The sequence below is a fragment of the Erythrobacter sp. RANMB8 genome (assembly GCF_056848235.1).
Genome location: NZ_JBREHG010000012.1, coordinates 55596 through 104046 on the forward strand (window position 1 = coordinate 55596; position 48451 = coordinate 104046).

46 protein-coding genes and 2 tRNA genes (1 of these 48 running past the window's edge) are annotated in these 48451 nt (G+C 64.0%); 35 read left to right on the top strand and 13 right to left on the bottom strand.

What is annotated here, in order from left to right:
• From bamA to rpmE, 4 genes are all read left to right on the top strand, one after another.
• Nucleotides 1–1286, top strand: partial view of an outer membrane protein assembly factor BamA gene (gene bamA / locus ACU0AG_RS12985; protein WP_482782700.1) — the 3' end only. The gene continues 1471 nt to the left of window position 1, outside the view; the window shows 1286 of its 2757 coding nt (coding positions 1472–2757); its start codon lies off the left edge, out of view; its stop codon occupies nt 1284–1286.
• Entirely contained in the window at nt 1286–1966 is a 681-nt protein-coding gene (locus tag ACU0AG_RS12990) for an OmpH/Skp family outer membrane protein (protein WP_482782701.1), read from the top strand. The genes bamA and ACU0AG_RS12990 overlap by 1 nt, the downstream gene beginning before the upstream one ends.
• A gap of 19 nt (nt 1967–1985) precedes the next feature.
• A complete protein-coding gene (gene fabZ / locus ACU0AG_RS12995; RefSeq protein ID WP_482782702.1) occupies nt 1986–2459 on the top strand; it encodes a 3-hydroxyacyl-ACP dehydratase FabZ in 474 nt (157 codons plus the stop codon).
• Between the two features lie 333 nt (nt 2460–2792).
• Entirely contained in the window at nt 2793–3017 is a 225-nt protein-coding gene (gene rpmE, locus ACU0AG_RS13000; RefSeq protein WP_068351650.1) for a 50S ribosomal protein L31, read from the top strand.
• Nucleotides 3018–3142: 125 nt separating this feature from the next.
• On the opposite strand, the gene ACU0AG_RS13005 is transcribed toward rpmE, so the two are convergent.
• Complete coding sequence (locus ACU0AG_RS13005; protein WP_482782703.1) at nt 3143–3460, bottom strand: TraR/DksA family transcriptional regulator; 318 nt, start codon at nt 3458–3460, stop codon at nt 3143–3145.
• On the bottom strand, nt 3460–4095 hold the full coding sequence (locus ACU0AG_RS13010; RefSeq protein WP_482782704.1) for a prolyl hydroxylase family protein: 636 nt from the start codon (nt 4093–4095) through the stop codon (nt 3460–3462). The genes ACU0AG_RS13005 and ACU0AG_RS13010 overlap by 1 nt, the downstream gene beginning before the upstream one ends.
• 234 nt (nt 4096–4329) lie before the next feature.
• Between ACU0AG_RS13010 and ACU0AG_RS13015 the strand changes: the two genes are divergently transcribed.
• The 10 genes from ACU0AG_RS13015 (at nt 4330) to ACU0AG_RS13060 (ending at nt 12673) form a co-directional block, all read left to right on the top strand.
• Nucleotides 4330–4406: transfer RNA gene (locus ACU0AG_RS13015), tRNA-His, on the top strand.
• 51 nt (nt 4407–4457) lie between these two features.
• A complete protein-coding gene (locus tag ACU0AG_RS13020; protein WP_482782705.1) occupies nt 4458–5525 on the top strand; it encodes a Leu/Phe/Val dehydrogenase in 1068 nt (355 codons plus the stop codon).
• A gap of 108 nt (nt 5526–5633) precedes the next feature.
• Nucleotides 5634–6389, top strand: coding sequence for a heme ABC transporter permease CcmC (ccmC, locus tag ACU0AG_RS13025; RefSeq protein ID WP_482782706.1), 756 nt, complete (start codon nt 5634–5636; stop codon nt 6387–6389).
• Nucleotides 6389–6529, top strand: a complete 141-nt coding sequence (ccmD, locus tag ACU0AG_RS13030; protein WP_482782707.1) for a heme exporter protein CcmD — start codon at nt 6389–6391, stop codon at nt 6527–6529. The genes ccmC and ccmD overlap by 1 nt, the downstream gene beginning before the upstream one ends.
• Before the next feature lie 13 nt (nt 6530–6542).
• Entirely contained in the window at nt 6543–7007 is a 465-nt protein-coding gene (ccmE, locus tag ACU0AG_RS13035) for a cytochrome c maturation protein CcmE (RefSeq protein WP_482782708.1), read from the top strand.
• Nucleotides 7004–8989: a heme lyase CcmF/NrfE family subunit gene (locus ACU0AG_RS13040; protein ID WP_482782709.1), complete on the top strand. Its 1986-nt coding sequence runs from the start codon at nt 7004–7006 to the stop codon at nt 8987–8989. Before ccmE ends, ACU0AG_RS13040 begins: the two co-directional genes overlap by 4 nt.
• Before the next feature lie 5 nt (nt 8990–8994).
• Nucleotides 8995–9525 (top strand): DsbE family thiol:disulfide interchange protein, encoded by a 531-nt coding sequence (locus ACU0AG_RS13045; RefSeq protein ID WP_482782710.1) that lies wholly within the window; start codon nt 8995–8997, stop codon nt 9523–9525.
• A complete protein-coding gene (locus ACU0AG_RS13050; protein WP_482782711.1) occupies nt 9522–9956 on the top strand; it encodes a cytochrome c-type biogenesis protein in 435 nt (144 codons plus the stop codon). Before ACU0AG_RS13045 ends, ACU0AG_RS13050 begins: the two co-directional genes overlap by 4 nt.
• Nucleotides 9953–10600 carry a tetratricopeptide repeat protein gene (locus ACU0AG_RS13055; RefSeq protein ID WP_482782712.1) on the top strand — a complete coding sequence of 216 codons (648 nt, stop codon included), beginning with the start codon at nt 9953–9955 and terminating at the stop codon, nt 10598–10600. The genes ACU0AG_RS13050 and ACU0AG_RS13055 overlap by 4 nt, the downstream gene beginning before the upstream one ends.
• Before the next feature lie 126 nt (nt 10601–10726).
• The gene (locus ACU0AG_RS13060; protein WP_482782713.1) at nt 10727–12673 is read left to right on the top strand and encodes a potassium transporter Kup; all 1947 of its coding nucleotides are present in this window, start codon (nt 10727–10729) and stop codon (nt 12671–12673) included.
• A 61-nt stretch (nt 12674–12734) separates the two neighbouring features.
• Here the strand turns inward: ACU0AG_RS13060 and ACU0AG_RS13065 are convergent, their stop codons facing one another.
• From ACU0AG_RS13065 to ACU0AG_RS13085, 5 genes are all read right to left on the bottom strand, one after another.
• Nucleotides 12735–13385: an inner membrane-spanning protein YciB gene (locus ACU0AG_RS13065; protein ID WP_482782714.1), complete on the bottom strand. Its 651-nt coding sequence runs from the start codon at nt 13383–13385 to the stop codon at nt 12735–12737.
• Entirely contained in the window at nt 13385–14311 is a 927-nt protein-coding gene (gene ftsY / locus ACU0AG_RS13070) for a signal recognition particle-docking protein FtsY (protein WP_482782715.1), read from the bottom strand. Before ftsY ends, ACU0AG_RS13065 begins: the two co-directional genes overlap by 1 nt.
• Nucleotides 14308–15483, bottom strand: a complete 1176-nt coding sequence (locus ACU0AG_RS13075; RefSeq protein WP_482782716.1) for a MiaB/RimO family radical SAM methylthiotransferase — start codon at nt 15481–15483, stop codon at nt 14308–14310. The genes ftsY and ACU0AG_RS13075 overlap by 4 nt, the downstream gene beginning before the upstream one ends.
• Nucleotides 15480–16268: a diaminopimelate epimerase gene (gene dapF / locus ACU0AG_RS13080; protein ID WP_482782744.1), complete on the bottom strand. Its 789-nt coding sequence runs from the start codon at nt 16266–16268 to the stop codon at nt 15480–15482. Before dapF ends, ACU0AG_RS13075 begins: the two co-directional genes overlap by 4 nt.
• 104 nt (nt 16269–16372) lie before the next feature.
• Nucleotides 16373–18025 (bottom strand): putative bifunctional diguanylate cyclase/phosphodiesterase, encoded by a 1653-nt coding sequence (locus tag ACU0AG_RS13085; RefSeq protein WP_482782717.1) that lies wholly within the window; start codon nt 18023–18025, stop codon nt 16373–16375.
• A 179-nt stretch (nt 18026–18204) separates the two neighbouring features.
• On the opposite strand from ACU0AG_RS13085, the gene ACU0AG_RS13090 reads away from it, so the two are divergent.
• On the top strand, nt 18205–18612 hold the full coding sequence (locus ACU0AG_RS13090) for an EVE domain-containing protein (RefSeq protein ID WP_482782718.1): 408 nt from the start codon (nt 18205–18207) through the stop codon (nt 18610–18612).
• Between the two features lie 110 nt (nt 18613–18722).
• On the opposite strand, the gene ACU0AG_RS13095 is transcribed toward ACU0AG_RS13090, so the two are convergent.
• Nucleotides 18723–20414 (bottom strand): thiamine pyrophosphate-binding protein, encoded by a 1692-nt coding sequence (locus ACU0AG_RS13095; RefSeq protein ID WP_482782719.1) that lies wholly within the window; start codon nt 20412–20414, stop codon nt 18723–18725.
• A gap of 177 nt (nt 20415–20591) precedes the next feature.
• Here ACU0AG_RS13095 and ACU0AG_RS13100 point away from each other — a divergent pair, with 177 nt between their 5' ends.
• Nucleotides 20592–20783, top strand: coding sequence for a hypothetical protein (locus ACU0AG_RS13100; protein ID WP_482782720.1), 192 nt, complete (start codon nt 20592–20594; stop codon nt 20781–20783).
• On the opposite strand, the gene ACU0AG_RS13105 is transcribed toward ACU0AG_RS13100, so the two are convergent.
• Nucleotides 20780–22096, bottom strand: coding sequence for an MFS transporter (locus ACU0AG_RS13105; protein WP_482782721.1), 1317 nt, complete (start codon nt 22094–22096; stop codon nt 20780–20782). The two genes, ACU0AG_RS13100 and ACU0AG_RS13105, sit on opposite strands and share 4 nt — an antisense overlap.
• Before the next feature lie 144 nt (nt 22097–22240).
• Here ACU0AG_RS13105 and pgsA point away from each other — a divergent pair, with 144 nt between their 5' ends.
• Nucleotides 22241–22849 (top strand): CDP-diacylglycerol--glycerol-3-phosphate 3-phosphatidyltransferase, encoded by a 609-nt coding sequence (gene pgsA / locus ACU0AG_RS13110; RefSeq protein ID WP_482782722.1) that lies wholly within the window; start codon nt 22241–22243, stop codon nt 22847–22849.
• A gap of 25 nt (nt 22850–22874) precedes the next feature.
• Here pgsA and ACU0AG_RS13115 read toward each other — a convergent pair whose 3' ends face one another.
• Both ACU0AG_RS13115 and rnd read right to left on the bottom strand, forming a co-directional pair.
• Complete coding sequence (locus ACU0AG_RS13115; RefSeq protein ID WP_482782723.1) at nt 22875–23771, bottom strand: hydrogen peroxide-inducible genes activator; 897 nt, start codon at nt 23769–23771, stop codon at nt 22875–22877.
• 9 nt (nt 23772–23780) lie between these two features.
• On the bottom strand, nt 23781–25013 hold the full coding sequence (gene rnd, locus ACU0AG_RS13120) for a ribonuclease D (protein ID WP_482782724.1): 1233 nt from the start codon (nt 25011–25013) through the stop codon (nt 23781–23783).
• 185 nt (nt 25014–25198) lie between these two features.
• Here rnd and aspS point away from each other — a divergent pair, with 185 nt between their 5' ends.
• The 7 genes from aspS to ACU0AG_RS13155 all read left to right on the top strand — a co-directional run bounded on the left by aspS (nt 25199) and on the right by ACU0AG_RS13155 (nt 31995).
• On the top strand, nt 25199–26995 hold the full coding sequence (gene aspS, locus ACU0AG_RS13125; protein WP_482782725.1) for an aspartate--tRNA ligase: 1797 nt from the start codon (nt 25199–25201) through the stop codon (nt 26993–26995).
• Nucleotides 26996–27124: 129 nt separating this feature from the next.
• Nucleotides 27125–27361 carry an acyl carrier protein gene (locus tag ACU0AG_RS13130; RefSeq protein ID WP_017666217.1) on the top strand — a complete coding sequence of 79 codons (237 nt, stop codon included), beginning with the start codon at nt 27125–27127 and terminating at the stop codon, nt 27359–27361.
• Nucleotides 27362–27522: 161 nt separating this feature from the next.
• Nucleotides 27523–28782: a beta-ketoacyl-ACP synthase II gene (gene fabF, locus ACU0AG_RS13135; RefSeq protein WP_482782726.1), complete on the top strand. Its 1260-nt coding sequence runs from the start codon at nt 27523–27525 to the stop codon at nt 28780–28782.
• 7 nt (nt 28783–28789) lie between these two features.
• Nucleotides 28790–29752: an endolytic transglycosylase MltG gene (gene mltG, locus ACU0AG_RS13140; RefSeq protein WP_482782727.1), complete on the top strand. Its 963-nt coding sequence runs from the start codon at nt 28790–28792 to the stop codon at nt 29750–29752.
• Between the two features lie 90 nt (nt 29753–29842).
• Nucleotides 29843–30373, top strand: a complete 531-nt coding sequence (locus tag ACU0AG_RS13145) for a 2'-5' RNA ligase family protein (RefSeq protein ID WP_482782728.1) — start codon at nt 29843–29845, stop codon at nt 30371–30373.
• Between the two features lie 114 nt (nt 30374–30487).
• Nucleotides 30488–30564: transfer RNA gene (locus tag ACU0AG_RS13150), tRNA-Met, on the top strand.
• Nucleotides 30565–30741: 177 nt separating this feature from the next.
• On the top strand, nt 30742–31995 hold the full coding sequence (locus ACU0AG_RS13155; RefSeq protein WP_482782729.1) for a tyrosine-type recombinase/integrase: 1254 nt from the start codon (nt 30742–30744) through the stop codon (nt 31993–31995).
• Between the two features lie 85 nt (nt 31996–32080).
• On the opposite strand, the gene ACU0AG_RS13160 is transcribed toward ACU0AG_RS13155, so the two are convergent.
• Both ACU0AG_RS13160 and ACU0AG_RS13165 read right to left on the bottom strand, forming a co-directional pair.
• Complete coding sequence (locus ACU0AG_RS13160) at nt 32081–32278, bottom strand: DUF5818 domain-containing protein (protein WP_482782730.1); 198 nt, start codon at nt 32276–32278, stop codon at nt 32081–32083.
• A 16-nt stretch (nt 32279–32294) separates the two neighbouring features.
• Nucleotides 32295–32957, bottom strand: a complete 663-nt coding sequence (locus tag ACU0AG_RS13165; RefSeq protein ID WP_482782731.1) for a lytic transglycosylase domain-containing protein — start codon at nt 32955–32957, stop codon at nt 32295–32297.
• A 123-nt stretch (nt 32958–33080) separates the two neighbouring features.
• On the opposite strand from ACU0AG_RS13165, the gene ACU0AG_RS13170 reads away from it, so the two are divergent.
• The 11 genes from ACU0AG_RS13170 to ACU0AG_RS13220 all read left to right on the top strand — a co-directional run bounded on the left by ACU0AG_RS13170 (nt 33081) and on the right by ACU0AG_RS13220 (nt 48356).
• Nucleotides 33081–33977 carry a DUF7146 domain-containing protein gene (locus tag ACU0AG_RS13170; protein ID WP_482782732.1) on the top strand — a complete coding sequence of 299 codons (897 nt, stop codon included), beginning with the start codon at nt 33081–33083 and terminating at the stop codon, nt 33975–33977.
• 75 nt (nt 33978–34052) lie between these two features.
• Nucleotides 34053–38294, top strand: coding sequence for a strawberry notch-like NTP hydrolase domain-containing protein (locus tag ACU0AG_RS13175; RefSeq protein ID WP_482782733.1), 4242 nt, complete (start codon nt 34053–34055; stop codon nt 38292–38294).
• A 53-nt stretch (nt 38295–38347) separates the two neighbouring features.
• The gene (locus tag ACU0AG_RS13180) at nt 38348–38761 is read left to right on the top strand and encodes an MbcA/ParS/Xre antitoxin family protein (RefSeq protein ID WP_482782734.1); all 414 of its coding nucleotides are present in this window, start codon (nt 38348–38350) and stop codon (nt 38759–38761) included.
• A complete protein-coding gene (locus ACU0AG_RS13185) occupies nt 38758–39489 on the top strand; it encodes an RES family NAD+ phosphorylase (protein ID WP_482782735.1) in 732 nt (243 codons plus the stop codon). The genes ACU0AG_RS13180 and ACU0AG_RS13185 overlap by 4 nt, the downstream gene beginning before the upstream one ends.
• 230 nt (nt 39490–39719) lie before the next feature.
• Nucleotides 39720–41870, top strand: a complete 2151-nt coding sequence (locus ACU0AG_RS13190) for a hypothetical protein (RefSeq protein ID WP_482782736.1) — start codon at nt 39720–39722, stop codon at nt 41868–41870.
• A 256-nt stretch (nt 41871–42126) separates the two neighbouring features.
• Nucleotides 42127–44115 (top strand): ParB/RepB/Spo0J family partition protein, encoded by a 1989-nt coding sequence (locus ACU0AG_RS13195; protein WP_482782737.1) that lies wholly within the window; start codon nt 42127–42129, stop codon nt 44113–44115.
• 167 nt (nt 44116–44282) lie between these two features.
• Nucleotides 44283–45224 carry an ArdC family protein gene (locus tag ACU0AG_RS13200; protein ID WP_482782738.1) on the top strand — a complete coding sequence of 314 codons (942 nt, stop codon included), beginning with the start codon at nt 44283–44285 and terminating at the stop codon, nt 45222–45224.
• Nucleotides 45225–45235: 11 nt separating this feature from the next.
• The gene (locus ACU0AG_RS13205) at nt 45236–45658 is read left to right on the top strand and encodes a hypothetical protein (protein ID WP_482782739.1); all 423 of its coding nucleotides are present in this window, start codon (nt 45236–45238) and stop codon (nt 45656–45658) included.
• Nucleotides 45659–45960: 302 nt separating this feature from the next.
• Nucleotides 45961–46905, top strand: a complete 945-nt coding sequence (locus ACU0AG_RS13210; RefSeq protein WP_482782745.1) for a DUF2493 domain-containing protein — start codon at nt 45961–45963, stop codon at nt 46903–46905.
• Between the two features lie 114 nt (nt 46906–47019).
• Nucleotides 47020–47478, top strand: a complete 459-nt coding sequence (locus tag ACU0AG_RS13215; RefSeq protein ID WP_482782740.1) for a helix-turn-helix domain-containing protein — start codon at nt 47020–47022, stop codon at nt 47476–47478.
• 488 nt (nt 47479–47966) lie between these two features.
• Nucleotides 47967–48356: a single-stranded DNA-binding protein gene (locus ACU0AG_RS13220; protein ID WP_067405485.1), complete on the top strand. Its 390-nt coding sequence runs from the start codon at nt 47967–47969 to the stop codon at nt 48354–48356.
• Nucleotides 48357–48451: the final 95 nt, after the last annotated feature.

The following is a 48451-nucleotide window of genomic DNA, read 5'->3' on the forward strand; positions in this document are numbered from 1 at the left end:
GTCAGCGGAACTTCCGCGGGCGCGGGCAGACCATCGGCCTCAGCGTCAATTATTCGCAGTTCTCGCGCTCGGCGCAGGTGAGCTTCTCCGATCCCTACATCTTCGATCGCAATATCTCCGGCGGGATCGACATCTACCGCCGCGATTTCAACAGCTTCAACTTCACCAACAACGATCGCAACACGACCTTCAAGCAGGCCACCACCGGCTTTTCGCTGCGCGCCGGTGTGCCGCTGACGGAATATATGTCGCTGGTCGGCAGCTACATCCTCAATTACGACGATGTGACGCTGGACGAGAACCTGTTCTTCTCCGACACAGATGGCGATGGCACCCGCGAATGCGATCCGCTGCTGGCGGGCCGGTTCCTGTGCGACACCATCGGCCAGCGCCTCAGCTCGATCGTCGGGTTGAGCCTCAACTACAACTCGCTGAACTCGCGCATCCGGCCGACCCGCGGCAAGACCGTGTCGCTGAGCGGCGAATTTGCCGGGCTTGGCGGGGATGTGCGTTACGCACGCTTCCGCGGCCGTGCGCAGCAATTCTGGAACATCGGCAATTCCGGTTTCATCTTCTCGCTGCTGGCCGAAGGCGGCACGATCATCCCGCTCAGGGAACGTGCCGGGCCGGGCGTGGATGACATCTTCCTCAACGACCGCTTCTTCCTCGGCGAACCGCAGATCCGCGGCTTTGCGATCCGCGGCGTCGGCCCGCGTATCCTGACCCAGCAGTACACGGTCGATGCCAACAACAACCCGGTGCTGATCACGGCCCGCAACCAGACCCGCGACGACGCAATCGGCGGGCGCAACTACTACATGGGCCGTGCCGAGATCGAAATCCCGCTCGGTTCGGGCGCACGCGAGCTGGGCCTGCGTCCTTCGATCTGGGCCGATGTGGGCGCGCTGTGGGGCGTGGAAACCCCGATCCTGCAGGACAACCCCACCGGCGTGCAGCAGCGCGATGCGCAGGGCAACCTGCTGTTCCTGACCCGCCGGCTCGACGAAAACGGCCAGCCGGTGCTGATCAACGGCCAGTTCATTTTCGACCCCACCACCGCCGCGGTTGCGCCCGATGGCACCGCCAACGAACGCTTTGTGCGTCAGGGCAGCGCGATCAAGGAAACCTTCCTCGGCAATTCCCCCAGCCCGCGCATCACCGCCGGGATCGGGGTCAACTGGAATTCACCTTTCGGACCTTTCCGCATCGACTTCGCCCAGACCATCCGCAAGGTCCCCGGCGATGACGAGCGGCGCTTTACCTTCAACGTAGGAACCCAATTCTGATGAAGACTTTCACCAAATTTCTCGCTCCGGCCGGCCTTGCGCTGACGATGCTGGCGGCGCTTCCGGCGCAGGCCCAGGTCGAAGGCAAGCTGGCGACGGTCGATGTGTCGCGCACGATCATCGGCACCAACGCGTTCCAGAACGCCTACGAGCAGATCAACACCACCTATTCGCAGCAGAACGAACTGCGCCGCACCAAGGCGCAGGAGCGCCAGACCCTGCTCGCCACCTTCGACAAGAACGGCGACAAGCAGGTTGACGATGCCGAACTCCAGGCCAAGCAGAAGACCCCGGATTTCACCAAGCTGCAGACACTGGAGCAGGAAATCCAGGCGCTGAACAACCAGATCGACGGCGCCCGCATCTACGCAATCGAGCAGATCATCGTGCAATATGCCTCGGCGCTGCAGGATGTGACCACCCGCGACCAGATCAAGATGGTGATCGATCCCGGTTCGCTGCTGTTTGCAGGCCCCGAAGCTGACATCACCCAGAAGGTGACCACCGTGCTCAATGCCAAGGTGCCGCAGGTGCTGGTGGTGCCGCCGCAGGGCTGGCAGCCGAGCCGCGAAGGCGCTGCGCTCTATCAGGAAATCCAGCAGCGTCTGATCGCCGCGCAGATCGCGCAGCAGCAGCAGCAGGCGCAGCAGGCCAACCCCGCCGCGCCGGTGGGCCGCTGATCCGGACAGGACCGACACGATGAGCGACACGGGTAGCGCACCGGCAGAGGTGCTGGATTACGATATCGTCAAGATCCTCAAGGCCTTGCCGCACCGCTACCCGCTGTTGCTGGTTGACCGGGTGCGGTCGATCACGCTGGGTGAGCGGATCCACGCGGTCAAGGCCGTGAGCATGAACGAGCAGTTCTTCCAGGGCCACTTCCCGGGCGCACCGATCATGCCCGGCGTGCTCCAGATCGAGGCGCTGGCGCAGGCCGCCGGCATCCTCGGGATCGAGACGATGGAGCTGGCCGGCACCGGCAAGCTGGTGATCTTCATGGGGATCGAGAACGCCAAGTTCCGCGCCCCCGTGACGCCGGGCTGCCTGCTCGATCTGCATGTCGAGTTCACCCAGAAGCGCGCCCGCGTCTACAAGTTCAAGGGCGTGGCGAGCGTCGAGGGCAAGACCACCTGCGAGGTCGAGTTCACCGCGATGATGGTCGACGCCCTTTGAGTTGCGCGGGCCCCTCCGGGCCCGCGTCCTCGGTGCTGTTCCCTTCGCTTCGCTACGGGGCACCTGCGGGCGGGCGGTCGCCCTAGCGGTCGCTTCGCAACCGGGGCGCACGCCGGGTTGTCGGGTAACGCTGGAACGACGCCGCAGGCGTCTCAAGGCCGACCGGCCGCCCGCAGGCCCGCAGGGCCGAGGATTTCGCAGCCCGGAGAGGCTGCGGAAAACAAAGACTCACCAGCCGGGGTTGCCTTTCAATAGAAACCCCACTAAGCGCGCCGCTTCCCATTCATAGCTGTGCCGGTCGGAACCGGCGCCATGCTGCAAAGGATACCCGTCATGAAGACCGAAGGTCACCCCGATTACCACATGATCACGGTCAAGATGACCGATGGCACCGAATTCCAGACCCGCTCGACCTGGGGCAAGGAAGGCGATGTGCTCGCGCTCGATATCGATCCGCTGAGCCACCCTGCCTGGACCGGCGGCAAGCAGCAGGTTTCCGAAGGTGGCCGCGTGGCCCAGTTCAACAAGCGTTTCGGCGGCCTTACTCTCAAGAAGTAAGCGGCTCCCAAAGCTGTGCAGCCTTCGGGCTGCTACGAGGAAGGCGGCCCGACGGGGTCGCCTTTTTCGTTTGCGGGTGGAAAGGCGGGGCGGTCTGCCAGCCTTTCAAGGCCTCAACGCGAAGGCTACGCCGCGCACTTGATGCAGCGGGTCGCTACCGGCTGCGCTTCAAGCCGCGCCCGCGCAATTTCATCGCCGCAGTTCGAGCAGGTGCCGTAGGTGCCGTTATCGATCCGGGCGAGGGCGAGCTGCACCTGCCGCGCTTCGGCGCGCAGCACATCGTCGACCCCTTCGAGCATCTCGTCATCGGCCAGATCGACCGCCTGCTCGGAAAAATCCGCATCCAGCGGCTGGCGCAGGTCTTCCCCGATCTCCGCCGAACGCTCGGCCAGTTCTGCAAGCCGCGCCCGCAGTCTGGCCGCGATATCCGAATAATTGGCCATCATCCCCTCCATTCGTTTTCGCGATACCACTTGGTGATCACGTATTTGACACCCTTCCTCACCTTCATCCCGTGATGCAGCGTCGCATGGTTGACGCCGCCATCGGGCAGCCGGTTGTTCCAGCACAGCAATTTGCCCAGCTCAGGTTGAAAGGTCTTGTCGAGCACCTTGAAACGGGTAGCCCCGCCTGCGGCAACGTCATTGAGATAGATCATGAAGGTCCAGGTCCGCTGGCCCGAAAGCGCGCAGAATTGCTGGTAATCGCGGCCACCGGGGGTGAAGAAATCGGTGTGGGCCTTGAACTCCTGCCCGACATCGTAACGTTGCCCTTGCAGCGGTTCGCCATAGGCTGGGTCGATCCCCGAAAGCGCGGTCAGCATCGCCTCGATCTGCTGCACGGCGGGAAGGTCGGCGGGGAGATCGCAGGTCTCGCTGGTGCGGAACACCGGATCGCCATTGTCATCGGCAATGGTGGAGGGGCGCCGGTCGCGCTCGATCAGGGCGATCAGATCGGCGCACAGACTGGGCGGCGCGAATCGCCTGTGCTGGAAAATTTCGGCCTTGGGCGTGGGCAGGCGCTGGATTGCGGCCTGCGCTGCCAGTCGCTGTGCTACGGATTCGTTCGCTGCGGACATGGTTCGCGAGGATAGAACCGCGTCGCGGCTTGGCAACGCTTTCGGTGGCCGCGTAATAATCTTGCGCGAAGCAGGGCGCAAAGCAGTTTTCGCTTCCCTTGGATAAGGCTTTGTGCAAGAGGCGCGAGCCCTGCTGCAACCGGGCTTGACCGGGCGCTGGCCTTGCGTAAACCGCGCAACCTCAGCGTGGGCTTGGCAAGCACCGTGATGGTGGTATGCGGGCAGGGGTGTGTGGCGATCATAGCTCAGTTGGTTAGAGCGCCGGTTTGTGGTACCGGAGGTCACGGGTTCGAACCCCGTTGGTCGCCCCATCATCTCCCCCTTTCTCGTGCCAGCATGTCCGCGCCGGACAGGGGACTGACATGACCGCTTTCTGGGCCGAACCCGATTTCGACGAGCACGAACTCGTGCAGCTGGTGCACGACCGGGCGAGCGGCCTGACAGCGATTATCGCGGTCCATTCCACCCACCTCGGCCCGTCTGCGGGCGGGACCCGTTTCTGGCATTACAATGATCCCGCAGGCGCGATGCGCGATGCGCTGCGTCTGTCGCGCGGGATGAGCTACAAGAACGCCATGGCCGGCCTGCCGATGGGCGGCGGCAAGGCAGTGATTCTGGCTGATGAACAGCGAATCAAGACCCCCGCCATGCTCGCCGCTTTCGGCGATGCGGTCGAGGCGCTCGGTGGCCGCTATGTCACGGCCGAGGATGTCGGCATTACCGAAGCCGACATGGTCGCCGTGTCGCAGCGCACCGCCCATGTCTCGGGCCTTCCCGTGGCGGGCGAGGGCAGCGCGGGCGGCGATCCCGGCCCGTTCACTGCCTATGGCATCTATCTCGGCATCAAGGCTGCCGTGCGTCACAAGCTTGGCAAGGATAGCCTTGCGGGCGTGCATGTGGCGGTGCAGGGCACCGGAAGCGTCGGCGGCGGGGTGGCCCGTCTGCTGGCGAAGGACGGCGCGAAGCTGACGCTGGCCGATATCAACGAAGCCCGGGCCGCGGCGCTCGCGGCGGAGCTGGGTGCGGCTACAGCAGCGACCGATGCGATCATGGCAACGCCGTGCGACGTGTTCAGCCCCAATGCACTCGGCGCGATCCTTGACGATGCGGGCATCGCCGCGCTCGATTGCGCGATTGTCGCGGGCGGGGCGAACAACCAGCTGGCCCGCGCCGGACATGGCGCGGTGCTGGCGGCACGCGGCATCCTTTATGCGCCCGATTATGTGATCAACGCCGGCGGCATCATTTCGGTGGCGACCGAATACCTCGCCCGCCGCGAAGGACGCCAGGGCGATCTGGCCGAGGTCAATGCGCTGGTCGCGCAGATTCCCGGGCGGCTGGAATCGATCTGGCAGGAAAGCGAAAGCACCGGCGTGTCGTCGGATGTGGTGGCCGACCGCATGGCCCAGAAGCTGATCGGGCGCGGGTGATCGGCTGCGGGTGAAGCGGCGCGCGGCGGGAACTATTCCGCCGCCACGCCATTTGCTCTCTTGTCCGGAACGGGTGTAAGGCTACAAGCCCGCCAGACGCGAACACCCATGCACATTTACGCCAACCCGACCCGATTCCTTGCTCTGGCAAAGTGGCTGATGCCGCTCCTGTTCTGGGGCGGGCTGGTGCTGTCGCTGGGCGCGGTGGCGTGGGGCCTTGTCATGGTGCCGCCCGACCGGCTGATGGGCGAGACCGTGCGCATCCTGTTCATCCACGTGCCCGCCGCCTGGCTGGGCATGGGCGGGTGGACCGGGATCGCGATTTCCTCGGCGATGCTGCTGATCTGGAAGCACCCGCTGGCGGCCATCGCAGCGCGGGCGATTGCCGTGCCGGGGATGGTGTTCTGCGCGATCTGCCTTGCCACCGGATCGATCTGGGGCCGCCCGACATGGGGCACATGGTGGGAATGGGACGGGCGGCTGACCAGCATGCTGGTGCTCTTGTTCCTCTACGCCGGTTACATCGCCCTGTCGCAGGCCGCGACGCGCGAGGGTGGCTCTTCCAGGATCGCCGCGATTTTCGGCCTTGTCGGTGCGATCAACGTGCCGATCATCAACCGCTCCGTGGTGTGGTGGAACTCGCTCCACCAGCCGCCCAGCATCACCGCTGGCAAGAGCGCGATCGAGGCGACGTTCCTTGTGCCGCTGCTGGTGGCGGTGGTCGGCTTCTCGCTGCTGTTCGGCGCCATTGTGCTGATGCGGATGCGTGCGCTGATTGCCGAAGGTCAGGTCGAGGCGCGCCTGCGCCGCCGGGCGCTGGATGATGATGCGCCCGCGCCTGTCGCGGTGATGGAGCAGGCCTGATGCGCGAGCAACTGAACCAGTGGGATTTCGTCTGGCTCGCCTATGGCGTGGGCGGCATCGCGCTGGCGATGCTGATCGTCTGGGCATGGCGGGCAATGCGCGCTGCCGAGGCGCGGCGCGATGCAACCAGACGGCGCTGACCAGAGGAACACGATGAAAGCCAAGCACCAACGCCTGATCCTTGTCATCGCTGCGCTGCTGGCGATTGTCGGCGCGGGGCTGATCGCCGCGTGGTCCTTGCGCAATCAGGCCAATTACTTCTACCTGCCCGAACAGATGGCCGCAGAGCCGCCGGCAGTCGGTCAGGCGGTGCGGCTCGGCGGGATGGTCAAGGCCGGTTCGATCAAGACCGCAGCTGATGGCGTGACGGTCGATTTCCTCGTCACCGGCAACACCGCCGATGAAATCCCGGTGCGTTACAGCGGCATCCTGCCCGATCTGTTCGTCGAGAATTCGGGCGTGGTCGCCGAAGGCAGCCTTGGCCCCGACGGCGTGTTCATGGCGACCAACCTGCTCGCCAAGCATGACGAGAATTACGTGCCCAAGGAGCTGGAAGGCATGGGCACGCAGGAGGCCGCCAAGATGGCGTCCGAGACAACGGTGGGCCTCAAGCCATGATTGCTGAAATCGGCCTTGCCGCCCTGTGGCTCGCTGCGGCGCTGGCGGTGTTGCAGATGGTCTCGGGCGCCTTTGCGCTCAAGGCGGCGGAGGGCGAGGTCAATCCGCTGGCGGTCTATGCCCGCCCTGCGGCCGTGGTGCAGGCGCTGCTGGCGGTGCTGGCCTTCATCATGCTGCTGTGGGCCTTTGCCGTCACCGACCTGTCGATCAAGCTGGTCGCGAGCAATTCCCACTCGATGAAGCCGCTGGTCTACAAGCTGACCGGCACCTGGGGGAACCACGAAGGCTCGATGCTGCTGTGGGTCGGCGTGCTGGCGCTGTCCGGCGGCCTGCTCGCCGCCTTCGAGCGCCGCCTGCCCGAACGCACCATGGGCGCGACGCTGGCGGTGCAGGGGTTTGTGGCGCTGGGCTTCTATGCCTTCCTGCTGCTGTCTTCCAACCCGTTCGAGCGGCTGCCCGTTCCGGCGATGGAGGGCACCGGCCTCAACCCGCTGTTGCAGGACGTGGGGCTCGCGATCCACCCGCCCACGCTTTATGCCGGCTATGTCGGGCTGTCGGTGGCCTTCAGCCTTGCGATGGGCGCGCTGCTGACGCGCGAGGTCAATCCCGCCTTTGCCCGTGTGATGCGTCCGTGGGTGCTGGGCGCGTGGGTGCTGCTGACCTTCGGGATCACCGCAGGGTCTTACTGGGCCTATTACGAGCTCGGCTGGGGCGGCTGGTGGTTCTGGGACCCGGTCGAAAATGCCTCGCTGATGCCCTGGCTCGCCGCCACTGCGCTGATGCATTCGGTCAGCGTGCTGGCGGCGCGCGATGCCCTGCGCACCTGGACGATCATGCTCGGCGTGCTGGCGTTCTCGATGTCGATGCTGGGCACCTTCCTCGTGCGTTCGGGTGTGCTGACGAGCGTGCACGCTTTCGCCGTCGATCCGGAGCGCGGGGCCTTCATCCTCGGCCTGCTGGGGCTCTATATCGGCGGGGCCTTCACCATTTTCGCCCTGCGCGCAGGCGCCGTGGCCGAGGGCAAGCGCTTTTCCGCCACCAGCCGCGAAGGGGCACTGGTGTTCAACAATGTGATGCTCTCGGCGATCCTTGCGATCGTGTTGCTCGGCACGCTCTATCCGCTGGTGACCGAGGCGTTCGATGTGCGGGTCTCGGTCGGTCCGCCCTATTTCAACCCGGCCTCCGCGATTTTTGCCGTGCCGATGTTTCTGGTGATGGCGGTCGGCCCGCTGCTGCGGTGGAAGGATGACAATCCGGCGCGCATCCAGTTCGAGCTGCTGCTGGTCGCAGCGCTGCTGATCGGCGTGATCGCGGCGGTGAGCTTCTTCGGGCAGTTCCCGTTCCTGCCGCTGCTGGGGCTGGGGCTTGCCGCAGCCCTTGGCGTGGCGGCCTTCCTGCCGCTGAAGGGCCGCAAGCTGACCCGCGTTCCGCTGGCGACGTGGGGCATGGTGCTCGCCCATTTCGGCGTCGCCGTATCGCTGTTCGGCATGGCCTGCGAAGGCGCTTTCACGAAGGAACGGCTGGCCGCTGTTGCCGTGGGCGGGACGGAGCAGGTCGGCGATTTCGCCTTCACCCTGCAAAGCGTGACCCCGGTTGCCGGCCCCAACTGGACCGCGATCGAAGCGCGTATTGCGGTCAGCCGCGATGGCGGGGCGCCGGTGATCCTTGCTCCGCAGGCGCGCAATTTCTGGTCGCCGCCGCAGTCCACCAGCGAAAGCGCGCTGTTGACCCGCTGGGACGGGCAGCTTTACGCGGTGATCGGCAATCAGGCCGAAGACGGGCGCTGGCAGATCCGCATGTGGTGGAAGCCGTTTGTCACCTTCATCTGGTATGGCGGCCTGCTGATCGCGCTGGGCGGCGTGCTGGCGATTATCGGACGCGTGCAGGTCGAGGCGCGGCGTCGCCATGCGAGCGCCGTGGGCGAGGAACGCCGCGCCGAACTCGAAGCGCTGGCCGCTGCCGATCCGGTTCCGGCGGAGTAACCCCCATGAAAAGCCGCTTGTTCCTGTGGGTGCCGCTCGCGCTGTTTGCCTTTTTCGCGGGGCTGGCGGGCTATATGCTCACGCAGGAGAAAGACCAGTTCGTCGAAAGCACGATGATCGGCCAGCCCTTGCCCGAATTCGCGCTGAAACCGGCCTTTGAAGGCCTGCCGGGGGCCGCCAAGGCCGATTTCACCGGCGGCAAGCCCCGTCTGCTCAACATCTGGGCGAGCTGGTGCCTGCCCTGCATCGCCGAAGCCCCGCAGCTTGAGGCCTTGAAGGCGCAAGGCGTGGAGATCGTCGGCATCGCCATTCGTGACCGGCCCGCCGATGTCGCGAACTTCCTCGCCCGCCATGGCAACCCCTATACCCGCATCGGGGCGGACGACATTTCCGAGGTGCAGCTGGCGATCGGATCGTCGGGCGTGCCGGAAACCTTCGTGATCGATGCGAGCGGCGTGATCCGTTACCAGCACATCGGCGATATCCGCGAAGAACACGTGCCGCTGCTGCTGGCCGAACTGGAGAAGGCGCAATGATCCGCGCTCTGCTGGCCTTGGCCGCGATGCTGTGCGCCCTGCCGCTTGCCGCGCAGGACACCATGCCGCCCGCGCCCTATGCCTATAACCAGCTCGAAGATCCGCGGTTGGAGGCCGAGGCGACCGCGCTGATGCACACGCTGCGCTGCCTCAAGTGCCAGTCGCAGAGCATCGCCGATTCCGATGCGCCGATGGCAGGCGACATGCGTCATCAGGTGCGCAGCCGCATTCTGGCGGGAGAAAGCCCCGAACAGATCCGCGCATGGCTGATCGCCCGCTATGGCGATTACGTCAGCTACAACCCCACGGTCAGCGCCACCACCTGGCCGCTCTTCGCGATTCCGGTGCTGCTGCTGCTGATCGTGGGCGGAGTGCTGTTGCGGCGGCTGGGCAAGCGCCGTTCTGACGCTGGCGAAGGGGATGCGGCATGATCGGCGGCTGGATGGCAGTGGGCGCGCTGGCGCTGGCGGCCTTCGCTTTTGCGGTGCTGGCGCTGCGCCTGCCGCGCGATGGCTTTACGCTGTTCGGCGCGGTGCTGGTGTTCGGGTTGGCGGGCTATGCATGGCAGGGCGTGCCCGGTCAGCCTGCCGCGCCCAAGGCGGCGAGTGCGACGGCGGGCGAGCAGGGCGAGGCGATGGTCGAAGGCCGCGCGGCGCTGTTCAGCCGTGCGCAGCCGCCGCCGTCCTATCTGCTGACCTCCGATGCCTATGCCCGGCGCGGCAAGTTCGCCGATGCCGCGGCGATGCTGCAAAAGGGCCTTGCCGAAAATCCGCAGGATCAGGAAAGCTGGCTGGCACTGGGCATGGCGCTGGTCGGCCATGCCGACGGGTTTGTGACGCCCGCTGCCGTGCAGGCCTTCGGCCGTGCCAAGGCGATCAATCCGGCCCATCCGGGGGCGGATTACTTCCTCGGCTTTGCCTATCGCCAAAGCGGCGAGATCAGGGCGGCGCGCAATGTCTGGGCAGGGCTGGTCGAAAGCTCGCCGCCCGATGCGCCCTGGCGGCCCGGCCTCGAAGCGGAAATCGCCCGGATGGACGACATGATTGCCCGCGCCCCGATGCTGCAGGGCCAATGACCGCGATGCGTCGCTGACAGCGGGCGTGTTGCAGGTGCGAAAGGACGGTGCTAGGCGCGCCGCCTTGCTTGCCTGAGTCGTTCGGGCACATGGGCAGTACCGCGGGATACGGGAAATCCGATTGATATGAGCAGCACAGCAGCCTCCCCCTCATCGCCGCCGGATGCCGGAACGCACACCGGAACGCACGGCGGATCGACCGCTGCGCTGGCCATCGGTGCCGTAGGCGTGGTGTTCGGCGACATCGGCACCAGCCCGCTTTACGCCTTCCGCGAAACCTTTGCCTCGCACCACGGCGTGCCCGGCATCACACCCGATGCCGCGCATATTCACGGGGTGCTGAGCCTCGTCTTCTGGTCGATGATGATGGTGGTGACGGTCAAATACGTCCTCACCATCACCCGCGCCGACAACAAGGGCGAAGGCGGCAGCCTTGCACTGCTGGCGCTGATCCGCCGCGCCTCCGACAGTGCAGGGTGGACCGCGCCGCTGGTGCTGCTGGGGGTGTTCGCGACTGCGCTGTTCTATGGCGACAGCATGATCACCCCGGCGATCTCGGTGCTGTCCGCGACCGAAGGCCTGCAATACATCGTCCCCGGTTTCGATCCGTGGATCGTGCCCACCGCCATCGCCATTCTGGTGTGCCTGTTTGGATTGCAATCGCGCGGCACCGAGAAGGTGGGCAAGCTGTTCGGCCCCGTGATGCTCTGCTATTTCGCGATGCTGGCCACCTTGGGCGTGATGCACCTTACCGCCAACCCCGCGATCATCCTTGAAACGGTCAACCCGCTCAACGCGCTCAATTTTTTCATCACCGACGGGTTTACCGCCTTCATCGCGCTCGGCAGCGTGGTGCTGGCGGTGACCGGGGCTGAGGCGCTCTATGCCGACATGGGCCATTTCGGGCGCAAGCCGATCGGGATTTCGTGGCTGACCTTCGTGTTCCCGGCGCTGATGCTCAATTACATGGGGCAGGGCGCGCTGGTGCTCTCGCAGACCTCCCCCGAAGCGACCGCGGCGCTGATCAAGGACCCGTTCTTCCTGATGATCCCCGATGTGGTGCGCGTGCCGGTGATCATCCTTGCGCTGCTGGCGACGATCATCGCCAGTCAGGCGGTGATCTCGGGCGCGTTCAGTCTGACCCAGCAGGCGATCCAGCTGGGCTTTATCCCGCGCATGGACATCCACCACACCAGCGCCTCGGCCGCGGGGCAGATTTATATCCCGGCGATCAACTGGGGCCTGATGGTGATGGTGATTCTGCTGGTGCTGTTCTTCCAGTCTTCGAGCAACCTTGCCGCAGCCTATGGCATCGCGGTGACCGGCGCGATGTTCATCGATACGCTGCTGCTGGCCGCCGTGCTGACAGCGCTGTGGCGCTGGCCGCTGTGGAAGGCTCTGCCGCTGATCGCGGTGTTCCTGATCGTCGATGTCGCCTATTTCGGCGCGAACCTGATCAAGGTGCCGCAAGGCGGCTGGGTGCCGCTGGTGATCGGCTTTGTGATCTTCACCCTGCTCACCACCTGGGCGCGTGGGCGCAAGCTGATGCGCGAACGGATGAGCGAAAGCGCGCTGCCGCTGGAAATCTTCGCCAAATCGGCCAAGAATTCCGCCATGCGCGTGCCCGGCACGGCGATCTTCATGGCATCGAGCACGGCCGGCGTGCCCTCGGCGCTGCTGCACAATATCAAGCACAACAAGGTGCTGCACGAACGCGTGGTGATCCTGACCATCGCGATTGCCGACGTGCCGTTTGTCGGCCCGCACAAGCGCTGCGAACTGACCGACCTTGGCGACGGGTTCTATCGCGCAGTGCTGCATTACGGTTTCATGGAGGAAACCGACGTGCCACAGGGGCTGAAGTCGATGGAGCGGTGCGGCGGCGCGTTCGACATGATGCAGACCAGCTTCTTCCTCTCGCGCCAGACCCTGATCCCGAGCGAGCATCCCGGCATGCCGATCTGGCGTGAAAAGGTGTTTGCATGGATGCTGCGCAACGCGGCGAGCGCGATGGACTTCTTCAAGCTGCCCACCAACCGCGTGGTCGAGCTGGGCAGCCAGGTGGAGATCTGAGCACCGCGCCGAAGAGTGGGAACCGGTTTTTGGCTCTTCGCGATGCGACAGCGGGGTGGCTCTAGCTGCCCGTCGGCGGTTCGTCCTTCAGCACCTCGTCCTTGTCCTCGAAGCTGAGGCCATGCTTCAGCAGCATCGGGATCTGGCTGAAGGTGAACAGGAAGGTCAGCGGCAGGAACACCCAGATCTTGGCCCACAGCCAGCTTTCGAAGGAAAGCTGGGCGCGCAAGCCTTCGTTGAGTGCTGCGAGGAACAGGAAGAACACCCCCCAGTTGCGCGACAGCTTGAGCCAGCCCTCGTCGGTAAGCCCTTCGAAGGCGGCTTCGAGCAGCACTTTCAGCAGCGCCTTGCCCGCGAAATAGCCGCCCAGCAGCACCACGCCGAAGCTGGCGTAGATGATGGTCGGTTTCAGCTGCACAAAGGTCGGGTCGCCGAAAAAGATGGTGAGGCTGCCGAAGCCCACGATCAGCGCGGTCGAAAACCACAGCATCGGCGAAACCTTGCCCAGCCGCCATTTGGACACCAGCAGCGCGACGACTGCGGCGACCATGAAAGCCCCTGTGCCCGCGATGATCGCGGCCAGTTCGCCGGCGGGGTTGGGGTTGTCCGGCGCGTTCATGCGATAGACGCCAAGAAACACCAGCAGCGGGCCGTAATCGACCGCGACGTTGAGCCAGCTTGAAGCGGCCTTCTTGCCTTCCGTCTCGCTCATCACGCCACCCCGGCAATCACCCGCGCCACCAGATCGGGGTCGAACGGGCGCAGGTCTTCCATCTTCTCGCCGACGCCGATGGCGTGGATCGGCAGGCCATATTGCTCGGCCGCCGCGACCAGCACGCCGCCCCGCGCGGTGCCATCGAGCTTGGTCATGATCAGGCCGGTGACGCCCGCCACCTCCTTGAACACGTCGATCTGGGCGAGCGCGTTCTGCCCGTTGGTGGCATCGAGCACCAGCACCACATCATGCGGCGCTTCGGGATTGAGCCGGCCGAGGACGCGGCGGATTTTCGCCAGTTCCTCCATCAGCTCCTTCTTGTTCTGAAGACGCCCCGCAGTGTCGACGATCAGCGCATCGATCCCGGTGTCAGTCGCCTGCTTGACCGCATCGAACACGATCGCCGCCGGATCGCCGCCTTCGGGGCCGCGCACGATGTCAACGCCGATGCGGCCCGCCCATGTCGCCAGCTGTCCGATCGCGGCAGCGCGGAAGGTGTCGCCCGCGGCCAGCAGCACGCCGTAATCGTCTTCCATGAACAGGTGCGCGAGCTTGGCGATGGTGGTGGTCTTGCCGCTGCCGTTGACCCCGATCACGAGGATCACCTGCGGGCGCGGGAAGGCGGTGATTTCGAGCGGCTTGGCGACCGGGCGCAGGATCGCGGCGATTTCCTCGGCCACGGCCTCTTTCAGTTCGCGGGTGGTGACTTCCAGCCCGAAGCGCTTTTCCGCCAGCCGCGCGCGGATGCGGCCCGCCGCGGCGGGGCCAAGGTCGGACATGATCAGGGCATCCTCGACCTCGTCGAGCGTTGCATCGTCGAGCTTTGCTGTCCCGCCACTGCTGCCCGGCAGGTTGGCAGCAAGGCGCTCCGAGGTTTTGGCAAAGCCGCCGAACAGGCGCTGGGTCCAGCTGGTTTCACTCATCGGAGCAGGCCCTCCCAGACCTCGCGCACGGTCACATCGATAATGCTGCCCGCCGCTGTCCCTTCGGGAAGGGCGACGCGGGCGTAATGGGGGGCATAGCCGGTGCCGTCGCGTTCGGCGAGCACGGGCAGGGTTTCGCCCACAAGCGCGGCGAGCCAGGCGGCGCGGCGGCTGGCGGCCCGTTCGCGCAAGGCGGCGGCGCGGGCCTTCACCACCTCGCGGGGCCATTGCGGCATCCGCGCAGCCGGCGTGCCGGGGCGGGGCGAGAAGGGGAAGATGTGGGCGTGCACGATGTCCAGTTCATCGATGATCGACAGGTTTTCGGCGTGGTGGCTGTCAGCCTCGGTCGGGAAGCCCGCGATCAGGTCCGCGCCCACGGCGATTTCGGGCCGCAGCGCCTTGAGCCGCGCCACCAGTTCCACCGCATCGCCGCGCAGGTGGCGGCGCTTCATCCGCTTGAGGATCAGATCGGCCCCGTGCTGGAGCGACAGGTGCAGGTGCGGCATGACCCGCGCCTCGTGCGCCAGCAGTTCGAACAGCAGCGGATCGATCTCCACCCCGTCCACCGAGGACAGGCGCAGGCGGGGCAGGGCGGGAAAGGCATCGAGGATCGCGGCCACCAGCACGCCGAGGCCGGGGCTGTCTGGCAGATCATCCCCCCACGAGGTCAGATCGACACCGGTCAGCACCACTTCCTGCGCGCCCGCCGCCAGATGGGTTTCGACCTCTCGCAGCACCTGCGGAACGGGCAGCGAGCGGCTGACCCCGCGCCCTTGCGGGATGACACAGAACGTGCAGGCATGATCGCAGCCGTTCTGCACCGCGATGAAGGCGCGGGTGCGCGCCGGCGCGACCGGTGCGGCATCGCCCGCGACATTCCAGCTGCGCGGATCGAGCTTGGCGGTGTTGGCCACCAGCCCGTCCACCTCGTCCATCGCGCCGATCGCCGCCCGGTCGATCTCTGCCGCACAGCCGGTGACGACCAGCCGCGCTGCGGGATGATCGCGGCGCGCGCGGCGGATCGCCTGCCGCGTCTGGCGCAGCGCCTCTCCGGTGACAGCGCAGGAATTGACCACAACGAGATCGCGCTCCCCCGCCAGCATGGCGCGCATCCGCTCTGCCTCGGCGATGTTCATGCGGCAGCCGAGGCTGATGATGGTGGGAGCGTTCAAGAAAAGGTGTCCCGGTCGAATGTGCCGCGGAAACTTTCCGCCGCAGGGCCGCTCATGAGGATCGTGCCGCCCGGCTCCCACGCGATCACCAGATCCCCGCCGGGCAGCGTCACGCGCACCGGGCTTGCCACCAGCTTGCGCCGGATGGCCGCGACCGCCGTGGCGCAGGCGCCCGTGCCGCAGGCCCGCGTCAGCCCCGCGCCGCGTTCCCAGACGCGCAGCTTCAGATGGTCCGGTCCGGCAAGGCTCGCCACATTGACATTGATCCGCTCGGGGAACAGCGGGTCATGCTCGATCACCGGGCCGAGCGCCTCCAGCGGCACCGCATCGGCATCTTCGACGAAGAAGATCACGTGCGGATTGCCGACATTGACCGCCATCGGTGTTGTCAGCTCGTCCCACCCCACGGGCATGGCGGCAGTGTCCATCGGGTAGGCGAGCGGGATAGCGTCCCAATCGAAGCGCGGGGTGCCCATGTCTACCCGCGCCCCGCCGTCCATCGGTTCAAGCGTGATCGGTCCGCCGCCGGTTTCGATGGTGACAGGCGCGCCATGCAGCAGCGCCACGGCCCGGCTGGCATTGCCGCAGGCTTCCACCTCGCCACCATCGCTGTTGAAGATCCGCATCCGGAAGGCGTGGATCGTGCCGGGCTCAAGCACGATCACCTGATCGCAGCCGATGCCGGTGCGCCGGTCGGCGATGGCGCGGGCGAGGTTGGCGGTCATCGGCGGCAGTGCCACCTCGCGTCCGTCGAGCACGACAAAGTCGTTGCCGAGGCCGTGCATCTTGATGAAGGCGATTGGTTGCGTCACGCCAGCGCATCTATGCACCGGCGGGGCCTGCGTCCAGTCCTGCGTCCAGTCCTGCGGGGCGGCTTGCGACCGGCGGGTCAGGAACGGGCGCTGCGGAACACCGGTTGGGCTGCGCTTTCCGTCGGGGTTTGGCGGGCCTGCGGCTGACGGGCGAGCTTGCCCGCAGCCCGCAGCCGTTCGCGCACCCCTTCGGCATCTTCGGGCGTGCCATAGAGATAGCCCTGCGCCTTCAGCCGGCCCATGCCCTTCAGCGCTTCGAGGATGCTGGCGTCCTCGACGCCTTCAGCCGTCAGCGGCAGATCAAGCCCGCGACCCATCGAGACAATCGCCTCGACAATCCGCGAACGCTGGCCCGGATTGCGCAATTCGCCGACAAAGCTGCGGTCGATCTTGATCCGGTCGAACGGCAGGTGGCGCAGCTGTTCGAGGCTGGAATAGCCGGTGCCGAAATCATCGAGGCTGATCTTCACGCCCTGGTTGCGCAGGGAAATGATCATCGAACGCACCAGCCCGATATTGTCGTGCAGGCAGCTTTCGGTGACCTCGATTTCAAGCCGTTGCGGCGGGAAGTTGGCTTCCACCAGCATCTTCAGCAGGCGCTGGGCAAACCACGGATCGCGCAGCTGCACCGGCGAGATATTGACCGAAAGCGTGATCGAATCGTCCCATTCGCGGGCATCGGCGAAGGCCTGCTGCATCAGGCTTTCCGACAGGGCGGTGATCAGGCCGATCTCCTCGGCAATCGGCACGAAGATTTCGGGGCTGATCAGGCCGAGCTGCGGCGAATTCCAGCGGGCGAGCATTTCGAAGCCCACCAGCTCGCCGGTCTGCACATCGACCTGCTGTTCGTAGAACGGGATGAACTCGCCCTGCGCCAGCCCGCGCCGGATGCCGGTTTCGAGCTGGTTGCGGAAGCGCAGCTCGTGTTCCATGCTCGCCTCGAACCAGAAGTAACGGTTGCGGCCTTGCTTCTTGGCGTGGAACAGCGCCATGTCGGCGCGGTGCATCAGGGTGGCCGCGTCGATCACCGGGCCGATGCCGCCATCGGGTTCGTGATCGGCCGCAAGCCCGATCGACGCCGTGGTCTCGATCGTCGCAGCGGGCAGGGTAAAGGGCAGGGAAAGCTGTTCGAACAGGCGGATCACCAGGTCATCCACCCGTTCGCGCTGGGCCGGCGGGTAGGCCATGACGAAGGCGAATTCATCGCCGCCCAGCCGCGCCAGAGCGGTCTCGCGCGGCAGCACCTCGCGCAGCCGCTGGCACAGCATCACCAGCACCGCATCGCCGCCGGTGTGGCCGTTCATGTCGTTGATCTGCTTGAAATTGTCGACGTCGATCATGCAATAGGCGATGGCATCGCCGCGCTGTTCGGCGCGTTGCCGCAGCGCTTCGGTGGCGTCCAGCATGCTGCGGCGGTTGAGGCAGCCGGTGAGCGGATCGGTTGCCGCGAGCACGCGGGCGCGTTCTTCCGCGCGGCGGCGTTCGGAGATTTCGCGGGTCAGTTCGCGGTAACGGCGCCAGCCGAAGATGATCAGCGCGATGTTGAGCAGCAGCGCATTCACCAACAGCACATCGGGCGCGCTGCCGGTGCTGAACACGGCGGTCAGCGCCCTTGGCAGAACCGATCCGCCGGTGCCCACCAGCAGGATGACGGCGGCTGCGGCAATGCCCATGGCGATGATGTCGCGCTCTGCGGCATCCAGCGGATTGTTCGGCTCGTGATTTGTCAAAATCCTGTGCCCCGTGCGAATTGAGCGGATGGAGCTTTGCCATCTGCGACCTGAAAAGGATTTCGCACAACACGCTGAAGATCGGGTTAATTCGGGCAATGCCCCTGCCAGAGGTCTTGGCGGGCGGGTGTTGCCCGCGCTATCGGGGCGGCCTTGTTGATCACGGAGCGAGTTTGCGCATGGCCTATTGGCTGATGAAATCCGAGCCCTTCAAATACAGCTGGGACGATCTGGTGGCCGAGGGTGAAGGCACCTGGGACGGGGTGCGCAACTACCTTGCCCGCAACAACCTGATGGCGATGCAGCCGGGGGACGAGGCGTTCTTCTACCACAGCCGCGAAGGGCTGGAGATCGTCGGCATTGCCGAAATCACCGTGTCCGGAATCGGCGATCCCACCGACGATACCGGCAAGTGGGCAGCGGTGAAGCTGAAGGCGAAAGACAAGTTCGCCAAGCCCGTTACGCTCGCCGCGATCAAGGCCGAACCGCGGCTGGCCGAGATGCAGCTGATCCGCCTGTCGCGCCTTTCGGTGTGCAGCGTCACGCCGCAGGAATGGGCCGTGATCTGCGAGATGGCCGCCGGCTGAGCCACAGCGAATGTTTCACGTGAAACATCGCCAGAACAGCACGGAAAAGGGGCCTAGAAGGGGTCTAGAGGGGGTCTAGACGGGTCTAGGAGGGGTCTGGCAGCGCCCGCTCAACCCGCTCCTTTGGCCCTTGCGCGCAGCCCGCTGATGGTGGCGCCGCTGGCCGCAATCCGTTCCAGATCGGTCAGCGCGTGGATCAGGCGGATGCCGCCGCGTGCCCTGGCTTCATTCAGCGCGGCGAGGAATTCGCCGGTTGTCCGAACCTTGGCACTCCACGCGCCGTAGGCTGCGCCCAGCATCGCGAAATCGGGGTTGGCGAGGGTCGTGGCCGAAACGCGGCCGGGATATTCGCGCTCCTGATGCATCCGGATCGTGCCGTAGGCGCCGTTATCCACCACCACCACGATCAGGTTCGCCCCGTATTGCGCAGCGGTGGCAAGTTCCTGTCCGTTCATCAGGAAATCCCCGTCGCCCGCCACGGCCACCACGGTGCGTTCGGGGAAGCGCAGTGCGGCAGCGACAGCGGCAGGCACGCCATAGCCCATCGCCCCGCAGGTGGGCGCAAGCTGGCCGGGATAGGCCGCGTAACGCCAGTAACGGTGCCACCATCCGGCAAAATTGCCCGCGCCGTTGCAGATGATCGTATCGGCGGGCAGGCTGGCGCGCATCGCCTGCACGCACTGGCCAAGGTCGATTCCCGCGTCCGAGGCCTGCGGCGTTGCCCATTCCAGCCATTCGCGGTGCGCCTCGCCGCCCGCATCGAAGGGGATCACCCCGTCATCTTCCCACAAGGCGGCGCATTCGGCGAATTCATCGACCCCGCAACACAGCGCCAGATCGGTGCGATAGACGCGGCCTAGCTCCTCCGGATCGGGGTGGATGTGGATCAGCGTCTGGCCGGGGTGCTCCAGCGTCGGCACAGTGTAGCCATCGGTGGTCGCCTCACCCAGCCGCGCACCCACCGCGATGACGAGATCGGCGTTCTTTACCCGCTCGACCAGCCTGGGGTTGGGCCCATAGCCGAGGTTTCCGGCATAGACCGGGCTATCGGGCGCAATTGCATCCTGCCGCCGGAAGGCGGTGGCCACCGGCAGGCCGATGCGTTCGGCAAATTGCTGGAAATAGGCCCGCGCCTTGGTGTTCCAGCCCGCGCCGCCGATGATCGCCACCGGGCTTGCGGCATCGGCAATCAGATCGAACACCGCCTGCATCGCATCCGGGCAGGCAGCCTGCGCCGTGCGGGTGACGAAGGGGCGGGGGGCAAGACTGGCGGGCACCTGTTCCACCAGCATGTCTTCGGGCAGGGCCAGCACCACCGGCCCCGGCCTGCCATTGATCGCCACCGCATAGGCGCGGGCGATGTATTCCGGGATCCGCGCCGGATCGTCGATGCGGGCGGCCCATTTGCAGATGGGGCCGAAGAAGGCGGCGAAATCGACCTCCTGAAAGCCCTCGCGCCCCTGCATCCCGCGCGCGACATCGCCCACGAACAGGATCATCGGCTGGCTATCCTGATGGGCGACATGCACCCCGATGCTGGCATTGGTCGCGCCGGGGCCGCGCGTGACAAAGGCAATGCCGGGGCGACCATCGCCTGCCGCACCCATTGCGCCATCCGCGCAGGCCATGAAGGCTGCGCCCCCTTCCTGACGGCAGGTGATCACATCGATTTCCGGCCGGTCGGGCAGGGCATCGAGCACGGCGAGGAAGCTTTCCCCCGGCACAGTGAAAATCCGCGTCGCACCCTGCACCGCAAGGCAATCGACCAGCAGAGCGGCAGCGCTGCGGGTGGAATCGGTCATGAAAGGCGTCTCCCGTCGTCCTTGGCGGGCTCTAGCGCCGGGGCGGGCGCGGCGCAAACGCGGTGGCGGGGTTAACCACGCCGGGTCCCTGTCCCGTCCTGCGACACCTTGCGGCAGCGGCGTTCACAAAGGTTAAGAAAGTCTTAAAGTGGCCCTCACAAGAGGGAGAATCGCGCAATGCGCCGCAGCCTGGTCCTTACTGACGAAAGCGCCCGCCACTGGTTCCGGGCGAGCCTGCCGCCGCACGTGAAGCGCGATCTGATCCCGATTCCGGCGGAGACGCTGTGGCGGTTGACGATGTCGGACGTGCGCGGCTTTGCCAGCACCTATGTCGCGGCGACGGCGGCGATCCTCGCCTTTATCATCTAGAGCGTTTCCGGCCCGCGCAGCGCCTCGGTGGCGTGCAGCTTGGTCGCCAGCCGGGCGGACAGCAGGCACAGGACAAGGCTGATAAGCAGCTGTTCCTGCAAGGGAATGCCGAACAGCCCCAGCGCGCCTGCCACGCCCGCGCCAATCACCATGTAGATCGACGAGATGAAGTTGTTCGCCGCGACCGAGCGCGAGGCTTCGGACTTGTCGACGCGGGTGGTGAGGAAGGCATAAAGCGGCACGACGAACATGCCGCCCGCCACCGCGATCAGCAGCAGGTTGACCAGCAGCACCAGCGCCAGCGGCTGCACGAGGAATTCGCCCACGGTGAACAGGTCGCCCGCAGGCTGCAAATCCCACATCCGGCACAGGCCATAAAAGGCGATCAGCAGCACGCCCAGCGCCAGCACAGAGCGTGCCGAATAGCGCGCCGAGATATCGCCCTTGAGCAGCGCGTTGATCGAAACCGAGCCGATCGCGATCCCGGCCGAAAAGGCCACCAGCAGCACGGCGGCAACCTGTTTGTCGGCCAGCAGCACGTTCTTGGCGAGCGGGATGAACTGCACCGAAAGGATCGCGGCAATCGTCCAGAAGTAACTGATCGCCAGGACAGAATAGCGCAGCTCGGGATTGCCCATGGTAAAGGCGATCAGCGATTTCGAGGCGCGGACAGGGTTCCAGTCGACCGCGATTTCCTCGGTCTGGGCAGGGGCAGGCGGCACCCACCGGCACACGATGTAGCCAACCAGCGCAACCGCGATCACCGCGATGATGCTCGCGATGATCGGCATCGCCCCGCCCAGCATCATGCCGACCAGGATCGCCACGTAAGTGCCCGCCTCGACAAGGCCCGTGCCGGCCAGCACTTCATCCTTGTGCAGGTGCTGCGGCAGGATCGCGTATTTGATCGGGCCGAAGAAGGTCGAATGCACCCCCATCGCAAACAGCGCCACGAACATCAGCGGGATGGCAAGGCTTTCGATCGACATGCCCTTTGCCGCCAGCAGCAGGCCGGTGGCACCGACCGACATGATGATGATTTCGGCAAACTTGATCCAGCGGATGATCTTGGTCTTGTCGCGCATGTCGGCCAGCTGGCCTGCGGTGGCGGAAAACAGCACGAAAGGCAGCACGAACAGCGCGGTGGCGACGCCGCTGATCAGCGTCTCCATCTCGGGCGAATCGTAGACCTGATAGACCACGAACAGCACCATCGCGTTCTTGTACAGATTGTCGTTCAGCGCATTGAGCAACTGGGTCAGGAACAGCGGCAGAAACCGCCGCTGGCGCATGAGGTGCGTCGAAGTGGTCATCTGCGATATGCGCCAGTGCTGCTACGTTACCTGTGGGGCGGACATAGCGCGCACGGGCGCTTTCACAAGAGCGCTTGGCCGCAGGGGAAGGCGAGGGTGGGGGGCTTTTGCGCGAAGCCAAGCCGCGCTAAGCGGGGTGTAGCCATGTCGAGCCTGCCCAATATCCTCACCCTGTCGCGCATTTTTGCCGTGCCGCTGCTGGCCTTCTTCCTGTGGTGGCCGGAATGGCGGCTGGGTTATCTGGTCGGCTTCGTGCTCTACACCATCATCGCGATCACCGATTACATCGACGGCTATCTGGCGCGCGCTTACGGCACGGTGTCGAAGCTGGGGACGTTCCTTGATCCCATCGCCGACAAGATCATGGTGGCGGCGGTGATTCTGGTGCTGACCGCGCAAGGATACCTGCGCGGGCCCTATGCGGGCGATGTCCATGTGATTGCGGGCCTTGTGATCCTGATCCGCGAGATTGCGGTGTCGGGCCTGCGCGAATTTCTGGGCGGCATCCAGGTGTCGGTGCCGGTATCGAAGCTCGCCAAGTGGAAGACGACCTTCCAGCTCGTGGCGCTGGGCGCGCTGATTCTGGGCGGGGCGGTGCATGGCAAGCCGTGCCAGTCGGTGCTTGAGGCCTGCGGCACCATCGCCGACAGCTGGGTGCATCTGGTCGGGCTGGTCAGCCTGTGGGCCGCCGCCGTGCTGACCTGCATCACCGGCTGGGATTATCTCAGGGTGGGGATGAAGCACCTCGACTGAGAGGCGCGGTTGAAGGGCGGGCAGGTCAACCCGCCCGCAGTTCTTCCGCCAGCAGCTGGAAATCGGCCTCGCGCGGGGAATTGCGGCGCCATGCCAGCACGATCTCGCGCCTCGCGGTGGGGCTGTCCACGGGGCGGGCGACCACATCGGTGCCGGCCAGAATGCCCGCCTTCAGCGCCATTTCGGGCAGCATGGTCAGGCCAAGGTCATTGTCCACCAGCTGCACCAGCGTGTGGAGCGAGGTGCCGATCATCGCCGCGCTGGCGCGCAGTTCCGAACGCGAACAAGCCGCCAGCGCGTGATCGCGCAGGCAGTGCCCATCCTCCAGCAGCATCAACCGGCCCTGATCGATCATCTCCGGCTTGACGCTGGCGGGCGGATCGCGGGGATCGTCCTTGGGAAAGGCGATGAACAGCCGGTCGTCGGCAATATGCGCGATGGCCGCATCGCCGGTGTCGAACGGCAGCGCCAGCAGCACGCAATCGACCCGCCCGTGGCTGAGCGATTCGAGCGCATCGTGGCTGGTTTCCTCACGCAGCAGCAGCTTCAGTTCCGGCCGCTCGCGGCGCAGGCGCGGCAGCACGCGGGGGAGCATGAAGGGGGCGATGGTCGGGATCACGCTCATCCGCAACTCGCCCACCAGCGGCTTGCCCGAAGCCTGCACCAGATCGACCAGCTCCTCCGCCTCGCGCAGCAGCCGGTTGGCCTTGGCCACCACCTGTTCGCCCAGCGCGGTAAAGCGCACCACCCGGCGCGAGCGTTCCACCAGCGTCACCCCCAGCAGCGATTCCAGCTCGCGGATGCCCGCCGACAGCGTCGATTGCGATACGAAGCTGGCATCGGCGGCCTTGCCGAAATGGCCATGTTCGTGGAGCGCGACGAGGTATTGCAGCTGCTTGATGGTGGGGAGGTAGGTGGACATGGCCTTCGCCTACTCCGCCGCCAGCGTATCGGGCGCGTCGTTTCCGGCCTCTGCTTCGGCCGGGGGCGGCACCGCCACATCGTCGATATGGGTCATCTTCAGCCGGCCTTTCTCGACCGCGAAGGCGAGCTTGCCTTCGACCAGATCGAGCGCATCCTTGCCGAACACCTCGAACCGCCAGCCTTGCAGCACCGGCAGATCGCGCATGCCCGCCGCGAGCGATTCCATCTCGTCGGCGCGGGTTAGCAGGCGCGGGGCGACGTCGATCTCGCGGGCGCGGATTTTCAGCAGCAGCTTGAGCAGATCCGCCACCAGCGCGCCTTCCTTGCCCAGCGGCGCACCGTGCTTGATCTTCTCGGGCATTTCATCCTTGGGCAGCGGCTCGGCATCGGCCAGCACCTTCATCAGCCGCTTGCCGATGTCGTTATCCTTCCATGCCGGGCTGAGACCGCGCACCTTGGCAAGATCGGCCTGCGATTTGGGCGGGCTGGAGGCGATGTCGGCCAGCGTTTCATCGCGCATGATCCGCCCGCGCGGGATGTTCTTGTGCTGCGCCTCGCTCTCGCGCCAGGCGGCCAGCGCCTTCATCCGGCCGAGCACCTGCGGATTGCGGCCCGGCTGGCGGATGCGCTTCCATGCCACGCCAGGATCGGTGAGGTAGTTCGACGGATCGGCAAGCTTTTCCATCTCGGCATCCAGCCAGATGCCGCGCCCGGTCTTGATCAGTTTCTTCAGGATGCGCGGGAAGATCACCGCCAGATGCGTTACATCGCCGATCGCATATTCAATCTGCCGGTCGGTCAGCGGACGGCGGCTCCAGTCGGTAAAGCGCGCCCCCTTGTCGATGGTGAGGCCCATCCATGTCTCGACCAGATTGGCATAGCCGATCTGTTCGGACTGGCTGATCGCCATCATCGCGATCTGCGTGTCGAAGATCGGGTGCGGGGTCTTGCCCGTCAGGTTGACGATGATTTCAACGTCCTGCCCGCCGGCGTGGAAGACCTTGAGCACGTCTTCATTGTCGCACATCAGATCGAGCAGAGGCTTCAAGTCGATCCCCGGCGCCATCGGATCGATCGCGGCGGCTTCTTCGGTGTTGGCGATCTGCACCAGGCACAGTTCGGGCCAATAGGTGTTCTCGCGCATGAATTCGGTATCGACCGCGACGAATTCGGAACTTGCGAGGCGGGTGCAGAGGTCTTCGAGCGCCTCTGTCGTGGTAATCAGCGGATGGATCTTCATGTCTACTTTTCACTTTGCGGGCGGAGTGCCGCCCTCGGGATCGAACCCAGTTTGCGCCCGCCCAAATGCCAAGCTTGGCTTGACAAAGTGCAAGGCTTGCCCTGTTAGCGCGCCGGTGACGGAGCAAGGCTCCACAGGCGCCCGCGCGCCCTAGCGTCATAGCCGCGAACAGGACAAGAGTTTAGATGCACCCCTACCGCACGCATACTTGCGCACAGCTTTCTGCAAGCCACGTCGGCGAGACGGTCCGCCTGTCGGGCTGGATCCATCGCAAGCGCGACCACGGCGGCGTGCTGTTTGTCGACCTGCGCGATCATTACGGCATCACCCAGATCGTGGCGGACAGCGACAGTCCGGCGCTGCCGGTGCTTGAAGGCCTGCGGGTCGAAAGCGTCATCACCATCGAAGGCGAGGTGAAGGCGCGGGTGGCCGAGACGGTCAATGCGAACCTCGCGACAGGCAGCATCGAGGTGTTTGCCCGCGGCGTGACGGTGCAGAGCGCGGCGGAAGAGCTGCCGATGCCGGTCGCCGACGAACAGCCTTACCCTGAGGACATTCGCCTCAAGTACCGCTTCCTCGATCTGCGGCGCGAGACCCTGCACAGGAACATCATGACCCGCGTGGCGGTGATCGCCGACATGCGTGCACGGATGAACGCAGCCGGATTCAACGAGTTCTCGACGCCCATTCTCACCGCCTCTTCGCCCGAAGGCGCGCGCGACTTCCTCGTGCCGAGCCGTATCCACGCGGGCAAGTTCTACGCGCTCCCGCAGGCGCCGCAGCAGTACAAGCAGCTGCTGATGGTGGCGGGCTTCGACCGCTATTTCCAGATCGCCCCCTGCTTCCGCGACGAAGACCCGCGTGCCGACCGCCTGCCGGGCGAATTCTACCAGCTCGATCTCGAAATGAGCTTCGTCACGCAGGAAGAAGTGTGGGAGACGATGGAGCCCGTGATCCAGGGCACCTTCGCCGCCTTTGCGGGCGACAAGAAGGTCACTCCCGCCGGTGAATTCCCGCGCATCCCCTATGACGAGGCGATGCTGAAGTATGGCAGCGACAAGCCCGATCTGCGCAACCCGCTGATCATCAGCGATGTCTCTGCGCACTTCACGCAGTCGGGCTTCGGCCTGTTCGAGAAGATCGTCGGCGGCGGCGGTGTCGTGCGGGCCATCCCCGCGCCTGCGACCCACGAGAAGAGCCGCAAGTTCTTCGACGACATGAACGACTGGGCGCGCAAGGAAGGCTATGCGGGCCTCGGCTATGTCACCCGCAAGGGCGGGGAATTCGGCGGGCCGATCGCCAAGAACCACGGGCCCGAGCGCATGGCCGAGCTTTACGCCGAGCTTGGTCTTGGCGAGAATGACGGCCTCTTCTTCGCTGCGGGCAAGGAAGCCGATGCCGCCAAGCTGGCGGGCGCGGCGCGTATCCGTGTGGGCGAGGAGCTGGGCCTGATCGACGAAAACGCCTTCGAACTGTGTTGGATCGTCGATTTCCCGTTCTACGAGTGGAACGAGGACGAGAAGAAGGTCGACTTTTCACACAACCCCTTCTCGATGCCGCAGGGCGGGATCGAGGCGCTGAACGGGCAGGATCCGCTGACGATCAAGGCGTTCCAGTACGATCTGGTCTGCAACGGCTATGAAATCGCCTCCGGTTCGATCCGCAACCACAAGCCGGAAACGATGGTCAAGGCCTTCGAGATCACCGGCCTCACGCAGGCGGATGTCGAGGAACGCTTCGGCGGGATGTACCGTGCGTTCCAGTACGGCGCACCGCCGCACGGGGGCATGGCTGCAGGCGTCGACCGGATCATCATGCTGCTGTGCGGTGCGAAGAACCTGCGCGAAATCTCGCTCTTCCCGATGAACCAGCGCGCCGAGGATCTGCTGATGGGCGCGCCGTCTCCGGCCGAACCGCGCGCCCTTCGCGAATTGCACCTGCGCGTGGTCGAGCCGCCGAAGAACACCGGCGGCGCGGCCTGACCGACTCTCGTCGGGCGTGCGGGGCGCTCTGCCGCTGTGGGCAGCGCTCCTCATGCCCACTTGCGCTTGTCCGCGCCCTTCATTAGGGCGGGGGCGAGATTTACTAACCCCAGTTCAAGAGGGAATATCATGAGCGATACTGCCGATCGGGTGGCCAAGATTGTCGTCGAACATCTGGGCGTGGAAGCCGACAAGGTGACCCAGGATGCCAGCTTCATCGACGATCTGGGCGCTGACAGCCTCGACATCGTCGAACTGGTGATGGCTTTCGAAGAGGAATTCGGCGTCGAAATCCCCGACGATGCGGCCGAGAAGATCACCACCGTTGGTGACGCGACCAAGTACATCGAAGAACATAAGGGCTAACGCCCGCAAGGACGCCCCGGTGTCCGCAGTGCCCTGCGCTTTTCCCCTGACGGAAAAGACAGGGCATTTGTTCGGTGGCAGATTTGCTGACGCGCGGATCAGGGCTTAGACAGGCTCAGCCCCTTCACGGGTTGGGCCTGTTGCTTTTTCGGAGAAGTTGAATGCGCCGTGTGGTTGTTACCGGGCTTGGTCTTGTCACCCCGCTGGGGGGCGATGTCGAAACGACATGGGCCAACCTGATCGCAGGTGAAAGCGGGGCAGGGCAGATCACCCGCTTCGATGCCTCGAACCAGAAATGCACCATCGCCTGCGAGGTGAAGGGCAAGGATCACCCGTGGGGCTTCGATCCGGACAAGCGGGTCGATCACAAGGTCCAGCGCCAGGTCGATCCCTTCATCGTCTATGGCATCGACGCGGCCGGACAGGCGCTGGAAGATGCAGGCCTCACCGACATGACCGATGCCGAGAAGGAGCGCACCGGCTGCTCGATCGGATCGGGCATCGGCGGCCTTCCGGGGATCGAGATCGAGAGCGTCAACCTCCACGAACGCGGCCCCTCGCGGGTGTCGCCGCACTTCGTCCACGGGCGGCTGATCAACCTCATCACCGGACAGGTGCAGATCAAGTACGGCTTCATGGGCCCGAACCATGCGGTGGTGACGGCGTGCTCCACCGGCGCGCATTCGATCGGCGATGCTGCCCGCATGATCGCGATGGACGATGCCGACATCATGCTGGCGGGCGGGGCGGAAAGCACCATCAACCCGCTCGGCATCGCCGGTTTCGCGCAGGCGCGCGCGCTCAACATGAGCATGAACGACCGCCCGACCGAGGCGAGCCGTCCCTATGACCGCAACCGCGATGGCTTCGTCATGGGCGAGGGCGCAGGCGTGGTCGTGCTCGAAGAATACGAACGCGCCAAGGCGCGCGGCGCGAAAATCTATGCCGAAGTCACCGGCTACGGCCTGTCGGGCGATGCCTATCACGTCACTGCCCCGCACCCCGAAGGGCGCGGCGCGGAGCTGGCGATGCGCATGGCGCTGAAGAAGGCGGGCCTCGGGCCGGGCGATATCGACTACATCAACGCCCACGGCACCTCGACCATGGCCGACACCATCGAACTCGCCGCGATCAAGCGCGTGCTGGGCGATGATCTGGGCGGTGCGTCGATGTCGTCCACCAAGTCCGCAATCGGCCACCTGCTGGGCGGCGCGGGCGCGGTGGAGGCGATCTTCTGCATTCTCGCGATGCGTGACGGGATCGTGCCGCCGACGCTGAACCTGCAAGACCCCGACGATGGCACCGAAGGCATCGACCTTGTGCCGCTCAAGGCGAAGAAGCGCGAAGTGCGCGCCGTGCTGAACAATTCCTTCGGCTTCGGCGGCACCAACGCCTCGCTCATCATGCAGAAGGTCGACTGACACCGTGATGCGCTTGCGGGGAGTGGTGCTGGGGCTGATCGTGCTGGTCGCGGCCGCACTGGTGTTCGCCTGGACGTTTCTGGGTTCGGCCACCATCGGCAAGGACACCAGCTTCACAATCCCCGCCGGGGCCTCGGTGTCGTCCGTGGCGCAAAAGCTGGAGGACGAGGGGCTGATCTCCTCGGCATCGGGATTTGTGCTGCAGGCGCGCATCTTTGGCAGCGACGCGCCGATCCAGGCGGGCGAATTCATGCTCACCCCCGACATGAGCCAGGGCGATATCCTCGCCGCGTTCCAGTCGGGCGACGTGATCCGCCGCTTCGTCACCATCCCCGAAGGCATGCCCTCGATCCTCGTGTGGGAACGGCTGATGGCCGAGGACCTGCTGACGGGCGAAGTCGATGTGCCGCCAGAAGGTTCGATCCTGCCCGATACCTACGCCTTCGAGCGGGGGCAGTCGCGCCAGAGCATCGTCGAACAGATGCAGGCTGCGATGGACAAGGCGCTGGCCGAGGAATGGGCCAAACGCAGCCCGCGCATCGCGGTCGATACCATGCGCGACGCGCTGATCCTTGCCTCGATCGTCGAGAAGGAAACCGGCAAGCCCGAAGAACGCCGCATGGTCGCCGGGCTCTATTCCAACCGCGTGCGCACCGGCATGAAGTTGCAGGCCGACCCGACGATCATCTACCCGATCACCAAGGGCAAGCCGCTGGGCCGCCGGATCAAGCAATCGGAAATCAGCGCGGTCAACGGTTACAACACCTACACCCGCACCGGCCTGCCCGAAGGCCCGATCACCAATCCGGGGCGCGACAGTATCGCGGCGGTGATGAACCCCGAGGCTACCGATGCGCTGTTCATGGTCGCCGACGGCACCGGCGGGCACTGGTTCGCCGCGACGCTGGCCGACCACAACGCCAACGTCGCCAAGTGGTATGCGATCCGCCGTGAGCGGGGCGAGATGTAGAGGACCGGGCGCGGCGTTCGGCCGCGCGGTCATAAAACAACGTCGTCCCGGACTTGATCCGGGACCGCTTGTCTCCCACAATCGGCGTCAGTGCCCCAACCCTTCATCCTCACCGCCGCATTGCCGCCCGATCTGGCAGGCTTTGCCGAAGGCCTGCGCCGCGCCCATTACCCGCCGGAGCGCAATCACCTTCACGCCCACGTCACGCTGTTCCACGCCTTCGCGCCTTCGCTGCTGGAGGAGCTGCGCGATTTCCTCCCCCGCATCGCCGCCGGATTTGCCGCGCCGGACGGGGCCGTGAGCGGGGTGATGGATCTGGGCAAGGGCACGGCCATCGCGCTGGAGGCACCGCAGCTGCTCGCCCTGCGCGCGCTGATCGCGGATCATTTCCACGGCAGCCTGACCGCGCAGGACCTCTACGAGCCGCGCCCGCACATCACCATCCAGAACAAGGTGACCAAGGAAGAGGCAAGGGCGCTGCAAGCCAGCCTTGCGCCGCTGCTGGCCCCGTGGATCGCGAAGGGGCGCTTTGTCTTCCCCGCTCTGGAACTGTGGCACTATCGCGGCGGCCCGTGGGAACGGGTGAAGGCCTGCGCGTTCCGCGGGCGCGAAAGGCTGTAAGATCGGTGTGCAACAGGGCTTGACCCCGCGCCCCGCCCGCCCTAATTGCGCGCCTCGCCCGGGCCGACACCCGGAGCCGAATCCGGCTGTGAACATCACGCCGGATGCCCATGGGGCGGAGTAGCTCAGCCGGTTAGAGCAGCGGAATCATAATCCGCGTGTCGGGGGTTCGAGTCCCTCCTCCGCTACCATAGGCCTTTTCGGAAGCTTCCGAACGCTTCCGCATTTTTCCAAAAATCCAACAGAAAGCAGAGGGTTGCGGGTGAGTCGCGTCCGCATGCGTCCATGGCCTTCCACATGCAGCCAAATTTGGTGTGGGGGTATTTTGGGGGTATTTTCGCGGAGTATCGGAAAGGAGCGATACCCCCATGCCTCTCACAGAGAACCAAGCGAAGAACGCCAAGCCGCTGGAGCGCGCTTACAAGCTAGCCGACAGCGAAGGCCTGTTTCTGCTCGTACAGCCGAATGGCGCGAAGCTCTGGCGGATGAAGTACCGCTTTGCAGGCAAGGAGAAGCTGCTCTCCTTCGGAGCCTACCCGGCATTGGGGATCGCAGCTGCCAGAGAAAAGCGTCGGGCGGCTAAAGCCGTCCTCGCGGAAGGCAAGGACCCGATGTTGGCCAAGGGCCAATTAACATCGGAGGGCGGGGACACCTTCTTCGCCGTCGCGAACCGCTGGCATGAGAACCGAAAGTCTGCACTGGATCCGGCGCATGCCGATCGTGTCTGGTCCCGGATGAAGCGGGATGTGTTCCCCTACATTGGCCAAAGACCGATTCAGGAGATCACCGCGCCAGAGGTTTTGGAGATGATACGCCGGATAGAGTCACGCGGCGCGCTCGATATCAGCCGGCGTGCTAAGCAGGGGGTGGGTCAGGTATTTCAGTTTGCCATTGCTTGCGGGTTGGCCTCCAGTGATCCGACGGCAAATCTTCGCGGCGCCCTGAAGCCACGGCCAAGGGTAAAGCACATGAGCCGCTTGCCACTTGTTGAATTGCCCGCGTTTATTGAGAAGGTCCGAGACTACCAGGAAGAAGGTGACCGACGCTCGGCAATCACGAGGGACGCAGTCATGTTCGCCTTGCTGACTTGGGTTCGGACCAAGGAGCTTCGCCTCGCTGTCAAATCAGAGTTCGAGGACCTCCACGGCAAAAATCCGCTGTGGCGCATCCCGGCTGCGCGGATGAAGATGGGGCGAGAGCACCTTGTCCCTCTGTCCGCTCAGGCTGCCCAGATAGCTAGGACGATGATATCGCGCGCGACAGGCGAATTCTTGTTCCCTGGGGTGAGCGCAGACAAGCCGCTGTCTGAAAACACCATGATCTACGCCCTATACCGGCTTGGTTATCATAGTCGGCAGACGGTCCATGGGTTCCGGGGGCTCGCCAGTACCTGGGCGAACGAGCAACTGGTCGAGTTTGGCAAGCCTGCGATTTGGATCCGGAAGTACCATGAGGATTGGGTCGAGATGCAGCTTGCCCATTCCGAGAAGAACGACGTCCGAGGTGCTTACAACGCTGCCGAGTATCTCGTCCCTCGGCGACGCATGATGCAGGATTGGGCCGACTTCCTCGATGGCAACAAGGTGGTCCAGCTCAAAAAAAGAGGGAAGAGTGCCGCCTAATTTCCTGCTTTCTGCGCTGTTGGAGGTGGTTCTGGGGGGGTGTGCCCTGAACCGTGCCATCAACGATTGATCGATTTCGCAGTGGCTAGATCTGGCCGATCCAGTCAGCTTGAATGCGGTCGGCGGCCGTCGGAATGCCATCAACAATGACGTTTTTGCCGACGAGTGACTGGTCAACATCCAGCGTCTCTACGATCCAGATATGCTCGTCAGAGGTCGTGAGAAGGAGGCTTCGAGCCCCCTTCGTCAATCGACCTGATAAGCGTTTCCGCTGGTTACTCACTCCAGATCATCCCCTGTTATAGCTTCCACCGGCGAAGCACATTCCGCACATAGGCCGGCGTTTCGCCATTCCGCGGAATGCCGCCAGCCTTCCTAACGGCTCCGGGCCCGGCGTTGTAGGCTGCCAAGGCGAGGTGCACCACTCCGAAACGATCTAGCATCTGCCGAAGATAGCGGGCGGCACCGTCGATATTAGCAACAGGATCGAAGCGATTGGCCACGCCGAGCTCTCTGGCGGTGGCCGGCATCAGTTGTCCGAGGCCCGCTGCTCCGACACGGCTGACAGCCAAAGGATTGTATCTGGACTCTGTCCAGACGAGCGCGTCGAGCAAGCCTGGGGGCAGGGCGTACCTTGCCTCGGCTGCATAGACGTGGGGCAAAAAACTCGCTCTCCGAAAGCTCGATGTGCTCGTTCCGGCGGCATGCTGGTAGCGGAGCGAAAGGTCGTCACGTGGTGCGACGCCGGTGTCGAAGTTGGCGGGCGTAGCCTCATCATGAGTGCGCCATAGTCCATGCTCGACCAGCTGGAATCCGTCGGAAGCCTCCGCGATGCGCACGCCGCTGATGGAATGTCCGGATACTTCCTGATCAGGTGCTCGCTTCACTTCTTGCGCGCTGACCGGGAAGCCGAGCGCTGTTGTGATGCAGGCGCTGGCGAAGAACAGGATTTTTGGGGTCATTGCTCGATCCTCGATGGCCGACTCGTCTAAGAACATATATAGAACATAGCGCGGAGGGAAATCGGTTGGCGCGCATGCAGAGCGGAGGCTGCGCGGGAGGGGCACATCAAACGGAGTGGGTCGATGCCCCAACAAACTAATGCTCATCACCTTGATCGCCGCGCTCGCGCGATTGTCGAAAGCCTCAACGGAACATGGCATCAGAACAAGGGCATGTGCTGCTGCCCAGCGCATGACGACCGAACTCCCTCGCTGAGCGTGACACTGGGTCGGATAGCGATCCTGTTTCATTGCTTTGCGGGATGCTCGAGCGAGGAGGTGATTGCCGCACTCGACCGCCAGGGTGTTCGCAGCCGTGACCTGTTCGATGGCTCTGGTGCCGTGGCCGCTGATCGACCGGAAAAAAGAGCCTTCAATTCCAACGCGCGGCGTTTGTGGCAATTGGCGACGGCGATCTCCGACAGCCCTGCCGAAGGATACCTCGCGCAGCGCGGGATCCTGCGTGCCTCTGATCAGCTTCGCTATCTCGAGCGCACGCCGCTCGGACCACGTGGTGCAGTCCAGTTCCTCCCTGCAATGTTGGCGGCAGTCACAACTGACATCGGCATAGTCGCGGTGCACAGGACGTTTCTCGAGACTGCGAGCGGCAAGTTGGCAGGTTTCGAGCGTCCCAAGCGTGCACTGGGAAGCCTCGGCTGTGGTGCTGTCAGACTTGCCCCGCCAGCAGCGGGCCGGTTGGGCCTTGCCGAAGGTATCGAAAGCGCCCTGTCAGCGATGCAGCTGTTTGGCGTCCCTTGCTGGGCAACGCTCGGTAACGAGCGGTTCGGCCTCGTCACGATTCCAGAGAGTGTGCGCGAACTTCACCTGTTCATCGACAATGATGCAGGAGGCGAGCTCGCTGAGAGGCGCGCCCAAAAGGCATATTCTGCGCCGGGCCGTGTCATTCAGTCGCGAGCATCGTCGTCCGCCGGTTTCGACTGGAACGATGAACTCAAGGCGAGGCTCGCTCGGGAAACCTGATCAGCGAGCCAGAGGGGAGGGGGCCTTCGGCTGATTGAGGCCTGCGAGACGCAGGACCTCTTCAGGAGGTTTCCCATGTCCAACTCTTCCCTCGCTTTCGCATTCGATCCACCATCTCCGCCGCTTGTCGTGACAGTCGCCAAAGCAATGGCGTCGCAGTTTGCAGCAGGCCGCCCGATTTCGCGCAGCGACATCAACCGCATCATGACGGACCACTTCGGCGGAACCGATGCACTCGGGGCATGGTCAGTCCGTGATGCTCACGCTGCGCTAGAGTTGGCGCAGGTTCAACACCTGCAAGCATCAGATCAGATCCAGCTCACGAGCCCGATCGACGAGGCGGATCAGTTCTTCTGCGGCCTCGATGCCCGAGTTCCGACCCAGACCAATCGCAGCGACGAGCAGATCGAATGGCAGCAGTATGCAACGCCGCCGCGGCTTGCTTGGCTTGCCGCACGGGCCTGTGGACTGATGCCCAACGAGCTCGTGCTCGAACCCTCGGCCGGAACGGGGATGCTTGCGGTCTGGGCCGCCAAAGCCGTCACGCGCCTTTCCTTGAACGAAATCTCGCCGCTACGACGCGACTGCCTGACTGTGGCGTTCCCGGCTGCCCGCGTGACCGGACATGATGCCGAGCTGATCGACGAATTGCTCGATCCGGCCGTCGTCCCAAGCGCCGTGCTCATGAACCCGCCCTATTCTCACGGGATCGAGCGGGGCCACGATGGCCGCACCGGGGCGAGGCATCTCCGCTCCGCTTGGACTCGGCTTGCCCCCGGTGGTCGACTTGTCGCGATCATGCCTGAATGGTTCGAATGCGGCAGGTTCCTTGCGGGGCTGAAGGGGCCAATCTCGCTGCGACTCAATGCTGCGGTCCAACGTGCGTTCGTCAAGCATGGCACCGGGATCACCACGCGGCTGCTGGTACTCGATAAGGTGGAATGCTCCGACGAGCCTGTCGCGATCCGCACAAACGACTTTCGCCAGCTGACCGATCTTGTCGATGCTTTCCCGCCTCGCGCCAGCCTGGAGGCTGTTCCCGAGCAATCGCGCCTCCCGGTTCGTGCGCCGTTCCGCCTGGTGGCCGCGCCGCGCAGGCCACTGCCGACACCAGCAAGGATCACTCCTGCAGCCTCCGCCATCAAGCCGCTCACCTACCAGTCGCTTGAAACCCCTGCGCCGGTCGCCCCTCAGGTCGGCCACTATCTGCCCTATCGCCCGAGCAGGATCGTCATCGATGGCGCAACCGGGCATCCCACGCCGCTCGTCGAGTCCGTCGCCATGGCGTCGATCTCGGCACCCAAGCCCGACACAGTGCCGCAGCTGCCTGACGGGCTTATCGCCAAGGGACTGCTGTCGGCCGCCCAAGCAGAGACCTTGATCTATGCTGCAAGCGCCCATGCGCGCGATTTACCCGGCCGGTTCGAGCCAGACGACAAGGGCTGTTCACTCAAGGCATCCGCGGAAGGCCAGACCTACCGACTGGGCTATTTTCTTGGAGACGGAACAGGTGCCGGGAAGGGCCGTCAGGTTGCGAGCGTCATTCTTGATCGATGGGTGCGCGGGGAACGCCGCCATATCTGGATATCGAAGAACGAGGCGCTGCTGGAAGACGCCCGCCGCGACTGGGCCGCCCTTGGCGGCCTCTCGATCGACATCCAGCCGCTGGCATCCTGGAAGCTGGGCTCCGCCATCGCCATGCGCGACGGGATCCTTTTCGTCACCTATCCGACTCTGCGTTCGGGTCGAAACGACGCAACGCGCCTTGACCAGATACTCGCCTGGGCAGGCGAAGATTTCGAAGGCGTGATCGTGTTCGACGAAGCGCACGCCATGGCTAACGCTGCTGGTGGCGAAGGCGCGCGCGGCAAGGTCAAGGGATCGGAGCAGGGCATCGCCGGGGTGTGCCTACAGAACCTCCTACCCCGGGCAAGGGTGCTCTACGCCTCGGCAACCGGAGCGTCCGACGTCAACAACCTCGCCTATGCGACGCGCCTCGGGCTCTGGGGGCCGGAGACTGCCTTCGCCAATCGCGAAGCCTTCGTTGCCGACATTCGCGACGGCGGCATCGCCGCGATGGAGTTGGTGGCGCGGGACCTCAAGTCGCTCGGCCTCTATACCGCCCGCGCTCTCTCCTTCGCTGGTGTCGAATATGAAGTCCTCGAGCATTGCCTGAGCGAGGATCAGATAGCGGTCTACGACGCCTACGCTGAGGCTTGGGCCATCATCCACGCCAACCTGCGCGAAGCGCTGGAAGCCACGCGGATCGTCGACAGCGAAACCGGAGGGACGCTCAACTCCGGTGCCAAGTCCGCAGCCCTGTCGATTTTCGAGGGGACCAAGCAGCGCTTCTTCGCGCAGCTCCTTCTGTCGATGAAGCTCCCCAGCCTGCTGCCTGCGATCGATACGGCTATTGCCGATGGTTACGCTGTGGTCGTCCAGCTGGTCTCGACGGCAGAAGCCATGCTCAACCGTCGGCTTGCCGACCTGTCTGACCAGGAGCGCGAAGCGCTAGAGATTGATCTGTCCCCGCGGGAATACGTGATCGACTATCTCGCCAAGAGCTTTCCTGTCCGCCTAATGGCGGTGTTCACCGACGAAAACGGCAATCCGCGCTCCGAGCCGATGAGCGACGAGCTCGGGGCGCCAGTACTGTGCCGATCGGCACTCGCCGCGCGCGACCGGATGATCGAGCAGCTCTGCGCCTTGCCGCCGATCGCCACGGCGCTTGATGCCATCATCGAACGCTTCGGCGTCGAACAGGTTGCGGAAGTGACCGGCCGGACGCGGCGCCTTATCGTCGACCGCGATGGCCGCCAGAAGCTCCAGTCCCGTTCGCCGCGCGCCAATGTCGCTGAAACTCAGGCGTTCATGGACGGCTCCAAGCGCATCCTCGTGTTCTCCGATGCCGGAGGAACGGGGCGCAGCTACCATGCCGATCTCGCATCCAAGAACCAGGCCCGCCGCGTCCACTTCCTGCTTGAGCCGGGCTGGCGGGCTGACGCCGCAATCCAAGGGCTTGGCCGGACTAATCGCACCAATCAGGCGTCGGCGCCGCTGTTCAGACCGGTGACCACCGATGTGCGCGGTGAGCGCCGCTTCATCTCGACGATCGCGCGGCGCCTCGACAGCCTCGGTGCCTTGACGCGCGGGCAGCGCCAGACCGGAGGGCAGAACCTGTTCGATCCGGCTGATAATTTGGAGAGCATCTACGCCAAAGAAGCGCTCCATCGGTGGCTCGGCCTGTTGTTCAGCGGCAAGCTCGAGGCGGTCAGCCTTGGGCGCTTTCAGGAGCTGACGGGCCTCCTGATCGAAGCGCCCGATGGATCAATGGTCGATGACCTGCCCTCGATCCAGCGCTGGCTCAATCGCATCCTCGCGCTGCCTATCGCCCTACAGAACGCGATCTTCGACGAGTTCATGGGGCTGGTTGAGGCGCGCATCGATGCCGCCCGGCAGGCCGGGACACTTGATCTTGGCCTCGAGACGATCGCGGTCGAGGACTTCACTGTCCTGTCGGACACGCTGCTGCGCACCGATCCGGCCTCGGGGGCGACCACCCATCTGCTCGAACTGGAAATCGCCAGAGCGTTGAAGCCACTCACGCTGAAGCGGCTCGAGGAGCTACATGGCCTCACTTGCCAGCGACAGCGGCCGGTTCGAAACGCCCGCTCTGGTCGGGTCGCCCTGATTGTGCCCGCCCGCAGTATTCTTGCGGATGACGGAACGCGCGTCACCCGCTTCGAATTGCTGCGTCCGCTGGGGCGCAGTCACATCACCGAAGATCAGTTTGCTGAGAGTAGCTGGGAGGACATTGCCATCGGCAATTTCCGCGAGGCCTGGGCCGCCGAGGTGGAAGAGGCGAGGACGAGCCATAAGCGCGAGCGTTTGTATCTTGCGACGGGCCTCCTGCTTCCGGTCTGGGACAAGCTGCCATCGGACTTCGTGAGGGTGAGCCGTATCTCGGCGGCGGATGGTCGCTCGTTGCTAGGCCGTGAGGTTCCCGTCCGTTGCGTGCCCGAACTGTGCCGGGCGCTGGGTCTCGAACGGGAACAGACGCTTTCTGCTGATGATGTTGTCCAGTCCGTCCTCGCTACGGGCCGGGCCATGGAATTCGCTGGCCGTGAGAAGCTCATGGTCAAACGCAGCCTGGTCAACGGCTCACAGCGAGTTGAGCTGACCGGTTGGAGCGTAGCCCGACTCGACTGGTACAAGGCCCAAGGCTGCTTCACCGAGATCATCCGCTACCAGACCCGGCTATTTGTCCCGATCGATGGCGCAGCGAGCGTAATTGCCAGACTGACATCCCCTACATAGCCAATTGCCAAATGGCATTATTGAGCGTACATACTGCCATATGGAGAAATGCCATGCTGGCTCTGCAACCTGTTGATACTACCATTACCGCCTTCCGACCCGATCCGATTACGCAGGACGAGGCAGCTGCCATGTTCCGGGCAGTCCTCAATCTGTTCGGCAAATGGGAGCTGACCGACGAGCAGGCGGCAACCCTGCTCGACATGCCGGTTCGATCCTATCGGCGCTGGAAGGCGGAAGGTCCGGGGCGTATCTCGCGCGATGGGCGTGCGCGTCTGTCCAACCTCATGGGCATTCACAAGGCACTTCGGATCATCTTCTCGGAGGCGAACCGCGGCTATGCCTGGATCGAGGCCGCCAACGATGCGTTCGGCGGACACAGTGCGCTCGACGTGATGCTGGGAGGCGAGCTTACCGACATCATGCGGGTGCGTCGCTATCTCGACGCGACACGCGGTGGCTGGTGAGCGAAGCGGCAGATATCCCGGTTTCCCGAGTTGAGTGGAAGGGCGCTGTACGGATCATCCGCAGTGCCTTTCCGCCGATTGATCTGTTCGAGGACATCGCCGATCCAGCCGACTGGCCGCTGCTGATTTCGGCAGAGCAGAAGACCAATCCCCGCATCATGGCGACGATTGGCAATCTTGACCTCGTTCCAGCAGGCCGGCGCGTCGGCGGCAATGGCGCCTCCTACCTCATGGCGCCGTTCACCCATGTCAGCACCGACCGGCCAAGCCGGTTCACCGACGGCAGTTACGGCGTGCTCTATGTCGCGGACCGGTTCGAAACCGCACTGTTCGAGACGATCCATCACCATGCCCGCTTCATGGTGCGAACCCGGGAAGCGCCCGGCTGGATGTCGCAGTTTCGCGAAATCATCATGTCGGTCGAGGCCGATCTGCATGATCTGCGATCCCTGCCGGTGACAACGGCGCCGGCGCTTGATCCTGACAGCTACGCGGCATCGCAGGCTCTCGCGGCGAACCTCAGGAGCGCCGGATCGAACGGGATCGCCTATCCGAGCATCCGGCATCCCGGTGGAGAATGCGTCGCGCTTTTCTACCCAGACTGCGCGTTAAACCCCCTCCAGGGTCGACACCTAGACTACCATTGGGACGGCGCGCGCGTTGATCTCGTGCGTGATGCCGGATCAGGGGCCGTTTTCCGAGTTGTCGATTTGCCCAGCATTGGCTGAGTGGCGATTGCCTGCTGAACATTGGCAGCTCTCGACCCAGAGTCGGTCGGCACTGTGCCACCTCATGAATGTCTGAATACGCCGAAAACGGTCATGAGTCTGCCAATCGACGGAACGGTTGCAGAAACTGCTTATTTGCAGCCGACAGTTCGATGCCAGGCCACGCGAGCCGTCACGCGGAACTCGCATTCCGAAGCAAATCGTCGTAGCTAAGGCCCGTAAGGGTAACCATGGCAACGACAGTATCACAGATCGCGCCGCCGGATATGCGCCACAGCTTCACAGGCCGGGTGAGGAACTTTAACCTCCCTCCGACCGCGAGCAATGGGATGATGCCGGTGTTTGAAGCGGTCACTAACGCGTTATATGCGGTGCAGGAGCAGTACCCAGAAACATGGGCCGATGACGGTGTCATCACGATTGAGGTCCTCCGCGATAAGCCGACCGCCAGCCCCGATAGCCAGCCCGAGCATCAACAAGTCGCCGGGTTCGTTGTCACCGACAACGGGATTGGGCTCAACGACGCGCTATTCGGACATTTCAGGGAACTCGACACCGAGTATCGCGCTGACAAAAAGGGCAGAGGTATTGGCCGACTGTCTTGGCTGAAGGTCTTCGCTAAAGCAGAAATCGTGTCGATTTTCGACCGGGGTGGGCAACCGCACGAGCGGTCCTTCACTTTTAAACTCTCTAACGAGCGACCTTTCGATGCTTATTCCGAAACGTCACAGCCCGCTACGACGGCGACGGGCACGATTGTTACCTTAGCTGATTACCGCGACGTCTATCGGGCTAAAGCTCATGTCGATCCAGAGGCGATACGGAACAGCCTACTCGCTCACTTCATTGCGCTTTTCGCACAGCCCAAGCGACTGAAGATCGATCTCATTGACGAGGGGGTTACCACCAATCTTTCAGACTTGTTCTTCGACTCGATCATAGGTGACAAGACGCCGCTATCGATCCCGATCGACGAGCATCACGTCGCCTCGATGTTGCACATCCTGTTGCCCAAGAAACTCGCGCCCATCGGCAATTCGCTGATCTACTGCGCAGCGGACCGCTCGGTTGTCACCAAGTCGATTTCTGAGGTCATCGGTCTCAAGGTGTTGCCTAATGAGGAACACGGCCCGCTTATCTACATCGGATTGATTTCGGGTTCACTATTCGACGACGCACTCAACCACGAGCGTACCGGCTTTGATTTCGGCGACATCGACTTCGAAGTCGTCAATAAGGCACTCGTCGAGGCAGCTAAAGTATTTCTTGAGCCGTATCTCGCGGAACCTCGTAAGCGAAATCGCGAGATGCTCGATAAACTACTCGCCGCTAATCCGCTGTATGCATCCGCGATTGACGACATCGACGCCTACGCGGCGAACATGCCACTTAATTGGGACGAGACGCGGCTGGTGCAAGACGTCGCGTTGAAGCGCCACCGCTCGACAAAAGCGCTATTCAAGCAAATTGAGAAACTCGAAGCAAATTCGGCGAGTATGTCGAACTTGGATTTCGCAAAGCATGTCAACAAGCTGGCTGCGGCGCTTGGCGACACCGAGAAGAGCGCACTAGCCCAATACGTGGTCGAACGACGCTGGGTGATCGAACTACTCAAAGAACGCCGTAAGATCGATCTCAAGGATATCAAACACCAACCCGAGAACATCGTTCACGAGATATTCTGTCCCCTTGGGGTAACCAGCGACACGCTGGACTATGACGACCACAATCTTTGGCTGATCGACGACCGGTTAGCGTACTACACTTACGTCACGTCAGACCGGTCGATCCGCTCGTTTGCGCAGGATAATGGGGAAGTCGATGACGCCGAACTCGCCCGTCGAGAGTCGTTGCGAGCGATCGGTGGATACAGCGAGGGCGGTGAACCCGACCTAGCGATCTTCAAGCGACCGATGCTTTTCCGTCGTCCCAACACTCTCGACCCAACGGTGATCGTGGAATTCAAAAGCCCCGGGAAGACGACGTATTCGGGCGCACCCGGGGACAACCCGGTGATACAAATTCGAAAATACATCGAGTCTCTGCTTAACAAGACTTGTTATACCTATGAGGGTGAACGGATCACCGACATAAGGTCCGGCAGCCCATTCTTGTGCTTCTTGATCGCGGAGCCGTCTCAGCAACTCTATGATTTGCTGCGGCAGCATCAGATACACAAACCCACTCCCGATGGAGACGGCCGGTTCGCTTATTTGGACGATCTGAATGCCTATTTCGAGTTCATTCCATACGATCAGGTACTTCGGAACGCTACATTGCGGAACGAGGCTTTCTTCCGTCGGCTCAAGGTCGAGAAATTATCCTCACAGCCGGACTCAGATAGTCAGACCACAGATCATACAAGCGAAACAACCAAGTAAATAACGACGCGGGAGTATCGTTCCGTGATAGATACGTCTGCAGGCAGGAGGCCGCCGAACGTCGGCGCTCGTCAGGACCGGACGGTCGCAGTGTAGTTTAGGAATGGCAGTTTCGTCTCAAGAATCGTCATTTCTCGTTGACTACCGGGCTGTGAAACTCGCAGCGATCGGCCAAGAGGGGAGTGGGCTTTGCCCTGATTGAGCCATTTGGGCGTCGATAGTCGGCGTGCCGGGCTCACAATCAGGAGTGTGTCCCATGATCAAGTCGATCCCGCTGAACAAGCTCGTTCAGTCGCCTCGCAATGTCCGCCGCCACGGTGATCCGGCAGCAGATGCTGAGCTCAAGGCCAGCATCGGAGCCCACGGTCTGCTGCAGAACCTCATCGTCAGACCTGCTGCCAAAGGCAAGTTCGAGGTCGAGGCCGGGGAGCGTCGTCGCCGCGCGATGCTCGCGCTGGCTGAAGAAAAGCTGCTCGCCCGCAATTATGAAGTCACGTGCCTCGTTCTCGAGGACAGCGCTGAAGCGGCCGTGGAGACCAGCCTCGCGGAGAACTTCCACCGCCTCGCTATGAACCCCGCTGACGAAGCCCAGGCCTTCGCCGCGCTCGTGTCTGGGGGTGCGATTGTTGAAGATGTTGCCCGCCGCTTCGGTCTGACTGTCCGCTTCGTCGAGGGCCGGCTGCGTCTTGCGACGCTTGCGCCGGTCGTGTTCGAGGCGCTCGCATCCGGTGAGATCACCCTCGACATTGCCAAAGCTTTCGGCGCCACCTCGGATCAGGACATCCAGACTCGCGTCTTCGAGCAGGTGTCCTCGGGCTATTATGCGCCCAACCCCGATAGTATCCGGCGCATGGTCCTGTCGGGGACCGTCCGGGGCAGCGATCCGCGTGCTCGCCTCGTTGGCCGCGATGCTTACATCGCAGCCGGCGGCCGGATCGAGCGTGAGCTGTTCGATAACGACGACAGCGAATCCTGGGTCGATGTCGCGCTGCTCGAAAGCCTCGCGGCGGCAAAGATGGAAAAGCAGGCCAAAGCTCTCGCCGCCGAGCAGGGGCTCGCTTGGGTCAAGCCCACGCTCGATCCCTATGCCAGCCACGATCTGGTCGAAGGGCTGGTCCGTCTTCCCGCCGAACCGGCGCCTTTGTCCGAAGCCGAGGTGGCTAGGCTCGACGAACTCGATGCGTCCTATGACGAGCATGCGGCGATCCTTGAAGACGAGGATAGCGCCGAGGATGTCGTGGCCGCGGCTGAAGCCGCAATCGTGGCGATCGAACGCGAATGCCAGGAAATCCGGGCCCGACCGCCCGTCATTGCACCCGAACTCAAGGCCGAGGCAGGCATGGTGCTGGTGCTCTCGCGTGATGGCACGCCGGTCCTCCAGCCGGTGTTCTACGGCGAGCGTCAGGCCGATCCCGCCGGAGCTGAAAGCGGGATCGAAGTCGTTCCCGGCGGTGAAGGTTCCGACAAGCGCCGGACCACCTTGTCCAAGCGTCTGGTCGACGAGCTCGCGATGCAGCGTCGCGATGTTCTGGCATTGCACGTTGCATCCGACCCCGGGCTCGCGCTCGACATCATGGTATTCACGCTTGCCGATGCCGATACCCACGACTGGCGGGCGCGCCCTTCGACCACGTTGCGCGCGCCCGTCCCAACAGGCCCGATCATCGGCTTCGAAGCCAAGGATGCACCGGCGTGCAGCGCGCTTGCCGAGCTCAGGTCCGGTCTCGATGAAAGCTGGCGCGCCGGTGACGATGCCATGTCCCGCTTCGACCTGTTTCGGGCGCTGCCCGATGACAGCCGCGCCGCCTGGCTGGGTTACGTCGTGGCCCGGTCGCTCGAGGCGAGCCTCAACATGTCCGGTGACCGCCAACTCCCGTTCCAGGATCATCTCGGCAGCCTGATCGGTATCGACATGGCGCAGTGGTGGCGGCCGACAGCGGCCAACTACTTTGACCGGGTGTCGAAGCAGGTGGTCCTCGACGCCCTGACCGATGTCGGCGGCCTCGAGCTCTCCTCCCGCTTTGCCGCGGTCAAAAAGGGCGACCTCGCGATGAGCGCCGAGCGCGTCTTCGCCGGCTCCTACATTACCGAGGTCGAGGTCCGCGAAAAGGCCCTGGCCTGGGTGCCCGAGGTCATGCGCTTCGGTTGCCCTGCGCCGGAGGCTGGTGAAGCTGAGATCGACTCCGCTGGAGCGGAGCAGGGCGGTGATGACGAACATCAGTCTCCCCGCGAGCTGGCCGCCTGACCTCCTCCTGACAGGCAAGGTCACTCGCAACTCGAGAAGCGGTCCCTCGGCTTATGCCGGAGGGCCGCTTCTCTTTTGGAAGCAGAGAAGAGGGGGCTCGGGAACCTGTGGCACTGACCGGCGAGCCCGTCGCCGACTGTCCAGATGCCGCAATCAGGAGAACCATCATGGCCTATCGCAAGGGGCAGGGCAGCGGCTTGTCGCCCGCCACCCGCATCACCCAGGAAATCATCGCCCGTCTGGAAGCCGGCACGAAGCCGTGGATCAAGCCATGGCGGGGTGTCCCGGTCTCCCGGCCCTTGCGGGCTTGCGGGATTCCGTACCGGGGCATGAACGTCTTCTGGCTCTGGATGATCGCCGACATGTGCGGCTACGCCTCGCCGTTCTGGATGACCTACAACCAGGCAAAATCGCTCGGCGCCCAGGTCCGCAAGGGCGAGAAGTCGACCATCGCGATCTTCTACAAGAGCTACACCAAGGAGGTGAAAGCGCCCGACACCGGCGAAAAGACCGACGAAGCTCGCCGGGTGCTCAAGGCCTACCCAGTCTTCAACGCCGATCAGGTCGAAGGACTGCCCGAGCGTTTCCATCCAGCTGCAACGCTCGAACTGGTCGAGCCTGAAGGGCGCGAGGCCGAGCTGGACGCCTTCTTTGCTGCCATCCCCGTTAATCTGCGTCACCAGGGCTGCGAAGCCTATTACGAACCTACCGCCGATCGCGTTACGATGCCGCCGACGAGCCTGTTTTCCGGCTTCGACCACTACTATGCCACACTTGCCCATGAACTATCGCACTGGACAGGCCATGCCAGCCGATTGGGACGCGATCTCAAGAACCGCTTCGGCACGGCTGCCTATGCCGCCGAGGAGCTGGTCGCCGAACTTTCGAGCGCCATGCTCGGCGCTGAGCTGGGGCTGCCGGTCACACATCTCGACAGCCACGCTAGCTACATCGAGCATTGGCTCAGGCTGCTGAAGGACGATGACCGCGCGATCCTGACCGCTGCGGCCAAGGCCGAAGAGGCGTCGGCGTTGCTGCTGAAGCTCGGCGGTAGGATCATCCCTGAGCAGTTTGACGATGCGTCAGGCGACGCTGCACTCGCGGCCTGAGGGAGGGTGTCATGGGCCGATCTGTCAGCTATCCCAGCGGCGCAATCGTCGCATTCACAGTCCTCCACGTCGAAGCCGAAGACGACTGGGAATTCGAGTACGAATGGCTGCGGGAGGACTTGCGCGAGCGGGCTGCCAAAGACTTCCCTTCACTGATCCCGCATGACGGATGGCGTGACCGGGAAGACCGGATCCTCATGCGTAATGCCTATGCGGATTTCGGCGTATCGGTCTACGGCGGGCTGGTGGCCGTCTGGATCGCCGAACGCGATGACGCGGCCTATTGGGACGCCGATTGGCGCACGGCCCGGTCGCCACGGGCGCGGCGCTGGCTGTCCCAGATCGCATCCCGCTTCGATGCCGTGTTCGGCGACTACGATTGCCTCGGGCACATGTCGAACGGCGAGGGGGTCTACACCAAGCGGGCAGCTTGAGGTCTGCGAGTTGGCCAGAAGCAGCGCTTTGGGTTGCCATCCCTGACTCAGCTTTGCCGGCCGCTCATGGTCTGGCGCCATGCGAAAGAGGCCCTGGGCCAGCCGCCAGCTTTGCGCAACCCGGCTTGGACGGGCCCGTGTTGGCCTTTGCCCTTCAGGCTGAAGGCCTGCCCGCGCCAGCCCGCCAAGCCGGGTTCCCCCTGACGGGTGCGCAATCCTGCCTGAAGCTGGCCCTGACGGGTTCTCGCTGGCGCAGCCATGAACGGGTGCGTCGGTGTCATGCCAGTCAGGAGGATATCCCCATGCACACGTCATTCGCCGATCAACTCGCCGGGCTCGATCTCGCCGGCTTCTCCATCGGTCCCGCTCCGCTATCGACCAGCGATTTCCCGGTCCGCGAAGCGGTCGTCCAAACCCTCGAGGCGGTCTGGTCCGATCTTTTCGCCATGGTGTCCGGGACCGCTCTTGAAGCTGACGCCGAGGATCTTGGCTGGGCCTTCGTCAACATCTTTCACCGCTCTGCGACCCGCAAATCGACGGCTCTCGACCGGGCGACCGACGAGGTCCGCGCGCTGATCGCCACAGCCGACGGATCCGAGGTTCACACCCATGACCTTGAGACCCAGGTCGAGCGGGCGCAATGCGCCGAAAGCGCGATGCTGGCGCTCGAAGAGATGCGCGAAGTTGCAGCCGCCATGTACCTCAACGAGTTCGGTTCCTCATGGAAGCCGGTCTCCAGTTCGCGTTTCAATCACAGCGCCATGATGACTTCTGCGCTCGTCGAAGGTCGCGATTTCCTTCGTGCCCGTGCCGAGGCCAAACGCCGTGCGGCGGTGCCCGAAGGAACGCCGGTCGTCTTCGCTGGCGGGCGCACCCGACATGCGACCGAAGATGATGCACTGACCTTCGGCAACAACGTCTGGGCCACGCTCGACAAGGTCCGCGACCGTGTGCCGGACATGGTCCTTATCCATGGCGGCGACACCAAGGGCGTCGACCGCCTGGCATCGAGCTGGGCCGAACGCCGCGGCATCCCGCAGGTCACGTTCTCGCTCGACATGCGTCTGGGTGCCCGTGCCGGCTTCAAGCGCAACGAGCGGATGCTCTCGCTTGATCCGCGCTACGTCGTCGCCTTCCCGGGTAACGGCGTCCTTGAACGTCTGGTGATCGAAGCCAAGGCGCGGCGGATCACGGTTGTCGATCGCCGTGGCCCGCTGGGTACGTCGCCCAAGGCACCGCCGGGGTGAGCGGCTGCCTTGATCAGCCTTCTTTGAGGAAACTGCGAAGGCCGCGCCGATTGCGATGCGTTGCGTTTATTTCGAATATTTCCCAGATAGCAGGTCGGCATGCCGGAGAGACCAATGACATCGCCAGAAAGCGCCTCGCCGTTGGGCAACAGACTGCCATCCGCTGAAGACCGCCAGATCGCCAATCAGCTTCGTCAGATCCTGGCGGCATACAAGGCGCGGGAAGCGCATCTGCAGGTGTTCGATCCGGCGACCAAGAAGCCGGTCGATATCACCCTGACACTGACAATGTCCGACCTGTTCATCCAGCTACTGCGCTACATCGGCAGCGGTGACGCCGTTACCTTGCTACCGATCCGGAAGATGCTGACCACGCAGCGGGCGGCAGATCTGCTGAATGTATCGCGCCCATACCTCATCAAGCTCATCGAGAAGGGTGACATTGCCCATTCCATGGTGGGGCGGCACCGCCGTGTTAAGGCCGAGGACGTGCTTGCCTACAAATCTGCACGCGACAAGACTCGTGCCGAAGCTTTGGATGAGCTCATATCTGACAGCAAAGATCTATACTGATCGACGCCTCGGATGGAGCCACAGTCCATCACCGGGCGATGTAGTTTAATCTTTGTCTTTGGCCCTTGATCCCTGTGTCAGGCGACAACGCGCGGCATCTAAGCTGGCCGCAGTGCGATTGCTTCTGGCGGGCTAGCAGTGTCCCGGTGTCTGCCATCTTCAGGCAGTCGCATTCTGCCAGCTATCAAACGAAGGCTGCACAGGGCGAGGGCAGGGGGCCGCTCCAGTTGGCCGGAGAAAACGGCAGCTATCGGAAGCCTGCCCAAGGCATCCAGCTCCACCCGGCTTCGATGCAAACCTGTCCCTGAATCACCCCCCGTCGAGACGCGCAACCCCGATCAGGTCCGGCCGAGTTGCCGGGCTGTGCCCGGCTGCCCGCACCACCCGAACCAGATCGGGGTTTCCCTTCGGTGCGCTTCGCCGCGGGGCGCTTCTGCTCGGGTTTTGCAGCCGGGATGGACCCGGAATGCTCGATCAGGAGAATACCCATGACCAATCTCGTTATCCTCGTTGGCCGCATCGCTCGCGACCCCGAAACCCGCACCACCCAAGGTGGAACCAGCATCACCTCGGTCTCGGTTGTGACCGATCGTCCCGCCCGCAAGGAAGGCAAAACCTACAAGGACGAGAACGGCTACACCGCCAAGGACAGCGAATTCCACCGAGTGACCTGCTTCAACGGCCTCGGCGAAAACGTCGCCAAGTACTGCACCAAGGGCCAGATGGTCTCGGTCGAAGGTCGTATCCACTACACCCAGTGGGAAGACGAAAGCGGCACCAAGCGTTACGGCTGCGAGATCATCGCCGACAAGGTCGATTTCCTCACCAAGGGGCGCTCTGGCACCAACGAGGACGCGCCCGACATCGACGAGGACTGAGTGTCCTTGCCTCACGAAAAGGCCCCGGTGGCACATGCCATCGGGGCCATTTCTTTTGTTGCCTTGCGATGCGGCGGCACAGGGGATCCAACCCC

Coding starts and splice junctions, on each gene's coding strand:
- ACU0AG_RS12990 (WP_482782701.1), top strand. CDS start 1,286: ATGAAGACTTTCACCAAATTTCTCGCTCCGGCCGGCCTTGCGCTGACG.
- fabZ (WP_482782702.1), top strand. CDS start 1,986: ATGAGCGACACGGGTAGCGCACCGGCAGAGGTGCTGGATTACGATATC.
- rpmE (WP_068351650.1), top strand. CDS start 2,793: ATGAAGACCGAAGGTCACCCCGATTACCACATGATCACGGTCAAGATG.
- ACU0AG_RS13005 (WP_482782703.1), bottom strand. CDS start 3,460: ATGGCCAATTATTCGGATATCGCGGCCAGACTGCGGGCGCGGCTTGCA.
- ACU0AG_RS13010 (WP_482782704.1), bottom strand. CDS start 4,095: ATGTCCGCAGCGAACGAATCCGTAGCACAGCGACTGGCAGCGCAGGCC.
- ACU0AG_RS13020 (WP_482782705.1), top strand. CDS start 4,458: ATGACCGCTTTCTGGGCCGAACCCGATTTCGACGAGCACGAACTCGTG.
- ccmC (WP_482782706.1), top strand. CDS start 5,634: ATGCACATTTACGCCAACCCGACCCGATTCCTTGCTCTGGCAAAGTGG.
- ccmD (WP_482782707.1), top strand. CDS start 6,389: ATGCGCGAGCAACTGAACCAGTGGGATTTCGTCTGGCTCGCCTATGGC.
- ccmE (WP_482782708.1), top strand. CDS start 6,543: ATGAAAGCCAAGCACCAACGCCTGATCCTTGTCATCGCTGCGCTGCTG.
- ACU0AG_RS13040 (WP_482782709.1), top strand. CDS start 7,004: ATGATTGCTGAAATCGGCCTTGCCGCCCTGTGGCTCGCTGCGGCGCTG.
- ACU0AG_RS13045 (WP_482782710.1), top strand. CDS start 8,995: ATGAAAAGCCGCTTGTTCCTGTGGGTGCCGCTCGCGCTGTTTGCCTTT.
- ACU0AG_RS13050 (WP_482782711.1), top strand. CDS start 9,522: ATGATCCGCGCTCTGCTGGCCTTGGCCGCGATGCTGTGCGCCCTGCCG.
- ACU0AG_RS13055 (WP_482782712.1), top strand. CDS start 9,953: ATGATCGGCGGCTGGATGGCAGTGGGCGCGCTGGCGCTGGCGGCCTTC.
- ACU0AG_RS13060 (WP_482782713.1), top strand. CDS start 10,727: ATGAGCAGCACAGCAGCCTCCCCCTCATCGCCGCCGGATGCCGGAACG.
- ACU0AG_RS13065 (WP_482782714.1), bottom strand. CDS start 13,385: ATGAGCGAGACGGAAGGCAAGAAGGCCGCTTCAAGCTGGCTCAACGTC.
- ftsY (WP_482782715.1), bottom strand. CDS start 14,311: ATGAGTGAAACCAGCTGGACCCAGCGCCTGTTCGGCGGCTTTGCCAAA.
- dapF (WP_482782744.1), bottom strand. CDS start 16,268: ATGCACGGCCTCGGCAACGACTTTGTCGTGCTCGACGGACGCGAGGTG.
- ACU0AG_RS13090 (WP_482782718.1), top strand. CDS start 18,205: ATGGCCTATTGGCTGATGAAATCCGAGCCCTTCAAATACAGCTGGGAC.
- ACU0AG_RS13095 (WP_482782719.1), bottom strand. CDS start 20,414: ATGACCGATTCCACCCGCAGCGCTGCCGCTCTGCTGGTCGATTGCCTT.
- ACU0AG_RS13100 (WP_482782720.1), top strand. CDS start 20,592: ATGCGCCGCAGCCTGGTCCTTACTGACGAAAGCGCCCGCCACTGGTTC.
- ACU0AG_RS13105 (WP_482782721.1), bottom strand. CDS start 22,096: ATGACCACTTCGACGCACCTCATGCGCCAGCGGCGGTTTCTGCCGCTG.
- pgsA (WP_482782722.1), top strand. CDS start 22,241: ATGTCGAGCCTGCCCAATATCCTCACCCTGTCGCGCATTTTTGCCGTG.
- ACU0AG_RS13115 (WP_482782723.1), bottom strand. CDS start 23,771: ATGTCCACCTACCTCCCCACCATCAAGCAGCTGCAATACCTCGTCGCG.
- rnd (WP_482782724.1), bottom strand. CDS start 25,013: ATGAAGATCCATCCGCTGATTACCACGACAGAGGCGCTCGAAGACCTC.
- aspS (WP_482782725.1), top strand. CDS start 25,199: ATGCACCCCTACCGCACGCATACTTGCGCACAGCTTTCTGCAAGCCAC.
- ACU0AG_RS13130 (WP_017666217.1), top strand. CDS start 27,125: ATGAGCGATACTGCCGATCGGGTGGCCAAGATTGTCGTCGAACATCTG.
- fabF (WP_482782726.1), top strand. CDS start 27,523: ATGCGCCGTGTGGTTGTTACCGGGCTTGGTCTTGTCACCCCGCTGGGG.
- mltG (WP_482782727.1), top strand. CDS start 28,790: ATGCGCTTGCGGGGAGTGGTGCTGGGGCTGATCGTGCTGGTCGCGGCC.
- ACU0AG_RS13155 (WP_482782729.1), top strand. CDS start 30,742: ATGCCTCTCACAGAGAACCAAGCGAAGAACGCCAAGCCGCTGGAGCGC.
- ACU0AG_RS13165 (WP_482782731.1), bottom strand. CDS start 32,957: ATGACCCCAAAAATCCTGTTCTTCGCCAGCGCCTGCATCACAACAGCG.
- ACU0AG_RS13170 (WP_482782732.1), top strand. CDS start 33,081: ATGCCCCAACAAACTAATGCTCATCACCTTGATCGCCGCGCTCGCGCG.
- ACU0AG_RS13175 (WP_482782733.1), top strand. CDS start 34,053: ATGTCCAACTCTTCCCTCGCTTTCGCATTCGATCCACCATCTCCGCCG.
- ACU0AG_RS13180 (WP_482782734.1), top strand. CDS start 38,348: ATGCTGGCTCTGCAACCTGTTGATACTACCATTACCGCCTTCCGACCC.
- ACU0AG_RS13190 (WP_482782736.1), top strand. CDS start 39,720: ATGGCAACGACAGTATCACAGATCGCGCCGCCGGATATGCGCCACAGC.
- ACU0AG_RS13195 (WP_482782737.1), top strand. CDS start 42,127: ATGATCAAGTCGATCCCGCTGAACAAGCTCGTTCAGTCGCCTCGCAAT.
- ACU0AG_RS13200 (WP_482782738.1), top strand. CDS start 44,283: ATGGCCTATCGCAAGGGGCAGGGCAGCGGCTTGTCGCCCGCCACCCGC.
- ACU0AG_RS13205 (WP_482782739.1), top strand. CDS start 45,236: ATGGGCCGATCTGTCAGCTATCCCAGCGGCGCAATCGTCGCATTCACA.
- ACU0AG_RS13210 (WP_482782745.1), top strand. CDS start 45,961: ATGCACACGTCATTCGCCGATCAACTCGCCGGGCTCGATCTCGCCGGC.
- ACU0AG_RS13215 (WP_482782740.1), top strand. CDS start 47,020: ATGACATCGCCAGAAAGCGCCTCGCCGTTGGGCAACAGACTGCCATCC.
- ACU0AG_RS13220 (WP_067405485.1), top strand. CDS start 47,967: ATGACCAATCTCGTTATCCTCGTTGGCCGCATCGCTCGCGACCCCGAA.